The organism is Streptomyces sp. NPDC013457 (genome assembly GCF_043089925.1).
Taxonomy (GTDB): Bacteria; Actinomycetota; Actinomycetes; order Streptomycetales; family Streptomycetaceae; genus Streptomyces.
On sequence record NZ_JBICBL010000003.1, the window covers coordinates 548,215 to 590,553 of the forward strand.

Sequence of the window (42,339 nt, forward strand, 5' to 3'; positions counted from 1 at the left end):
GTGACGAGAGCCCGGGCGCCGCGCACGACGGCCAGGTCTGGTTCTACGACCCCAAGCGCCGCACCCTGACCCTCCAGGTCCTCCTGGGCGTCAACGCGAACCCGGACGAGGACGGCGCCTACGACGGCCCGGACAACATCACCGTCTCCCCGTACGGCGGTCTCGTCATCGCCGAGGACGGCGAGGGCGTCCAGCACCTCTTCGGCGCCACCGAGCGCGGGCGCACCTACCCCATCGCCCGCAACGACCTGAACGACAGCGAGTTCACCGGCGTCGTCTTCTCGCCCGACGGCGACACCCTCTACGCCAACATCCAGGACCCGGGCATCATGGTCGCCGTCACCGGCCCGTGGCGCCGCCAGCCGCGCCGCTGACCCGGTTCGGCGGAACGACGGAAGGGGCCCGCCGGGTGACCGGCGGGCCCCTTCCGCGTGTCCGGTGTCCTCAGAGCGCCTGCGCGGCGGGCTTCACCATGCCCCGGACGGTCCGCGACTTCACGAACTCGCCCATCGCCGTCATCTCCCACTCGCCGGTGAACTGCTTGATGAGCTTGGCCATCATCACGCCCGTCTGCGGCTCGGCCGTGGTCAGGTCGAAGCGGACCAGCTCCTCGCCCGTCGCCGCGTCGATCAGCCGGCAGTACGCCTTGGCGACCTCGGTGAACTTCTGGCCGGAGAACGAGTTGACGGTGAAGACCAGGCCCGTGGCGTCGGCGGGGAGGCGGCCGAGGTCGACGACGATGACCTCGTCGTCGCCGGCGCCCTCGCCGGTCAGGTTGTCGCCGGAGTGCTTGATCGCCCCGCTCAGGATGGAGAGCTTGCCGAAGTAGCAGCTGTCCAGGTGGTTGCGCTGGGGGCCGTACGCGATGACCGAGGCGTCGAGGTCGATGTCCTTGCCGCGGTACGCGGGCTCCCAGCCGAGGCCCATCTTGACCTGGGAGAGCAGCGGACGGCCGCCCTTGACCAGCGACACGGTCTGGTTCTTCTGGAGGTTGACCCGGCCCTTGTCCAGGTTGATCTTGCCGGTGGCGACGGGGGCCGAGGGGGCCGCCGGGGGAGCGGCAGGCGGGGGAGGCGTCGGGGCGGCGACCCGCGGGTCCACGGGCGCGGCCGCCGGAGGCGCGACCGGCGCCGCGGGTGCCGGGACGGCGGCGGGCGCGGCCGCGGGCTCCTCGTCGACCGAGACGCCGAAGTCGGTGGCGATGCCCGCAAGCCCGTCGGCGTACCCCTGACCCACCGCACGGGCCTTCCACGCGCCGTTGCGCAGGTAGATCTCCACGACCACCAGGGCCGTCTCCGTGCCGAGCTGCGGCGGGGTGAAGGTGGCGAGGACGCTGCCGTCGTCCGCGTTGCGGATCGTCGCCGTCGGCTCGATGCCCTGGAAGGTCTGGCCGGCGGCGTCGGGGCTCGCGGTGACGACGATCTTCTCGATGCCGGACGGCACGGCGCCGGTGTCCACGACGATCGCGTCCGGGGCCGAGCCGCCGCCGGAGCGGTAGCTCACACCGGGGCCGGCAGGCTGGTTGTAGAAGATGAAGTCGTCGTCCGAGCGGACTTTGCCGTTGGCGCTGAGCAGGAGGCCCGAGACGTCGAGCCGTACCGGAGCGGCGACGTCCACCGCCACGCGCGCGGCGGAGAGCGGGATGTTCGAGCCGGGGGTCATAGCGGTCATGCCAGGGCTAACGAGCGAGACAGCTTTGCCGTTCCCTTACCTTCCCTACCTTCGGCCACTCCGGTTACGGGGGTGGTTCCGGGCCGTGCGCTCGTTGCCGAACTTGTACGCGCCCGTCCAGCGCGCCATGACGAGCTGGGCGTCCGCCGACCCCACCTCCGCCAGGAACTTCTCCGCGCGGCCGCCGCGCAGGGTCCCGGCGGCGCGTCCTCGGTGGGTGATGACGACCGTGCCGTCCGCGCGCTGCTCGTAGCTGAATCCCTGGGGTTGTGGCATGACGGGCATCCTGCCGGTCCCTGGCAGGTCCGTCATATGAATATTCGAGCGGATCGTATTCTTCCGTTCGTGGGTGGGAGCTCTTTTCGTACGCAGGACGTGGACCAGGCGCGGCAGGAGATCGACGCGCGGTACTACGCCAACTTCATGGACGTCATCGAGCGGCGCGAGCGGCCCTTCGCGGCGCGCTTCGACACCGTCGCCCTCGGGCCGCTGGTCATCGGGGACCTGTCCTGCGGGGCGGACGTCCGCATGCGCTTCGGGGAGCTCGGGGCCTTCCACGTCAACGCCCCGCTCGGCGGGACGATGGAGCTGCGCCAGGGCGGCGCGGCCCCGGTCGTCGCGACGGCTGCCGAGGCGGTGCTGCTCGACCCGTGCGGGGACACCGTCCTGGAGCGCTGGAGCGGGGACTGCCGCACCCTCTCCGTCAAGATCGACGCGGCCGCGCTGCACGAACGTCTCGAAGGGCTGCTCGGGCGCCCGCCGCGCGGCCGCCTCGCCTTCGCGCCGCGTCTGGACACCACCTGCGGCCCCGGCCTGAGCTGGGTGCGCCTCGCGCGTCAGGTGGCGCACGAGGCGCTGGCCGGAGACAGCCTGGCCCATCACGCGCTGGTGGCCGTGCCGCTCCAGGAGGCGCTGCTCAACGGGCTGCTGCTCGCGGCCGAGCACCCGTGGCGCGACGAGCTGGCCCATCCGGGCGAACCGCTGCGGCCCGCGCCCGTCAAGCGGGCGATGGACGCCGTGCGCGCCCGCCCCGAGCACCCCTTCACCACGACCGAACTCGCCGGTCTCGCACGGGTGGGCGTGCGCCGGCTCCAGGAGTCGTTCCGGGAGTACGTGGGTATGTCGCCGATGGCGTACGTCCGTCAGGTCCGGCTCGAACGGGTCCACGAGGAGCTGCGGGGCGCGGAGCCGGGCGAGCTGAGCGTGAGCGAGGTGGCCTGGCGCTGGGGCTTCGCGCACCACGGCCGGTTCGCGGCGCAGTACCGGACCCGCTTCGGGGAGACGCCTTCGCAGACGCTGCGAGGCTCCGCCGCCGGATCCGCCGCGTTCCGCGGACAGTCGCCGCGCTCAGCGGATCGCAGCCGCACATGAGGCAGCCGTAACGTTCCTTCTGTCGCGTGTGCCAAGCATGCTGTGACCCGGGTCCGGCCGGCGCCCCCGCAAAAGTCCGGCCGGGCCCGTGTAGGACCGCCCCGTCCTCCGCCGCTTCCCCCGCCCGCCGTCAGTGCGGCCAGCGCGGGGGTTCCGTGCAGAAGTGGCCGCCCACATGGGCGTGGGCCGGGTCGTCCTCCTTCGGCAGCCCCTGCTCGGCGGTGATCCGTTCCGCGTACGGCTCCGAGTCGTCCCGCGGCTCGTACCCGAGCGCCTGTGCGGAGGAAAGGTCCCACCACAGCCGCGTGTTGGCGGACGATCCGTACACCACCGTGTGCCCCACGCCCTCGGCGGTGAGCGCCGCGTGCAGCAGCCGTGCGCAGTCGGCCGGGCTCAGCCACATCGACAGCATGCGCACGGAGGTCGGCTCGGGGAAGCAGGAGCCGATCCGCACGGAGACGGTCTCCAGGCCGTGCTTGTCCCAGTAGAACTGGGCCAGGTCCTCGCCGAAGCACTTGGACAGGCCGTAGAAGGTGTCCGGGCGGTGCGGGGTGTCGACGGGGATCACCGGGCCGTCCTCGCGCGGGCGCGGGGTGAAGCCGACGGCGTGGTTGCTGGAGGCGAAGACGATCCGGCCCACCCCCTCCTCGCGCGCGGCCTCGTAGAGGTGGTGCAGGCCGGTGATGTTCGCGGCGACGATCTTCTCGAACTCCGCCTCCAGGGAGATCCCGGCGAGATGGACGACCGCGTCGACGCCGCGGACGGCCTCGCGCAGCGCGTCCCGGTCCGCGAGGTCGGCGACGATCGCGTCCGGCGCTCCGTCGACGGGTGCCACGTCGAGCAGGCGGAGCTCGTATCCGTACGCGGGCAGCAGGGCGCGCATCAGCGTGCCGACGCCGCCGGCGGCGCCGGTGAGCAGGACGGTACGGGGTGTGGGCATGCGAGGGGTCTCCGTCCATGGATCGCATTCACAAACGTGGACACGGTAGGGACGCGCCCGATGAGCGTCAAGAGCGCACACACTCCGTCAAGACCGCACGGTCGAGACGGGTTTGAGCCTTGACCACCACTTCAGGGCTGTTCTAGCGTGCAGGTGTTCAAGAATATGGACAACAATCAGAATTGTGCACGACGGTGCACGACGGACTTCTCTGGGAGCGCCCGTGACCACAGCCCCGCTCGCCGAACGGCTCGACGGCCTGCTGTTCTTCCCCGTCACCCCCTTCGCCCCGGACGGCACCGTCGACCTCGGCCTCTTCCGCGCGCACGTCCACGCGGGCATCGAGGCGGGCGCCGCCGCGGTCTTCGCCTGCTGCGGCACGGGCGAGTTCCACGCCCTGACCCCCGAGGAGTTCCACGCCTGTGTCGCCGCCGCCGTGGAGGAGTCCGCCGGCCGGGTCCCCGTCCTCGCCGGAGCCGGCTACGGCACGGCGCTCGCGGTCCGGTACGCGCGGCTTGCCGAGGAGGCGGGCGCGGACGGGCTCCTCGCCATGCCCCCGTACCTCGTCGTCGCCGACCAGGCCGGACTGCTGCGGCACTACACCGAACTCGCCGCCGCCACCTCCCTCGACGTCATCGTCTACCAGCGCGACAACGCGATCCTCACCCCCGAGACGGCCGTCGCCCTGGCCCGGACCGACGGGATCATCGGCCTCAAGGACGGCCTCGGCGACCTCGACCTGATGCAGCGCATCATCAGCGCCGTACGCTCCGAGGGCCTCGACCTGCTCTACTTCAACGGACTGCCGACCGCCGAGCTCACCGGACTCGCCTACCGGGGCATCGGCGTCACCCTCTACTCCTCGGCCGTCTTCTGCTTCGCCCCCGACATCGCCCTCGCCTTCCACCGTGCCCTCGCGGCCGGCGACGACCCGACCGTGGAACGGCTGATCGACGGCTTCTACCGGCCTCTCGTCGAACTCCGCGCCAAGGGCCGGGGCTACGCCGTCTCCCTCGTCAAGGCCGCGGTACGGATGGGAGGCCTGGACGTCGGCGAGGTACGGCCGCCGCTCAGCGAGCCCGCTCCCGAGCACCTGAAGGAACTCGCCACGATCATCGAGCGCGGACGCGCGCTGCTCGGGGGCGCGCAGCGCGGGGGCGGCGCGTGAGGACCGGGACCTTCGTCTACCCGTGGGACGTCGTCGGCGACCCGGCCGCGCCCGGACGCCTCGCGGACCTGGGCGTCACGAGCGTCACGCTCGCCTCCGCGTACCACTCCACCCGCGCCCTGACGCCCCGGCACCCCGGACACCGCGTCGTCACCGCCGAACACGCCGCCGTGCTCTACCCGCCGGACGGCGCCCGCTGGTCCGGGCGTGGGCTGCGGCCGTACGAGGCGGGCGAGTGGGCGCCCGGCGACGCCTACGGCGAGGCGGCGCGGGCGCTCGCGGACACCGGCCTGGAGGTCCACAGCTGGGTCGTCCTCGCCCACAACTCCCTTCTGGGCGCCGACCATCCGGCGAGCTCGGTCGTCAACGCCTACGGGGACCGTTACCCCTGGGCGCCCTGCATCGCCCGACCCGACGTCCGGGCCTACCTGGTGGACCTGGCGGCCGAAGCGGCGGTACGGCCCGGAGCGGCCGGCACCGAGCTGGAGTCATGCGGCTGGTACGGCCTCGCCCACCTCCACGCCCACGACAAGACCGCGGGCGTCGCGCTCGGCGACCGCGAGCAGTACCTGATGTCCCTCTGCTTCTGCCCCTCCTGCCGGCAGGGGTACGGGGAGGAGGCCGTCGATCCCGACGCGCTGGCCGCGGCCGTGCGGAACGCGCTGGAGCCGGTGTGGGCGGGGGGCCCGGCACGGAGGCTCGACGCCTTCGAGGAGCCGGTGCTCGCCTGGCGCACCCGGACGGCCCGCACCCTCCAGGAGGCCGCCGTCGCCGCCGTCCGCGCGGCCGCCGCGCCCGGCTTCCGCGTCCTGCTCCACGCGGACCCGCTCCCGTACCGCTGCGGCGCCAACGCCGGAACCGACCCGGCGCACGTCCTCGGGGTCGCGGACGGCGTCGTCACCCCGGCCGCCTCCGTGGCCCCCTTCGCCCGCGCCGCCCGACCGGGCACCGTCCTCGCGGCCAACATCGGCGTGGTGACGGGCATGGGAGGCTCCCCCGCCACGCTCGCCGAGGACGCCGGGCGGGCGGCGGCCGAGGGCGCCACCGAACTCCGCCTCTACCACGCGGGTCTGGCCTCCGACGCCGACCTCGCCCTGGTGGCGAAGGCCTTGCGGACGCTCGGCTGAGGTACCGGCGGACGCCTCAGACGTCCGCCCGCGCCGGGGCGTCGACCCGCCCGGCCGCCGCCCCACGGGCGGCCAGGGCGCTCGCCCCGGCGAGCCCGGCGACGGCCAGCAGCGGCAGCAGCACCCGGAGGTCGACGAGGGCCACCAGGCCCGCGCCCAGCGCCAGGGCGATCGCGTTCGGGACGAAGACCAGGGTGTGGGCCGTCGCCGCCGCCCGGCCCACGGCGTCCGCGGGGACCTCCCGCTGGACCGCCGTCATCACGGCGATCAGGACGAGCGGCAGGCCCACCCCGATCAGTCCGCTCGCCACCAGCGCCACGCCGTCGTAGGGGACGGCGCGGAGGCCGGCCGCCACGGCGAAGAGGGCCAGCCCTGCGGCGGCCGCCGACCACCCCGGGACGCGCCGCAGCACCGGCCCTGCCGCCAGGCCCGTGACGACCGAGCCCGCGCCCTGCGCCGCGTACAACACCCCGGCGTACGCCGGGGAGTGGCCGAGCCTTTGATCCACCACCGTGTAGATCGCCGCCCCGTTGACCCCGGCGAGCAGCATCGTGAACGACCCGGCCAGGACGAGCGGGCGAAGGACGGCCGAGGCGAGGATCGTGCGCAGTCCCTCGCCCGTGTCGCGCAGCCAGTGCGCCGAGGCCGGGCGCACCGGCCTCTCCTCCCGTATCCGCATCAGCGCGAACATGCCCGCGGCCAGCGCGAACGTCACCGCGTCGAGCAGCGCCACGGGCCCGGCGCCGTACCGCGCGAAGAGACCCGCCGCGACGAGCGGGGCGACCAGCTTCACGCCCTCGTCGACAGTAGTCCGCAGCCCGTTGAAGTCCCCGAGGTGCCGCCTGTCGAGCGCGCTCGCCGCCAGCGCGACCTCGGCGGCGTCGTGGACGGTGCCCTGGATCCCGTACAGCACGAGGACGGCGAACAGCAGCCACACCCGGTCCGCCCGGTCGACCCAGAGCAGGACCGGCAGCAGAGCCGCCATCGCCGCGTTCGACCACACCATCAGGGGCCGCCGCCGCACCCGGTCGGCGACCGCGCCGAGCAGCGGCCCGACGAGCGCCGGCGCCCACAGGGCGAACACGGTCAGCGCCGCCAGACTGTCCGAACCGGTCAGGGACTTGACCCAGATCCCCGACGCCAGCCACATCGCCGTCGAGCCGAAGCCCGACACCAGTACCCCGGACAGATAGAGACCCGCAGTCCACTTCATGCCCGCAGCCTGGCCCCTGAGGCGGGGCACGCGGATCGGGCAGATGCCCTAGAGGGACGGGGTCACGCCACGGCCTTCGAGCCCGCCCGGTCCTCGTGGCGCAGCGCGGCCCAGGTCACCAGGGCGCCCAGGCCCTCCCACAGGCCCACGCCGAGGAAGCCGGACGGGGCGCGTCCGGTGACGACGGCGAGGGTGAAGACGGCGCAGGTGAGGAGCCGGAACGGGACCGTCCAGCGGAAGAACGCCTTCCAGTCCGCCAGCGCGGCCAGGATGTAGTACACGCCCATGTTGAGCGCGGCCATCGAGGAGGCCGTGAGGAAGACCAGGGTGTGGTCCCCGTCCGTCCGGCTCCCGTCGGGTAGGGGGTCGAAGCCCATCAGGCCGAGCAGGGCGTCGGGCGACACCAGTCCCACCACCCCCAGCGCGGCGGCGAGCAGGCCGAAGACGGCCATGGTCCAGCCTGACAGGGAACGGGGCAGTCGCACAGCGGTCCTCCGCGGTTCGAAACTATGCTCGGCTCATGCGTGACCTTGCATATCGTGTCGCGGGGCCTGCCGACCAATCGGCCCTCGCCGCGCTCGACGACTCGTTCACCACCGAATACGTCTACGAAGTCGCCTCCGGGGACGTCGGGTTCGGGCTGCGGCTCGTCGCCGTCGACCCGCCGCTGGTCAAGGTCTTCCCGGCGGAGGACGAGCCGGGGGACGGCGGAGCGGACGACGAACGCCACGAGATCGTGGCCGTCGACGCCGACGGGACTCCCGTCGGGTTCATCGCCGTCGGCGTGGAGGAGTGGAACCGGCGGCTCGTCGTCCACCAGCTCACCGTCGGCCCCGACCACCGCGGCCGCGGCATCGGCGGCGAGCTGATGCGCCGCGCCCTCGCCCACGGCCGCGAACACGGCGCCCGCACCGCCTGGCTGGAGGTCACCAGCGTCAACGTCCCGGCGGTACGGGCCTACCGGCGCATGGGCTTCCGGCTCTGCGGCCTGGACACCACCCTCTACACCGGGACCGCGTCCGAGGGCGAGACCGCCCTCTTCATGGCAAGGCCTCTGGACCGGTAGGTCACTTCAGCGCCGCCTTCATCATCTTCTGCGCCACCGGGGCCGCCAGACCGTTGCCGCTGACCTCCGAGCGCGCCGCGCCCGAGTCCTCGATCAGCACCGCGACCGCGACCTCCTTGCCGGTGTCCGCGTCCTTCGCGTAGGAGGTGAACCAGGCGTACGGCGTCTTGCTGTTGTTCTCGCCGTGCTGGGCGGTGCCCGTCTTGCCGCCCACCTCGGCGCCGCCGATCGCCGCGTTCGAGCCCGTGCCCTTGTCCACCACGGTCACCATCGCGCTGCGCAGCTGCTCCGCCGTCGAGGACGAGACGACCCGCCGGGCGTCCCCGTCCTCGAAGGAGTCGAGGGTGTCCCCGTCGGAGTCCACCACCTTCGAGACCATGTGGGGCGCCGCCATGAGCCCGTCGTTGGCGATCGCCGCGGACACCATGGCCATCTGGAGCGGGGTCGCCGTCACGTCGAACTGACCGATGCCGGTCAGCGCCGTCTGCGCCTTGTCCATGCCGGACGGGTACACACTCGCGTAGGCGCGTACCGGCACGTCCCGCTCCTCGTCGTTGAAGCCGAACTTCTCCGCCATCGCCTTCACCTTGTCCTGGCCGAGATCGACCGCGATCTTGGCGAAGACGTTGTTGCAGGAGTACTGGAGCGCGGTCCGGATCGTGGCGTTCTCACAGGGCGCGGAGGGGTTCTCGTTCTCCAGGTCGCGGGTGGAGCCGGGCAGCCTGTACGGGTTCGGGCTGTCGGTCGCCGTGTCGACGGAGCCGTACAGACCCTCTTCCAGGGCGGCTGCCGCGACGACCAGCTTGAAGGTCGAGCCGGGCGGCAGCGGCTGCCTCAGAGCACGGTTGACCAGCGGCTTGTCCTCGTCCCCCGTCAGCTCCTTCCAGGTGGCGCCGTCGGTCAGACCGGCGATCGCGGAGGGGTCGTACGAGGGGGTGGACACCATCCCGAGGATCCTGCCGGTCTTCGGGTCGATGGCGACGGCCGCGCCCTTGTTGTCGCCGAGCGCCCTGTGCGCGGCCTTCTGGACGGCCGGATCGATGGTCGTGAGCACATCACCCGGCTCCTGCTGCTTGCCGGTGAGAGCGTCCAGCGGGTTCTTCAGCCGGGTGTCGGTGCCGTCCAGGACGTCGGAGTAGATCCCCTCCAGCTGGGTGGCGCCGTACGCCTGGGAGCTGTACCCGGTGACGGCCGCGTACAGCTCGCCGTCGGTGTAGTCACGCTTGTACGCGAGGTCACCGCCCTCCGTCCGCTTCGAGCCCGTGACCGGCGAACCGGCCACGACGATGTTCCCGAGCGGCTGCGCGTACTGCGCCATGACCTGCCGCCGGTTCTGTTTGTCGTTCGCGAGGGCCTTGCCTTCGTACGCCTGCACCCAGGTCGCCCGGCCCAGCAGGGCGAGCACCAGGAGCAGCGAGAAGGCCGAGGCGCGCCTGATCGTCTTGTTCATCCCATATGCGGGACGAGCGAGCGGGGGCGCCGCGTTCCTGATGTGTCCCGTTTCTCAGGAAACGTTCATCTCATCCCGGGCTCACGAAACCCGACTCGTACGCGACGATCACGGCCTGGGTACGGTCCCGCGCCCCCGTCTTGGCCAGGACCGCCGCCACGTGCGTCTTCACCGTCGCGGGGCCGACCCCCATCCGCCCGGCGATCTCCGCGTTCGTCAGCCCCGTCGCCACCAGCCGGAGCACCTGCGCCTCCCGCTCGGTCAGCCGGGCCGCCCAGGGCGGCGCCGCCGGGGGCCGGCGGCGGGCGTGCTCGGCGGCCAGGCCCCGTACCGCCGCCGGGTAGAGCAGCGAGTCGCTGCGAGCCACCAGCCGGACCGCGTCCACCAGCTCGTCCGCGCCGGCCCGCTTCAGCAGGAAGCCGGCCGCCCCGACCCGGAGCGCGTCGTAGACGTACGCGTCGTTCTCGAAGGTCGTCACGACCACGATCCGCGGCGGTTCCGCCATCCCGGCCAGGATCTGCTCCGTCGCCCGGATCCCGTCGATCTCCGGCATGCGCACATCCATCAGGACCACGTCCGGCCGCGCCTCGCGCACCACCGACACCGCCTCGGCCCCCGTGGACGCCTCGCCGACGACCTCCAGGTCGGGCTCCGCGTCGAGGATCACCCGCAGGGCGGTCCGCACCATCCGCTCGTCGTCCGCGAGCACCACCCGGATCACCGGCCGGCCTCCTTCTCCATGCTCGGCCCGCCTCCGGGAGCAGTCGCCTTCCCCAGCGGCAGGCGCACCGCGAGGCGCCAGACGTCGGCCACCCGGCCGGCCTCGGACGTGCCGCCGAGCAGACGGGCGCGTTCGGCGACGCCGCGCAGACCGCGGCCGCCGTCGGGGCGGGCCAGTGGGGCCCGTGCGGGCAGCGGGTTCTCCATCGTGATCTCCAGCTCGTCGTCGTCCAGGGCGAGGCGCGCCGTCATGCGCTCCCCGCCCGCGTACCGTGCCGCGTTCGTCAGCCCCTCCTGTACGATCCGGTACGCCTCCCTCGACACCGCGTCCGGCACCCGGTCCAGCGCCCCGCTCACCGTCAGCTCCACCTGCCGCCCGGCGCCTCTCACCAGCGCGTCCAGCGCGTCGAGCCGGGGCGCGGGCAGCTCTCCGCCGTCCTCGCCCTCGCGCAACAGGCCCAGGACCGAGTCCAGTTCGCCGACCGTGCGCCGGGTCGTCTCCTCGATCGCCGCCAGGGCCTCCCGTACGAACTCCACGTCGGTGTCCAGGACCCGGCGGGCCGCGCTCGCCTGGAGCGTCACCGCGCTCAGGGCGTGGCCCACGGAGTCGTGCAGCTCGCGCGCCAGCCGGTTGCGTACCGCCAGTTCGGCGGCGCGCCGCTCGGCCGCGACGAGCCGGTCCGCCGGACTCGGTCCGAGCAGCAGCGGCGCCTGCCGGGCGAGGAGGGCTCCCGTGCCGGCGGCGACGGCGGTGAGCGCGAGGAGCATCAGCAGCCCGGCCGGGACGGCGGCCCACTGCAGCCAGGGCCGGTCCAGACCCCAGAACGAGGTCAGCTCGGACTTCCGCAGCGACTCCGAGAACGGCAGTGCCATCACCGTGACCGCGAACGGCGGCAGGGCCAGCGTCGCGCCGCTGACCAGCGCGCCGATCCCCAGATGGAGCGTGAACCAGCCCGCCGTCCGCGCCTTCGCGCTCCGCCCCCGTGCGGGTCCGTCCGCGAGCCGGTCGCCCTCGACCCCGCAGAGCGCCCGCGCCGCGGCCACCGACATCGGCCGGGTCAGCGGGAAGAGCGCGGAGACCGTGACGAGCGGCAGGCCGACCGCGTACGCCCCGAACTGCACGGTGAGACCGCCCGAGAACATCGCCCCCTCGCCGGTGAGCATCCCCACGACCACCGTGCCGACCAGCCAGTACGGCATGAACAGGGCGCCGCCCAGGATGAGATGGATCCAGCGGAGCCGGGCGCGGCGGCCGAGCAGCGGTGCGAGCGGAGGTCTCACGCGCTCGCGGTCCGGCGTCGCAGGAAGACGGCCACACAGCCGGCCAGCAGGAACCCGGTGATCATTTCCCCAGCGTAGGCGAGCCGCGCCAGACCGGTGAAGGTCTTGATCGGATCGGTGTCCGGCATGAACGTCACCAGCAGCATGTACGCGCCCCAGCACCCGACTCCGCCCGAGCCGATCCAGGCCATGCCCAGGGTCGTACGGACCGACAGCGCCCCGGCCCTCCGGAAGAGCAGGAGCAGGACGCCGATGACGGCGACGGCGACGAAGAGCGCGCGTATCCCCTCCAGGACGTGGAAGTCGTCGGTGCGCCGGGCGATCTGGGACGGTGAGAGCCCCCGCGTCGAGCCCGCCGCCCACATCAGATGGACGGCGGCGGGCAGCAGGGCGAGCAGCGAGGCGGCGACGGCCACGACGCGCGTACCGGTTCCGCACGGACGGGCGGGCAGGTCGCCCAGGCTGCCGCGCCACGCGAGCGCCCAGCGCTCGCGTACGTAGAGGACGAAGAGCGAGCCGAGCGCGAGCCCCTGGACGATGAAGCCGCCGTAGACGACCCCGAAGACCCAGTCGTCGAGGAACGGTTCGCCGGCGGTGGCGGTCTTCGACGGGCCGGTGACGAGCGCGACCGCGAGCTGCGCGGGGAAACCGATCATGATCGGTGAGAGCAGTCCCGTCGCGGCCCACAGGGGGAACGCGAGGAGCCAGGGCCGTACCCGCAGGCCCCACGGCTGGGTGAGCAGCAGGGCGAGGACGGCCACCACGGCGTCCATCGCCACGGAGACCGAGTTGGCGACGATCAGCAGCGTCCGGTGCTCCAGGAGCTCGCTGCCCGCCGGGATGCCGATCTCGCTGCCGGCGACCCAGGCGACCTTGAGCGAGATGTACGGGAGACAGGCCACGACGGCCAGGGCGCGCAGGATCCGGCGGGCGGCGCTCGGGCGGCCGGTGCCGGTGGGTGCGGACGTGGGGAGGGGAGCGGTCTGCGTCATGGCTCCACGCTCCCGCGCGTGCCCCTCCCTCCACCTCCTGCCCGCCGGTGAACCGCCTCCGCCGCGCGGGGGAGAAGCCCCTACGCCCGCCGGACGGCCCCGGGCGCCGGGCTCAGAGGCGGCGCGTGGCCAGGGTCAGAGGCGGCGCGTGGCCAGGGTCAGGCGGTCGCGGGCGTCGAAGAGCGCGTCCTTGATCATCTGCTCGTGTCCGGGCGTCAGCCGGGCCACCGGCACCGAGCAGCTGATCGCGTCGCGCGCCGGGGTCCGGTAGGGGATCGCGATGCCGAAGCAGCGCAGCCCGAGGGTGTTCTCCTCGCGGTCCACCGCGTAGCCCTGCTCGCGGACGAGGTGCAGTTCCTCGATGAGCTTCTCGCGGTCCGTGATCGTGTGCTCGGTCAGCGCGGGCAGCGTCTCGGGGAGCAGCTTGCGGACCTGCTCGTCGCTGTGGGTGGCGAGCAGTGCCTTGCCCAGCGAGGTGGAGTGGGCGGGCAGCCGGCGGCCGACACGGGTGAACGGCCTGAGATAGTGCTGGGACTGACGGGTCGCCAGATACACCACGTTGGTGCCGTCGAGCCGCGCCATGTGGATGGTCTCCGTCGTGTCGTCGGAGAGCCGGTCCAGGGTCGGCCGGGCGGCGGCCACCACCTCGTCGCCGTCGATGTACGAGGTGCCGACCAGCAGGGCCCGCACGCCGATGCCGTACCGCGTGCCCGTCGCGTCCGTCTCCACCCAGCCCAGCTCGACCAGGGTGCGCAGCAGCATGTACAGGCTCGACTTGGGGTAGCCGACAGCCTCCTGGACGGCGGCCAGCGAGTGCATTCCGGGACGCCCGGCGAAGTACTCGAGCAGTTCCACCGTGCGTACCGCGGACTTGACCTGGGCCCCACCCGTGTCGGTCGACATCGACCTCGCCCCCTCTTCCCGTGCCTCTTGTGGGTCGGCACGCCCGTCAATAGAGTCCTGATTCATCTACAGGAACTCTGTTCAGAATAGCGAACAGGGTGCACGGAGGGGCATGCGGTGGCAGCTGAACCAGTGTGGAGTGTGGACCCCCGGACGGGGAAGCCGCGGGAGCAGGTTGCGGTGGAGGCCACAACGGACGAGATCGACCGGGCCGTCCGCTCCGCGGCCGCCACCCGCGAGGCGCTCGCCGACCGTACGGTGCGGGCCGCCCTGCTCCGTACCGCCGCCGACCTCCTCGACGAGTCGGGGCCGCAGGTCATCGAGGCGGCCGACGCCGAGACCGCGCTCGGCCCGGTCCGGCTCACCGGTGAACTCGCCCGCACCACCGCCCAGCTGCGGTCCTTCGCGGACGTCGTCGACGAGGGCTCCTTCCTCGACGTACGCGTCGACCTGCCCGATCCGACGACCACCCCGCCCCGGCCCGACCTGCGTCGCTGGAAGATCCCGCTCGGGGTCGTCGCCGTCTACGCGGCCAGCAACTTCCCGCTCGCCTTCTCCGTCCCCGGCGGCGACACGGCCAGCGCGCTCGCCGCCGGCTGCCCGGTCGTGATCAAGGCCCACCCCGACCACCCGGCCACCTCCGAGCTCTGCGCCTCGCTGCTGCGCCGGGCCGCCGCCAAGGCCGGTCTCCCCGAGGACGTGGCCGTCCTGGTCCACGGCTTCGACGCGGGCGTCGAGCTCGTCCGCCACCCGCTGGTCGCGGCGGCCGGCTTCACCGGTTCCGTACGGGGCGGGCGGGCGCTCTTCGACGCGGCGGCGGCCCGGCCCGTGCCCATCCCCTTCCACGGCGAACTCGGCTCGCTCAACCCGGTGGTGATCACCGGGGCCGCCGCCGAGGAGCGGGCCGCGGAGATCGGCGCCGGGCTCGCGGCCTCCATGACCATGGGCCAGGGGCAGTTCTGCACCAAGCCCGGTCTCGTCCTCGCCCCTTCGGGTGAGGCGGGCGACCGCTTCGTGTCGGCACTCACGGACGCCGTCAGCCAGTCCGAACCCGGCGTGATGCTCGACCACCGCATGCGGGGCGCGTTCCTCGCGGGAACGAGCGAGCGCGTCGGACTCCCGGGCGTCGCCGCCCCCGTCACGCCCGGCGCGGGCGGGGAGCACACGGTCAACGCGGGCATCCTGACCGTCGACGCCGCCGACGTGCTCGCGGGCGGCCACGAGGCGCTCCTGGAGGAGTGCTTCGGACCGGTGACCGTGGTCTGCCGCTACGCCACCCGGGACGAGGTCACCGCGCTCCTCGCCCTGCTCCCCGGCAACCTCACCGCCACGCTCCAGATGGGCGACGAGGACCCGGAGGCCGCCTCCCTGCTCACCGAGCTCACGCCGCTCGCGGGCCGCGTCCTCGTCAACGGCTGGCCGACCGGCGTGGCGGTCGCCGCCGCGCAGCACCACGGCGGCCCCTACCCGGCCACCACGTCCACGTCCACCTCGGTCGGCGCGACCGCGATCGAGCGCTGGCTGCGCCCGGTCACGTACCAGTCGACCCCGCAGCACCTGCTTCCGCCGGAGCTGCGCGACGGCAACCCGCTGGGCGTGCCACGCCGCTGACCCGCCATGGCCGTCAGACGCGCACCACGATCTTGCCCGTGTGCGCGTTGGACTCCATCAGCCGGTGGGCGTCGGTGATCCGGTCCAGACCCTCGAAGGTCTCGGCGATCACCGGCGCCAGTGAGCCGTCGCGCAGGCCGGATCCGATGAACCCGGCGACCCGGCTCCGCCCGTCGGCCGTGCCGGACAGCGTGTGGTTGTTGTAACCCACCACGGTCAGCGGCCAGTTCCGGGAGACGGTCGCCGGCGCGGGGTCGAGCCAGCCGTACAGCACCGCCGTGCCGCCCGGCTCCAGGGCGTTCCCGAGCTCCGCGAACCCCGGCCCGCCGATCGCGTCGAAGACGAGCCGCGCACCCCGGCCACCGGTGAACCGCCGCACCTCCTTCACCACGTCCTCGCTCTCGGTCGTGATCACCCGCGCCGCGCCCAGACCGAGCAGCCCCTGCCGCTTCCCCCCGCCCCGCGTCGTGGCGATCGGCACCGCGCCGATCCGCCGCGCCACCTGGATCGCGGCCGTCCCCACCCCGCTGGACGCCCCCGTGATCACCACCGGGTCGCCGGGCCGCAGCCCGCCGGCCTCCACCATCCCGCCGTACGCCGTCGAGTACGTCAGCCACGCGGCGGCCGCGGTCACCGCGTCCACGCCCGCGGGCCTGGGCACCACGTACTCCTGGGAGAGCACCACGCGCTCGGCGTGCACCCCGTGCACCCCGAAGTCGAAGTTGGCCGCCGCCATGACCGGATCGCCGGGGGCGTACGCGGTGACGTCCGGGCCGACGGCCTCCACCACCCCCGCAGCCTCGTAGCCGAGCCGGGAGCCGGGGAGCGTGGCCGGGTAGTAGTAGGTGCCCGCGCGGAACAGCGCCTCGGCGCGGTTGAGGCCGATCGCCTCGACCCGGAGGAGCACCTCGCCCGGGCCCGGCGCGGGGAGCGGCACCTCCTCCACGGTCAGCACCTCGGGTCCGCCGAGCGCGTGGAAGAGCACGGCGCGGGTCGTCGTCGTGCCGGTGTTCGTGTCGTTCGTCATGTCCTCGACCGTAGGCAGCCGCAGGAAGACGAACCATGTTCCAGAACCTTCCTGCGATGTCCGTCCGTCTCGCGCTACGGTGCGGGCCATGGACGTACTGAGCGACGCCGTGGCGGCCATGCGGGCGGGGCGCCCGCACTCCTCCCGCTCCGTCAACTCCGGGGCCTGGGGCCTCCGTTTCCCGTCGAGCAACGGCGCCGGATTCCATGTGGTCGTCCAGGGCACGGCCTGGCTCATACCGCCGGGCGAGGACGGCGAGCCCGTCGAGCTCCACGCCGGTGACGTGGCCCTGCTGCCGCACGGCACCGGCCACGGACTCGCCGGCCACCCCGGCACCCCGCTCGCGGACGCCGTCCAGGCGCCCGACGGCTCCTGGCCGACGCCACCCGACCGGGAACCGGCCCGCGCGGACGACACTCTCCTGTTGTGCGGCGCCTACCAGGTGAGCCGGGCCCGGGCCCACCCCCTGTTCACCGAGCTGCCCCCCTTCGTGCACATCCCCGCCAGGCCCGGCGCCCACCCCCGGCTGCGCGCCGCGGTCGAGCTCCTCGGCACCGAACTCGCCGATCCGCAGCCGGGATCCGACGCGCTCGTGCCCGCCCTGCTCGACACCCTGCTCGTGCTGCTGCTCCGCACCTGGTGGCTGACCGAACGTCCCGAGCGGACCTCCGGCTGGTCCGCCGCCCTGAGCGATCCGGCCGTCACCGCGGCCCTCCGCGCGATCCACGCGGAGCCGGCCCGGCCGTGGACGGTGGAGGAACTCGGCGCCGAGGGCGGCCTCTCCCGCGCGGCCTTCGCCCGCCGCTTCACGATGCTGGTCGGCAGGCCGCCGCTGGCCTATCTGACGTGGTGGCGCATGACGACGGCGGGCCGGCTGCTCCGCGCGGACGACGCCCCGATCCGCACCGTCGCCCAGCGCAGCGGTTACGCCTCGGAGTTCGCCTTCGCCAAGGCGTTCAAGAGGGAGTACGGCATGGCGCCGGGGAGGTACCGGAAGGGGGCGTAGGCGGCGTGGCCGGAGCCGGCCGGGCGCGGACCGGGACTGGCCTGCGGCGGCTCGCCGCGCGTCGCAACCGTCCTCCCGGCCGTCGCGTCCCCGTTGTCATGATCAGAGCCGCGACCCCCGACGACCTCGACGCCATAGCCGCCCTGCACCTGGAGGCACGGTCCACCTACTACCGAGGTCATCTCGCCGACAGCGAGTTCGCCGGGCCCGAGGAGCTCGCCCGCTCCCGGGACGGGTGGAGCAGGGCCGTGGAGCGGGGCGACGTGCTCTGCGCCGAGCGGGACGGCGAGCTCGGCGGCGTCGCGGCGTACCTCAGGGGAGACGAGGCGGTGACGCTCACCCAGCTGCACGTCCGGCCCGACCGCTGGCGCAGCGGCCTCGGCTCCGCACTGCACTCGGCCTGCCTCGACCTCTGGCGCGCCGAGGGGATCGCCGCCGCGCGCCTGCTCGTCTTCGAGAAGAACGAGCGGGCCCGCGCCTTCTACGCTGCCCGCGGCTGGATCCAGGACCCCGACGCCCCGCGCTCCGGCACCCACCTCGTGCTCCGCCTCACAGTGGTGCCCGCCGCGGAATGAATCCGGCCGTCCGCCGCGTTTCGGCCACGGAACACACCTCACGACCCCGGAGAGAAGCAACAACATGCGCGTCGAGATCTGGAGCGACATCGCCTGCCCGTGGTGCTACATCGGCAAGGCCCGCTTCGAGAAGGGGCTCGCGGAGTTCGCCCACCGCGACGAGATCGAGGTCGTGCACCGCTCCTTCGAGCTCGACCCGAACCGGCCCAAGGGCGACACCGCGCCGGTGATCGACATGCTCGCGAAGAAGTACGGCCGGACCCTGGACGAGGCCCGCGCCATGGAGGCGCACGTCGCCTCCAACGCGCACTCCGAGGGCCTCGGCTACCGCACCGAGGGCCGTGACCACGGCAACACCTTCGACATCCACCGCCTCCTCCACCTCGCCAGGGAGCGCGGCCGGCAGAACGAGCTGCTCGACCTCGCGTACCGGGCGAACTTCGCCGAGGAGCGGTCCGTCTTCGACGACGAGACCCTCGTACGACTCGCGGTGGAGGCCGGCCTGGACGAGACCGAGGTCCGCACCGTGCTCGCCGACGGGACCGCGTACGCGGACGCGGTGCGGGCCGACGAGCGCGAGGCGGCGGAGCTCGGCGCGAACGGCGTGCCGTTCTTCGTCCTCGACCGCCGCTACGGCATCTCCGGCGGCCAGCCCGCCGAGGTCTTCACCCAGGCCCTGGAGCAGGCGTGGCAGGGCCGGGCGCTCCAGCAGGTCGGCGGCGACGCGGCGGCCTGCGACGTCGACGGAACCTGCGAGGCCTGACCGCCCGCCCTCGGCTCCTCTGACCTGCGCACATAAGCCGGGCTTGGCCTTTCCCCATGATCAAAGGCAATTGACCGCAGGTCGGAGGAACCCCAGGCTGGGTTCCATGGATGCCATGGAACCCCTCGGCGGAGCCGAGTTCGCGCCCCAGCAGACGTATCTGAACACCTCCGCCTGCGCGCTGCTGCCGCGCCGCGCGATCGAGGCGGTCACGCTCCTCGCCGAGGAGACCGCGGCCGGCCGCCCGAACGGGGCCGGCGACTTCGAGACCGTCGCCGAGGCCCGCGCCACCTACGCCCGGCTCATGGACGTCCACCCGGACCGGGTGGCGGTCGGCAGCTCGGTCTCCGTCCACGTCGGCATGATCGCGCAGTCGATGCCGGCGGGCTCCGAGATCCTGTTCCCCGAGGGCGACTTCAGCTCCCTCATCACCCCGTTCACGATCCGGGGCGACCTCAAGACGCGGTTCGTGCCGCTGGAGCGGCTGGCGGAGTCGGTCCGTCCCGACACCGCGCTCGTGGCCTTCTCCGCCGTCCAGTCGGCGGACGGCCGGACGGCCGACTTCGCCGCGATCCGCGCCGCGGCGGCCGCGCACGGCGCCCGCACGCTCCTCGACGCCACCCAGTCGGCCGGCTGGCTGCCGCTGCGGGCGGGGGAGTGGGACTACACGGTGGCCGGCGGCTACAAGTTCCTGCTCTGCCCGCGCGGGGCGTCCTTCCTGACCGTCACCGAGGAGGCGCAGGACTCGCTGGTCGCGATCCACGCGGGCTGGGTCACCGGTGAGGAGCTGTGGACCAACAGCTACGGTCCGGTGCGCGAACTCGCCCGCTCCGCACGGCGGTTCGACGAGCCCCCGGCCTTCCTCTCGTACCACGGCGCGGCCCGCTCGCTCGCGCTCCTCGAAGAGATCGGGATCGGGCGGATCGAGGCCCACAACAAGGCCCTCGCCGCCCGGTTCCGCGCCGGCCTCGTGGAGCTCGGGCACGCCCCGGTGCCGGACGTCTCCGGCGTGGTCGGCGTCCCGGACCTCGGCGACCGGCAGTCCGCCCTGCTCTCCTCGGGCGTCCTCATGTCCGCCCGCGCGGGCAACCTGCGGGCGTCCTTCCACCTCTACAACAGCTCGGCCGACGTCGACCGCGCCCTGGAGGTCCTGGCGGGCTGAGCCGGGGAGCCGTGCGGATGCGGGGGCGGCCGAGAAGGCCGCCCCCGCACCACCGGGCTCCGCGCACCCGGCCCCGCACCACCCTGCTCAGCGCACCGGCGTGAAGTCCCGCGCGCCGATGAACTCCGGCCGCCGCACCGGCGCCGCGAAGGGCTCGACCGCCGTGTTCTCCACGCTGTTGAAGACGATGAACACGTTGCTGCGCGGATACGGCGTGATGTTGTCGCCCGAGCCGTGCATCGCGTTGCAGTCGAACCAGGTCGCCGAACCGGCCCGGCCCGTGAAGAGCCGGATGCCGTGCGCGTCCGCGAGCGAGGTGAGCGCCTCGTCGGACGGGGTGCCGGCGTCCTGCATCTGCAGCGAGCGCTTGTAGTTGTCCTTCGGCGTCGCGCCCTCGCACCCGAGGAACGTGCGGTGCGAGCCCGGCATGATCATCAGGCCGCCGTTGGTGTCGTGGTTCCGGGTCAGCGCGATCGACACCGACACCGTGCGCATGCGCGGCAGGCCGTCCTCCGCGTGCCAGGTCTCGAAGTCCGAGTGCCAGTAGAACCCGGAGGCGCCGAAGCCGGGCTTCACGTTGATCCGCGACTGGTGGACGTACACGTCCGAGCCGAGGATCTCGCGGGCCCTGCCCACCACCCGCTCGTCGCGGACCAGCCGGGCGAAGACCTCGCTCATCCGGTGGACCTCGAAGACGGAGCGCACGGTCGACGACTTCGACTCGACGATCGCGCGCGGGTCGGACCGTACGGCCGGATCGGCGACCAGCCGGTCGAGCTCGCGCCGGTACACCGCGACCTCGTCGTCGGCCAGCAGCTCGGGCTCGACGAGGAAGCCGTCCCGTTCGTACGACTCCAGGCCCGGGGCGTCGCCCCACACCACCGGGTCCTGGCGGGGGGTGAGCACCTCGGAGGCGCCGCGGGTCGGGTACAGGTCGGTCAGGACGTTCGTCATGGTCAGCCCTCCTCCGTGAGCAGCGGGTACACCCCGTTCGCGTCGTGGTCCTCCCGGCCGGTGACGGGCGGGTTGAAGACGCAGACGCAGCGGAAGTCGGTCTTGGGACGCATGGTGTGCCGTTCATGGCCGTCGAGCAGGTACATCGTGCCCGGCTCGATCCAGTGCGTCTCTCCGGTCTCGTCGTTCGTCAGCTCGGCTTCGCCCTCGACGCACAGGACGGCCTCGATGTGGTTGGCGTACCACATGGACGTCTCGGTGCCCGCGTAGAGCACGGTCTCGTGCAGTGAGAAGCCGACCCGCTCCTTGGCGAGGACGATCCGCTTGCTCTCCCAGGTGCCGGACTTCGCCCGCACATGGCGTTCGGTGTTCTCGATGTCCTTGAAGGATCGGACGATCACGGTGGTGCAACTCCCTTTCGTCTAGCGGTGGTACGGCTGGATCAGACGGTCTCGCGGACCGCCCGGGACAGCGTCCGCAGCCCCTCGTCCAGCTCCTCGGGGGTGATGGTCAGCGGCGGGAGGAGTTTGACGACCTGGCTCTCCGGGCCGGAGGTCTCCAGCAGGAGCCCCAGCTCGAAGGCGCGCGCGCAGACCTTTGCCGCGCGCGTCCGGTCGGCGAACTCCAGGCCCCAGACCAGGCCCCGGCCGCGGTAGTGGGCACCGTCGGCGGAGTTCTCCTCGCAGATGGCGAGGAGGGTCTGCTCGACCTGCTCGCCGCGGGCCAGGGTCTGCTTCTCCATCTGGCCGTCGGCCCAGTACGTGTCGAGCGCGGCGGCGGCGGTGACGAAGGCCGGGTTGTTGCCCCGGAAGGTGCCGTTGTGCTCGCCCGGCTCCCACACGTCCAGCTCCGGCCGGAACAGGCAGAGCGACATCGGCAGCCCGTAGCCGCTGATCGACTTCGACAGCGTGACGATGTCGGGCGTGACGCCGGCCTCCTCGAAGGAGAAGAAGGCGCCGGTACGGCCGCAGCCCATCTGGATGTCGTCGACGATCAGCAGCATGTCCTGGCGGCGGCAGAGATCGGCGAGCGCCCGCAGCCACTCGGCCCGCGCCACGTTGATGCCGCCCTCGCCCTGGACCGTCTCCACGATCACCGCTGCGGGCTTGTTCAGACCGGACCCCTGGTCCTCGAGCAGCCGCTCGAACCAGAGGAAGTCCGGTACCTGGCCGTCGAGATAGTGGTCGAACGGCATCGGCGTGCCGTGCACCAGGGGGATGCCCGCGCCGGCCCGCTTGAAGGCGTTGCCAGTGACGGCCAGCGAACCCAGCGACATGCCGTGGAAGGCGTTGGTGAAGGAGACCACCGACTCGCGGCCCTTGACCTTCCGGGCCAGCTTCAGCGCGGCCTCCACCGCGTTGGTGCCGGTCGGGCCCGGGAACATCACCTTGTACGGCAGCGAGCGCGGCCGCAGCACGACCTCCTCGAAGGTCTCCAGGAAGGTCCGTTTGGCGGTGGTCGCCATGTCGAGACCGTGGGTGATCCCGTCGCGCTCCAGATAGTCGATCAGCGCACGTTTCAGTACGGGGTTGTTGTGGCCGTAGTTGAGCGAGCCGGCGCCGGCGAAGAAGTCGAGGTACTCGTGGCCGTCCTCGTCGGTCAGCCGCGCGCCCTGCGCGCGGTCGAAGACGGTGGGCCAGCCGCGGCAGTAGCTGCGCACCTCCGACTCCAGGGTCTCGAAGACGCTCAGTTCGGGCGGGGTGATGGTCACAGCGAAGCTCCAGGGGTGTGGAAGGGGCCGATCCGGTACAGGACTTCGGGCTGGTGCGCGGCGCCGTCGGCGGTGTCGGGGAACAGCCCCCCGTCGAAGAGCACCTCGCGCTCCAGGGGGAGCCGGTGCCGGGCCGCGTACGAGGTGAAGAGCCGGTCCGAGGGCGTGTTGTCAGGGGTGACCGTGGTCTCGACGGCCTCCGGGGCGACCCGGGCGGTCAGCGCGTCGAGCAGCACCCCGGCCAGGCCGCGGCCGCGCTGGCTCTCGTCGACGGCGATCTGCCAGACGACGAGGGTCCCGGGCCGGTCGGGACGGAGGTATCCGGTCACGAAGCCGACCGGCTCACCGTCCGCGGCGCGCGCGACCAGCGACGTGGCGGCGAAGTCGCGGCACCACAGCAGGTAGCTGTACGAGGAGTTCAGGTCGAGCACACGGGAATCGCGGGCAATTCGCCATATCGCGGCTCCGTCCTCCACGCGTGGGCTTTCCAAGGTCATGGCTGCTTGTGCTGCGGTCATGCCGAGGCAATTTACCGGCCGAATTCTTGGATTGCATGGGGCGGAGGGGTGGGCGGGAGAGGATCGATGTGTTATTCGCGCGAGCGCCGGTCTGTCCGGTTTTGCCGGTATAAATGCGGGCAAAAAGGCGGCGATGTGCAGTCCGTCACAGGCGCGGAAGCGGCGTGAAAGTGCTGATGAAACCTTAGCGTTTAGGGTGCGGGATCCGGGGCAGAAGAATCTCGGAATGTGTAAGGGGAATTCGCTTGGATAATGTGCACGCGAAATGCGTTCTGGGAATTCTTCCGGGGTGATGCGGCGCCGGACGGGCGTCGCCGGTACGCGGAGCGTTCCGAGGGCGGCGTTCCGGTGGGCCCATGAGGAAGGGGCCGGGGGGGGGGGGGGGGGGGGGCGGGGGGCCGGCCCCCGCCCCCCCCCCCCCCCCCGGCCCCCTCGCCGGGTGTGGCCGCGCCTCGGGGCGGCTCCAGGGCCCTGGAGCGTGTTTCAAAAGTCCCGTCTGGCCGGGGGCCCCGCCCTTCGGGCGAACGACGCTACTGTCGAAACACGCCTAGACCCACGCCTCCGTCGCCGCGCGGCGTGCGGACTCCAGGTCCACCGGGCGGCCCGTGTCGGCGAGGGCCGCTCCCAGGGCCGCCAGCGAGGAATGCACCGCGCCCGGGGTCGCGTCCACGCCGTAGTGGTTGACCCGGATCATCTCCTTCGCCAGCGCGCCGCCGCCCGCGATCAGCGGCAGCGAGGGATCCGCCGCCAGCGCCCGCGCGACCAGCTGCGAGGCGTCCACGCCCGCCGGGGCGCGCAGCGTCGTCGCCACCGGTGCCGCGTCCTTCGCGTCGTGGACGTACGGTTCGAGGCCGCCGCCCAGCGCCAGCGTGCCCGCGCGCGTCGCGGCCGCGGCGGATGCGTGACGGGCCATCAGGGCGTCCAGGCCCTCCGCCTCGATCCGCTCCACGCACGCTTCGAGCGCCAGCATCTCCAACTGCGCCGGCGCGTGCAGCAGAGCCGTGCGGCCGCCGTCGATCCAGCGCTCCTTCCAGTCCAGCAGTGAGAGGTACGAGCGGCGCGGGGCCTGCGGATTGGCCGCGAACCGCTCCCACGCCCGCTCGCTCACGGAGACCGCCGAGACGCCCGCGGGGCCGCCCATCGCCTTCTGCGCGCCGATGATGCACATGTCCACGCCCCACTCGTCCGGCAGCACCGGCTCCGCGCCGATCGACGCCACCGCGTCGAGGTAGAACAGCGCGCCGTGCGCCCGCACGACCTCGCCGATCGCGGCCACCGGGTTGGTGTTGCCGGTCGCCGCCTCCGCGTGCACCAGCGACACGAAGTCGATCTCCGGATGCTCGGCCAGCGCCCGCTCCACCTGGGCGGCCGTCACCGCCGTGTGGAACGGCACGTCCAGGTCCACGACCGTGGCGCCGCAGTCCCGCAGCCAGTTGCCGAACGTCTGGCCGTACGGCCCCGTGACGATGTTCAGCGCGGTCGAACCCGGCCGGGCACCGCTGCGGATGCAGCCCTCCAGCGGCAGCAGAGCCTCGCCCTGCGTGATCACCACGTCCTGCTCCGTCGAGAGCAGGGCGGCGACCCTCCGCTCGATGGACGCGAAGTGCGCGGCGGTCAGCGGGGCCAGGTCGAGCAGCGGATGTGTCACGGTCACGGTGGTGCCTTCTTCGCAAGGAGGGTCGAACGTCGGCTCAGCGTACCGAGCCGCCTCCCGAACGCATCGGACCTTCCGGACAACCCCTCTGGGGCGGGGTGCCCGCCCCTCGTAGAGTGCAGACATGAGCGATCACGTGGTGCTGCATGTGAAGGGGCGGGTGGTCGTCGGCCCTGAGGACGTACGGGACGAGCTGTGGGCGGTCGACGGCCGGATCACGTACACCCGCCCGTCCGGCGAGGCGCTGACGGTGGAGGGCTGGGTGCTGCCGGGTCTCGTGGACGCGCACTGCCACGTCGGCCTGGACCAGCACGGCCCGGTCGACGACGCCACCAGTGAGAAGCAGGCGCTCACCGACCGCGACGCGGGCACGCTCCTGATCCGTGACGCGGGCTCGCCGTCCGACACCCGCTGGATCGACGAGCGCGAGGACCTGCCGAAGATCATCCGCGCGGGCCGCCACATCGCCCGCACCCGCCGCTACATCCGCAACTACGCCCACGAGATCGAGCCCGAGGACCTGGTGGCCTACGTCGGCCGGGAGGCGCGGCGCGGCGACGGCTGGGTGAAGCTCGTCGGGGACTGGCTCGACCGGGACGCGGGCGATCTGGGCGCCTGCTGGCCGCGCGCCGAGGCCGAGGCGGCCATCGCCGAGGCCCACCGGCTAGGGGCGCGGGTCACCGCGCACTGCTTCGCGGAGGAGTCCCTGCGGGACCTGGTGGAGGCGGGCATCGACTGCATCGAGCACGCCACCGGGCTCACCGAGGACACGATCCCGCTCTTCGCCGAGCGGGGCGTCGCGATCGTCCCGACCCTCGTCAACATCGCCACGTTCCCCCGGCTCGCGGAGGGCGGCGAGCAGAAGTTCCCGCGCTGGTCGGCGCATATGCGCCGGCTGTACGAGCGCCGGTACGACACGGTCCGTTCGGCGTACGACGCGGGCGTCCCGGTCTTCGTCGGCACGGACGCCGGCGGCTCCCTGGCGCACGGGCTGGTCGCGGCGGAGGTCGAGGAACTGGTCAAGGCCGGCATCCCGCCGATCGAGGCCCTCTCGGCGACGGCCTGGGGCGCACGCGCCTGGCTGGGCCGCCCCTCCCTGGAGGAGGGCGCCCCCGCGGACCTCGTCGTCTACGCCGAGGACCCGCGCGCGGACGTCCGCGCCCTGGCGGCTCCCCGCAGGGTCGTCGTGAACGGCCGGGTGATCGCCTGACGCGGGCGGGACGCCCCTCGGCTGTCCGCGGGGTCGTCGTGAACGGCCGGGTGATCGCCTGACGCGGGCGGAACGCCCCTCGGCTGTCCGCGGGCCCGGTGCCGTCGGCGCCGGGCCCGCGACGCGTCAGCGGTTCAGGAACGCGAGGCGCGCCTTCTTCGCCGGGATGAAGACCTCCGGGAGGTCCACCTCCGGCAGCACGACCTCGGGTCCGAGCTCGAAGCCGGCCCGCACCAGCCGGGCGAGCGCCTTCTCGTTGTCGGCGTCCGGCTCCGCCACGGCGCGCGTCCGGTCGTTCAGCGCGAACGCGGTCAGCGCGACGAACAGCCGGGCGGAGAAGCCCGGTTCGGGGGTGGCGGCCGGTGCGATCAGGATGTGCACCCCGATGTCGCCCGGCCGCACCTCGTAGCACTCGCTCACGCGGTCGGCCGCGGGCTCGTACGTCTGGAAGAGCGCCACCGGCTCGCCGTCACGCCGCACGAGGAAGCCGTGGTGCGTGGTGAGCGAGTCCAGGTGCGCGTAGATCTCCCGTACCTGCTCGACGGTGGTTCCGCCCATGCCCCAGAACCGGGCGCGGTCCTCGTTGACCCAGCCGTGGATGAGTTCGGCGTCGCGGTCGGGGTCGATGGGGTCGATCCGTACGGTGCCGAAGCCCTCGACGGTCTGGAGGTGGACCGGCTGTCTGGAGTCAGTGGTCGTCATGGCGGGGGTGCTCCTTGGTGAGGCGGTTCCAGTCGGTGGTGACGGGGGCGAGGTCGCCCCGCAGCCACAGGGGGAGTTGGTCGCGGTGGTGGGGGTCGCCGGTGACGCCGGAGGCGCCGAACGGCACGACCCAGAGGCTCCGCTCGCGGTCGGCGAGGTCCCAGACGTAGCGGGCGGCGGACGCGCGGGCGCTGCGGTCGGTGAACCCGGGCACGCTCGACGTGGACAGCACGCAGTCGTGGTCCCCGCCCAGTCCGGGCCAGGTCGCGTCGTCCTCCTCGGGGAGGGCCGCCCACGGGGCGAGCCGGTGCGTGGCGCCCCACGCGGGCGGCTCGTCCCCGGCGGCGACCTCCTCCAGGGCCTCCCGCACGATGCCGGCGATGTCGGCGGCCGGTACGGGTCCCGGGACGAGCAGGGTCTCCAGCGCGAACGCGACGCGGGGCCCGAGCGCCAGCCAGGGCTGGAAGACGGCGGGGTGCGCGGCGGGCTCGCGCAGCGCCGCGAAGGCCTGATGACCGGCGACCCGCCGCACGACCGCCCCGCGCACGGCGGCGTACAGACCGGCGTCGGCGCTCTCCGCCTCCATCCGCCGGTCCCAGGCGAGCAGCCGCGCCCGGACGGCGCGGGCGCCGGGGGAGAGGCCGTCCTCGCCCTCCGCCCGGACCAGGTCCAGGAGCCGTGCCGCCGAGGGGTTGTCGGTGTCGGTGTGGACGGCGGCCATGCCCTCGGGCGTCCAGGCCGTCGAGGCGGCGAGCAGCGCGTCGATCCGGGCCGCCCGGTGCGGGGGAGAGAACTCCACGCCCAAGGGCGCGGCGATGCCCCGTGCGTTGGCCATGACGGCGTGCCCGTCGACCTCCGCGCGGGGGGTGGCCACGGCCTCGTCCTTCCAGGCGTGGGCGGCCTCCCAGGCGGGCACCACCCGCAGGGAGTTGGCCCGGTCGCGGACGGGGACGAACCCCGCGACCCGGTGCAGCAGGCCGCCGTCCACGTCGGCGGCCTGGACGACGTTGACCGGCTCGGCCCAGCCGTCGACGGCACGGTCCACGTCCGCGACGCTCCGGGCGGCGAGCAGCTCGGGCAGGACGGCGAAGCCCAGCTCGGCGGTCACGCGCGGCGGGTAGCGCAGGCTGATCGCCTCCCAGGAGGAGTCGTCGCCGGAAGGGGCATCCGCGCCCGTCGGCTCTGCGCCCGGCGCCCCGGTGCCGCCGTCCGCACCCCTCGGCTCTGCGCCCGTCCCGCCGGTGCCGCCGTCCGCGCCGATGATCACCGGCCCGCGCCCGGTCTCCACGACCTCGATCACGACCGGCTCCCCGCCCGCCACCTCGACCGTCTCGCGGTGCGCGGACGCCCGGCGCCAGCCGTCCGGGCCCAGGGCCTCCACCCCGCCGTCGGCGGTCCGCCGCAGCCGCTCGCGGTACAGGTCCTGGTAGTCGGCCATCGCGTTGGTGATCGCCCACGCGACCCGGCCCGTGTGCCCGAAGTGGGCGAGACCCGGGACGCCGGGGACCGCGAGGCCGAGCACGTCGTACTCCGGGCAGGAGAGGCGGATCTGCTGGTAGACCCCGGGCGCCTCGATGAAGCGGTGCGGGTCGCCGGCCACGATCGCCGCCCCGCTCGCCGTCCGGGCACCGGAGACCACCCAGCCGTTCGACCCGGACGTGCCGGGACCGTCCGTGGCGAACAGTTCGGTCCACTCCTCGCCGAGCCGGCGCGCGACCTCCTCCCGCCACAACTTGGTGGGGAAGCCCGCGAAGAGGATGTGCGTGGAGAGCCAGACCGCCAGCGGCGTCCACGGCTCCCAGCGCCCGGGCGTGAGCCCCACCTTGGCGAACTGGGGCGCCCTCGAGGCGCCTTCTCGCAGGCCGTCGTTGACGCCGTCCACGTATGCCCGCACCCATCGCGCCGTCTCCGGCTCCAGCGCGTCGAAGCAGCGGCGCGCGGTGTCGGCGAGCGCGGCCTGCCGTACGAAGGTGTCCCAGCCGGTCTCGCCCGCGCCGAGGAACGCGGCGGACGTGCCCTGTGCCCGGTGCCGTTCGACCTCCAGCTGCCAGGCGCGGTCCACCGCCGTCACCCGCCCCTGCGCGAAGACGAGTTCGATCGGATCGGCGGCCCGCAGATGCGGTACGCCCCAATCATCCCGGTAGACCTCGATGCTCACTCCGACTCCGATCCCGTCCGACGCTGATTAGGTTAGGCTGACCTAAATTAATTTACGCTACGCAGGGGAGACGATCGCGGTGGGGCAAGGGCATGGCTGGGAAGGCGTCGTCCTCAAACTGTTCCGTGGCCGGGACTTCACGTTCACGGTGACGGGGGCCGAGCAGGTCACCGAGCACTACCGCCGGGTCCATCTGACGGACGGCGGACTCCTCGCCGCCGCCGGTGTGCACCCGACGATGTGGGTGCGGCTCTGGTTCGAGAACGCGGGCAAGCCGCACCAGCGCGCCTACACCCTCGTCGACCCCGACCCGGCCGCCGGGACCTTCAGTCTGGAGTTCGCCCTCCACGACGGCGCCGCGAGCGACTGGGCCCGCACCTGCGCTCCCGGCGACACCATCGAGGCCACCCTCCAGGGCACCGGCTTCACCGCCCCCGAGCCCCGGCCCGGCCGTATGCTCGTGATCGGCGACCCGGCCTCGATGCCCGCCATCAACTCCCTCCTCGACTCGGCGCCCGACGTGCCGGCCACTCTCTGGTTCGAGACCTCCCACGACGCCGACGAAGAGCTTCCCCTGCGCGTCGACGCGGACCGGCACGACGTCCGCCGGGTGCCCCGGCAGGGCGGCGGCGCGGCGCTCGTCGAGCAGGTGCGCAAGGAGCTCCCGGAGCTGCTCGGGGACGACCCGTACGTCTGGATCGCGTGCGACACCGCGACCACCCGCACCCTCGCCGCGTACGTCCGCAAGGAGCTCGCGCTCCCCAAGGACCGCATCCACTCGCTGGGCTACTGGCGCGCCACCTGAGCGAGCCGCGCCGATGCACCGGGTTGACCGTCCGTTACCGCTGACCGGCGCGGATCGTTGAATCACTTCCCGTGCGCGCCGCGCTCTTCGCAACGCGCGGGGCGCACGGGAACGCGTGTGCCGAAAGAATCGAATATGGGCGCGGAAACCCCCCTTTGGAGTGAACTCACGTCAGGTGGCTGTGGGTTCACTCTCCGTGCGTAAAGATTCCGGTGTCTCAAGTCGCCGAGGCCGCGTCGACCCCGTGTCCCCGTGGTGAGCGGCCGGCGACGCCATGTCTCTTGTGGGGGTACCACCATCTTGAACAGCGACACCTTCCGCATGCCCGTACGCCGCACCGCCGCCGCGGCGACCGCCGTCGCGCTGGCCGTCGGGCCCGTGCTCCTCCTGGCCCCCGCGGCGCACGCCACGGGCGGCGGAGAGGGGCGCGCGACCGCCGTCGTCCTGCGGACCGGTCTCGACGTCTCCCTGCTCAACAAGTCGGTCCAGGTGCCGCTGCGCACCTCCCTCAACGAGGTCAAGGCGCCGGAGAGCGAGAGCGAGACCGCGCTGACGGTGAAGGTCCAGGGCGCCGAGAACAACAAGCCGATCGACGTGCTGCGCGCCGACGTCGCCACCTCGAAGGCCACGGTGGAGAAGGGCAAGGCCGAGGGGTACGTCAACCTGGTCAAGGCCCGGGTCCATGTCCCCGGGGTGCCCCTGCTCTCGCTGATCGAGGTCAAGAAGGTCACCGCCCGGGCGGTCTGCGAGACGGGCAGGCAGCCGGTCGCCGAGGCCAACGTCCTCGGGCACGTGATCGTCTTCGGCAAGAAGACCACCCTGTCGACGGCCGGACAGACCAAGGTCACCGTGCCGGGCGTCGGCGACGTGACCCTCGACCTGTCCCGTACCTCCACCACCTCGCGCACCGCCGCGGCGACCGCGCTCGAACTGAAGGTGGCGGTCAACCCGGGGAAGCTGGGCGTCGCCGAGGTCAACGGCGTGGTGACCCTCGCGGAGGCCACCTGCGAGACGCCGAAGGGCTCGGGCCCGACGGACGAGCCCACCGACAGGCCCACCGACGACCCGACCGACAAGCCCACGGAGCAGCCGAGCGAGCAGCCCTCGCAGGAGCCCTCCGCCCAGCCCTCCGACGGCGGCGGTGTGACGACCCAGAACGACGGTGCCAACCCCGCCGACCAGAACCTCGCCGCGACGGGCGGCAGCTCGATGACCCCGTACCTGGCCGGCGGCGCGATCGTCCTGCTCGCCGGTGGCGCGGGAGCGCTCGTCCTGGCCCGTAGCCGCGCCCGCGGCTGACCGGCACGAGGGAGCGGCGGGGAGCGGGAAGGAGGGCGGCGACCATGCCGTTCTCCGTTCCGTCTCCCCGCCGTCCCCTGCCGCCGGGAGTGAGCGCATCCGCGGGCACCGCTCCGGGGGAAGGGGGAGCGAAGCGGGTACGAACAGCACCCCTCGGGGGCAGCTCCCCCTCGGGGCCGACACCGGAGGCTGACGCAGTGATCACGGTCGAACGACACTTCCTCCTCTCCGTTCCTCTGGACAGCCTGGTGGCCTTTCTGGAGGACTTCGGGCGCGCGGAGGACTGGGACCCCGGCACGGTCTCCTGCGTCAGGCTCGACGAGGGAACCGTGCGCGAGGGCTCCGTCTGGCGCAACACCTCCCGCTTCCGGGGGCGCCTCACCGAACTCGACTACCGGCTGGAGGCCCGTGAGCCCGCCCGCCTGCTGTTCGTCGGGACGAACAAGACCGTGACCGCGACCGACGAGATGCGCTTCGAGGCCCGGTCGGCGACGACGACCTCGATGACGTACGAGGCGTCCCTGCGGTTCAAGGGCCTGGCGAGGCTGGCAACGCCGTTCCTGAGGGCGGAGTTCGAGCGCCTCGCGGACCAGGTCACCGAACGCCTGCCCGCCGCCGTGACCCAGGGGACCTAGGGAGCCCTCGAGCCCCGGGCCCTGGTTCTCGGACGAGCTCCTAACCCTCGATCAACAGGGCCTGGTCCAGGGCCTGCAGGAATCTGTTCGTGGTGACCCGGTCCCGTACCGCGAGCCGGAGCCAGTTCCGGTCCAGGCCCGGGAACGTGTCCCCGCGCCGCGCCGCGAAGCCGAGCGCCCGCAGCCGCTCCCGTACGGCGTCCGCGCGATCGATCCGGACCAGTACGAACGGACCCTCCGCCGCCGTCACCGCCCGCACCTCGTCGAACTCCGCAAGACCCGCCAGCAGATGGGCCCGCTCGGCCCCGATCCGCTCGGCCGCGAACTCCGCCTCCGCGAGCGCCGCCCGCGACATGCACGCCTCCGCCGCCACCAGCGCCGGGGTCGACACCGGCCAGAGCGGCTGCGCGCGTTCGAGGAGCGCGATCGTCTCCGGGTGCGCCAGGACGTAGCCGATCCGCAGCCCCGCCAGGCCCCAGGTCTTCGTGAGGCTCCGCAGCACCACGAGCCCCGGTACGTCCGTCCGCCCGGCCAGCGACTCCCGCTCGCCCGGCACCGCGTCCATGAAGGCCTCGTCCACCACCAGCGTCCGCCCCGGCCGCGCCAGCGCCGCGATCACCGCCGCCGGATGCAGGACGGACGTCGGGTTCGTCGGATTCCCGATCACCACCAGGTCCGCGTCCTCCGGAACCGCCGCCGGATCGAGCCGGAACCCGTCCGCCTCCCGCAGAAGCACCCGGCCCACCTCGTGGCCCGCGTCGCGCAGGGCCGCCTCGGGCTCGGTGAACTGCGGATGCACCACCACCGGCCGCCGCGCCGGGAGCGCCCGCGCGAGCAGGACGAACGCCTCCGCCGCCCCGGCCGTGAGCAGCACATGGCCGGGCGGAAGATCGTGGCGCTCGGCGACGGCGGCGCGCGCGGCCCGGCCGTCCGGGTAGTGCGCCAGGCCGGTCAGACTCTCGGCGATCCGCGCCCGCAGCCACTCCGGGGGCGTGTTCGTCCGGACGTTGACCGCGAGGTCGATCAGCTTCTCGTCCCGTACCTCCGCGTCACCGTGGTGGCGCAGATCGTGGGCATCAGTGTGCGCGTGGGTATCCATGGCCGCCGTCGGGTGATGAGTGGGGGGTGTACGGGGCTCCGTCTGACCAGCGATGTACCCCTGTCTCTGGGGCAACAACCGTACGGTAGCGGCATCTTCGTTCGGACGAAGAGGGAGGGACCGGGCGATAGCGCACGTCACGCGCGCCGATTTCCTCTTCGGTACGAGGAGCGTGGCACCGGCGCCCGCCGCGAGCAGCGCCGCCGCCTCCGCCACCGACGCCGTCCCGGTCGCCGACAGCGCCGCCCGCGAGGGGTGCGGCACGGAGACGGCGGCCAGTTCCGCCGCCCCGTAGGCCCGCAGCGGCACCCCGAGCCGTCCGGCCGCGCCCGCGATCCCCGGCTCCGCCGCCCGCGCCTCCAGCGTCGCGAGCGCCGTCACGTCCGCAGCCGTGAGACCGGCCTCCCGCAGCGCCTCCAGGACCAGGCCGAGGACCTCGTCCACCGAGACGCCCGAGCGGGCGCCGACCCCCACCGTCGCCCCGCTCACCGCGTACCCCACACCAGGAACACCGGCGCCGTCGGCGCCATCGTCGAGGACCCGTCGGGCAGTGCGAGCAGCCGCTGCGACTGCAGCAGCACGCCTTCGACCGCCAGCCCGCAGGACGCCAGCGCCGAGCGGACCGCGGCCACCTGCTCCAGGGCCGTCACCGCCACCACGACCGCGCGCCGCGCCCGCCGCCCCGCCGCCAGCACGATCGACCTCAGCTCACGCCCGCCGCCGCCGACGAACACCCCGTCGGGATCGGCCAGATGGGACAGCACTGTCGGCGCCGACCCGTGCACGGCCCGCACCTCCACGCCGTGCGCGGCGGTGTTCGCCCGGATCCGCTCGACACCGGACGCCGTCTGCTCCACGGCGACCGCCGCCGCCCCGAGCCGGGCGCACTCGATCGCCACGGCGCCGCAGCCCGTACCGATCTCCCAGACGAGATCCCCGGCCCGCGGACCGAGCCGGGCGAGCGCCAGCGCCCGTGCCTCGTACGGCAGTACGGAACGGCCACCGGCACCGTCCGCTCCGAACCCGCCGTCCGCGGCGGACTCCGTCCCGAACTCCCCGTCGGGCAGCGCCCATCGGTCCGGACCCGTGAGCGGGCCGGTCACCCCGGGAGCCGGCCCGTCCTGCCGTGACTCGTCCAGGCACAGGACCAGGCTCACACCCTCCCAGCTCCGGCACATCGCCTCCGCCGGCTCCACCCGTTCGAGACGCTCACGGAAGGGATCGCCCAGCGCCGTGAACACCACCAGCGTCCTCGACGCCACCCGGTGCAGCAGCTCCGCACCCAGTTCCGCGGGTCCCACGCCGGGTCCGGGCAGCACGGCGACCTTCGGATGCGCACGGCAGACGTTCACCGCGCGGTCGAGCGCCGAGCCCTCCACCACGAGGGCGTCGTCCCACGGCAGTCCCAGGCGGGCGAACGCGAGCCCGGCGGCCGTGGGCCCGGGCCGTACGTCGATCCGCTCGGGTCCGAAGCGCTTCTCCAGCGTCCGCACCACCCCGAAGAACCCGGGATCCCCGAGCACCCGCACGATCACCCGCGTTCCGCCCTCGGACACGTGCTTCTCGACCAGGTCGAGGTCCGTGTCCGTCAACGCGTCGCTCCGCACGTCCACCACCAGGGCCGCCTCGCCCGCCCAGGAGCCGAGGTCCGCGCCCGCACCGCTGCCGATCACCGTGATCATGCGACCAGCATCCCCACGACGGCGCCGCTGATGTGCGCGGAGAGTGTCCGATCCGATAGCAAAGGCGCATGGCCGTTATCGTCGCGCTCGGCGCGTTCCTCATGACGCTGTTCGGCGGCTGGACGGCGCAGCGCGTCACCGACCGACGCCACCTGGTCCTCGGCCTGGCCGGCGGGCTCATGCTGGGCGTGGTCGGACTCGACCTGCTGCCCGAGGCCCTGGAGGCGTCCGGGACCAAGGTCTTCGGCGTGCCGCAGGCCCTGCTCCTCTTCGTGGGCGGGTTCCTCTTCGCCCACGTCGTGGAACGGCTGCTGGCGGTCCGTCAGGCGGCGCACGGCGTCGGCGCCGATTGGGGAGCAGCGCGCAGCGCTTCGATGAGGGGTGGTGGTCGGGATACGGGCGGGCGGGTGCCGCAGGTCGGCCTCACCGCGGCCGCCGCCATGGTCGTCCACAGCCTCATGGACGGCATCGCGCTGGGCGCCGCCTTCCAGGTCGGCGGAGGCATGGGTGCGACCGTCGCGCTCGCCGTCATCACCCACGACTTCGCCGACGGGTTCAACACGTACACGATCACCAGCCTGTACGGGAACGCCCGTCGCAAGGCGGTCCTCATGCTGGTCGCGGACGCGCTCGCGCCGATCGTCGGCGCCGCGTCCACCCTGCTGTTCACCCTTCCGGAGGAAATGCTCGGCAGCTATCTCGGGTTCTTCGGCGGCGCCCTGCTCTACCTCGCCGCGGCCGAGATCCTGCCCGAGGCACACCACGAACACCCCGCCCGCTCCACCCTGTTGTGCACGGTGGCGGGCGTGGGCTTCATCTGGCTCGTGGTGGGCCTGTCCGGCGGCTGATCTCACGCCACCGGCCCGTTCGCGCAGCGCTCGACGAACCGCACGGCCGCCTCCGGGGCCCCCGCCCAGTGGGTGTGCACATAACTCGCGTGCACCCCCCGCTGTACGAACCCCTCGACCCGCCGCTCGGGCTGACGCAGCCCCCATGCGGCGTTCGCCCCGGCGCCCGGTTCGATCACGGTCCGGTGGAACTCGTGACCCCGCATCCGCGCCCCGGCGGCGGCGAGCGAACTGTCGCTCACGGCCACGGCGTCCCGGTACCCGAGCGTGAGCCGCTCCGACATCCGCGCGTCGGCGTCGAGCACCCCGCACATCGGCGTCCCGTCGAGCGAACGGGCGAGGTACAGCAGCCCGGCGCACTCGGCGGCGACGGGCGCCCCGGAGGAGGCCAGTTCGGCCACGGCCTTCCGCAGGGGCGCGTTGGCGGACAGCTCGGCCCCGTACATCTCGGGAAAGCCGCCGCCTATGACGAGCCCGGACGTCCCGGCCGGAAGCTCCTCGTCCCGAAGGGGATCGAAGGTCACGACCTCCGCGCCGGCGGCGGTGAGCAACTCGGCATGCTCGGCGTACGAGAACGTGAAGGCAGCCCCGCCGGCGACGGCGACCACCGGCCTGCCGGGCATGCGCCGCACCGGTGCGGTGGTGGGCACGACCCCACCACCGGCCCGCATCCGAACGGCGTCCTCGGGATCCCAGGCCTCTCCGGGCATCGGCGGCGCCGACCGCGCCAGCGCCAGCAGTCCCTCCAGGTCACACCCCAGCCGCACCTGCTCCGCCTGCGCCGCGACCGCGTCCACCGCCTGCGCCTGCCGCTCGGCGACCGGCACGAGACCCAGATGCCGCGACGGCGTCGCCACCGCCGGCGCCCGTCGCAGCACGCCCAGCACCGGCACGCCCGACTCCCCGAGCGCCTCCCGCAGCAGATGCTCGTGCCGGTCCGTGGCGACCTTGTTCAGGATGACCCCGCCGATCCGCACCTCCGGATCCCACGAGGCGAACCCGTGCACCAGCGCGGCCACCGACCGGGACTGCGACGAGGCGTCCACGACGAGGACGACCGGCGCCTTCAGCAGCTTCGCGACCTGCGCCGTCGACGCCAGCTCACCCTGGTCCGCGGCGCCGTCGTACAGACCCATGACGCCTTCGACGACCGCCAGGTCGCAGCCGCGCGCCCCGTGTTCGAAGAGCGGCGCGACCAGGCCCGTACCGCACATGTACGCGTCGAGGTTGCGGCCCGGACGGCCCGTCGCGAGCGCGTGGTACCCCGGGTCGATGTAGTCGGGACCGACCTTGTGCGGCGAGACCGCGAGCCCACGGCCCGCGAACGCGGCCATCAGACCGGTCGCGACCGTGGTCTTGCCGGCGCCGGAGGAGGGCGCGGCGATGACGAGACGTGCTACCACTCGATGCCCCGCTGGCCCTTCTGACCCGCGTCCATCGGGTGCTTCACCTTCGACATGTCCGTCACGAGATCCGCGAAGTCCACGAGCGCCTGCGGGGCGTTGCGGCCGGTGATCACGACATGCTGCTGACCGGGCCGGTCGCGCAGGACCTCGACGACCTCCTCGACGTCGATCCAGCCCCAGTGCAGCAGGTACGCGAACTCGTCGAGGACGTAGAACCTGTACTTCTCCTCCGCGAGGTCGCGCTTGACCTGCTCCCAGCCCTCGCGGGCCTTGTCCTCGTGCGACTGCTCTCCCTCGGCGACCTCGCGCTGGATCCAGGACCAGCCCTCGCCCATCTTGTTCCAGACGACCGTGCCGCCCTTGCCGGTCTCGCCGAGCGCCTTGAGGGCGTTCTCCTCGCCGACCTTCCACTTGGCGGACTTGACGAACTGGAACACCCCGATGGGCCAGCCCTGGTTCCAGGCGCGCAGCGCCATGCCGAAGGCGGCCGTCGACTTCCCCTTGCCGACACCGGTGTGGACCATCACCAGCGCGCGGTTGCGGCGCTGACGGGTCGTGAGACCGTCGTCGGGAACGACGGTCGGCTGTCCCTGCGGCATTAAGCGGCCCTCCTCGTTGCGTGCTCTGCCTGTACGTTCCTGACGAGCCCGGCGATCGAGTCGGCGCGCAGCTCGTCCAGGGTGACGGCCGTGCCGCCCAGTTCGCGGGCGAGGTCCCCGGCGAGCCCCAGTCGCACGGGACCGGTCTCGCAGTCCACGACGACGGCCGCCGTGCCCTCGGAGGCGTGCAGCCGTGCCGCCCGCGCGGCGAGCGCCACCGGGTCGGCGCCGCCGCCGGTCGCCCGGCCGTCGGTCACGACGACGAGCAGGGGCCGGCGCGAGGGATCGCGCAGCCGCTCGACGCGCAGCACGTCATGGGCCTTCAGCAGCCCCGCCGACAGCGGCGTGCGGCCGCCCGTGGGGAGCTGTTCGAGCCGCGCCGCGGCCGCGTCCACGGACGAGGTCGGCGGCAGGGCGACCTCGGCGTCGCGGCCCCGGAAGGTGACCAGCCCGACCTTGTCGCGCCGCTGGTAGGCGTCGAGCAGCAGGGAGAGCACCGCGCCCTTCACCGCACTCATCCGCTGCCGGGCCGCCATCGACCCGGACGCGTCCACCGCGAAGAGCACCAGGTTGCCCTCGCGGCCCTCACGGGTCGCCTGCCGCAGATCGTCCCGGCGGACCACGAGCCCGGGGCCGGTCCTTCCGCGCGCCTTCTGGTGCGGGGCGGCGGCGTGCACGGTCGCGGCCAGGTGCAGCTTGGTCAGCGCGCCCCGGGGCCGTACGGCGCCCGTGGTCCTGCCGTGCTCGGTACGGGCCCGGGAGCGGCGCCCGGCCGCGCCCTCGCCGAGCCCGGGCACGCTGAGCATCTTCGTACGGAACGGCTCGGCGGCCTTGACGGCGGCCCGCTCACCGGCGCCGCCGCCCCCGCCGGGAGCGGGCGCCGGGGTCTCGTCCGCACCCGCGTCGCGGGGGGCACTCTCCTCGGGCCCTTCACCCTGGGGCGGCACGCCGCCGCCGGGGCCACCGCCGGGTCCGCCGTCGGGACCGGGGTCCGGGTCGTCGTCGCCCTCGTCCTCGCCCTTGAACTGCTCCAGCGTCTCGTCGAGCCTGTCCTCGTCGAGTCCCGGCGCGTCGAAGGGGTTCCGCCGCCTGCGGTGCGGGAGGGCGAGCAGCGCGGCCTGCCGTACGTCCTCGGAGGTCACCTCCGTCCGGCCCGCCCACGCGGCGAGCGCGGTCGCGGTCCGTGCCATGACGATGTCCGCGCGCATGCCGTCCACCTCGAACGCGGCGCAGGTCGCGGCGATCTGGAGCAGGGCGGCGTCCCCGAGCACCACCTCGGGCAGCAGTGCGCGGGCGGCGACGATCCGCTCCCGCAGGGCGCTCTCCTCGCCGGCCCAGCGGGCGGCGAAGGCGGCCGGGTCGTCGTCGTACGCCAGCCGGCGGCGGACGACCTCCACCCGCTGCTCGGGCTCGCGGGAGGCCGCGACCTCGACGGTCAGTCCGAACCGGTCCAGCAACTGCGGGCGCAGCTCGCCCTCTTCGGGGTTCATCGTGCCGACGAGCAGGAAGCGGGCCGCGTGCCGTACGGAGACGCCTTCGCGCTCGACGTACGAGGAGCCCATGGCTGCGGCGTCGAGGAGGAGGTCGATGAGGTGGTCGTGGAGGAGGTTGACCTCGTCGACGTAGAGGATCCCGCGGTGCGCGTCCGCGAGGAGTCCGGGCTCGAAGGCCTTCACGCCCTCGGAGAGGGCCCGTTCGATGTCCAGCGCGCCGACGAGCCGGTCCTCGGAGGCGCCGACGGGCAGTTCGACCATCCGCGCGGGGCGCGCGGCGGCCGGGGCGGTCTCGTGCGGCCCGTCGGGGCAGCCGGGGTCGGGCGCGCCGGGGTCGCAGCTGAACCGGCACCCCGCGACCACCGGAACCTCCGGCAGCAGGTCGGCGAGTGCCCGGACGGCGGTCGACTTGGCGGTCCCCTTCTCGCCGCGCACGAGGACACCGCCCACGGCCGGGCTGACGGCGTTCAGCAGCAACGCCAGCCGCAGGTCGTCCATGCCGACGACGGCGGTGAACGGATACCGGGTGCTCATCGGGTGGTCCTCTCTTCGCGTTCGGTTTCCGGACGGGGGTGCGGGCGTGCGGCCGGCACGAGTGGCACCGGCGCGAGTCGCACCGGCGTGGGGAGGGGCGTCACGGCGCGCCCGGCGGCACGAACGGCAGCCCCGCCGGAGCCCCGTCCTCGATCAGACGCAGCAGCGCGTCGGTGTCCGCGTGTTCCTCGATCAGGTCGCCGAGGCGGTCCAACTGCTCCTCGCGCAGCATCCCGAAGGAGGTGTCGGGAGCAGGTACGAAGCGCCGGCCGGCCGCCGCGGCGACCTCCCGCAGGAAGGCCCGGCGGAAGCCGTCGCTCTCCAGGGAGCCGTGCCAGTGCGTGCCCCACACCGCGCCGACCCGGCAGCCGTCGAGGAACGGATCGCCGCCCAGGACGTCCGCGACGCCGTGGTGGATCTCGTACCCCTCGACCCGCTCGCCGAGTGCCTCGCCGACCGGCCGGGCCAGCGTCTTCCCGGCCGCGAACCGGACCCGTACGGGCAGCAGTCCGAGCCCGTCGACGGTGCCCGCCTTGGACTCGACCTCGTCGTCGATCCGCTCGCCGAGCACCTGGAAGCCGCCGCAGATGCCGAGCACCGGCCGGCCTTCCGCGGCCCGCCGTGCGAGCGCGTCCGCGAGACCGCGCTCGCGCAGCCATGCCAGCGCCTTCACCGTCCCCCGGGTGCCCGGCACGATCACCAGGTCCGCGTCGACGAGCTCCTCGGCCCGGTCCACGAACCGCACGACGACGCCCGGTTCGGCCGCCAGCGCGTCCACGTCGGTGAAGTTCGACATCAGGGGCACCGCGCAGACGGCGACCCGCAGCACGTCCTCGCCGACCGGCGGCGCGACGACCGACTCGCGGACGGCGCCGCGCAGCGAGACCCGCAGCCCGTCCTCCTCGTCGATGCCGAGCCCGTGCGCGTAGGGCAGGACACCGTACGTACGGCGCCCGGTCAGTCCGAGCAGCATGTCGAGGCCCGGCTCCAGCAGGGTCACGTCACCGCGGAACTTGTTCACGAGGTAGCCCGCGATCAGCTCCTGGTCCTCGGGCGCGAGGAGCGCCGTCGTGCCGAAGAACTGGGCGAACACCCCGCCCCTGTCGATGTCCCCGACCACGAGGACGGGCAGCCGGGCGGCCCGCGCGATGCCCATGTTCACGATGTCCGTGCGCCGCAGGTTGATCTCGGCCGGACTGCCCGCCCCCTCGCAGATCACGGCGTCATACGTGCCCCGCAGCTCCTCCAGACACGCCATCACCGGCTCGAAGAGCTCCTTCCGGCGCCCTTCGTGCAGCACCTTCCCGGGGGACGACCCCCCGGGCCCCCCGAAGAACCCCTTGGCGCTCAGCTCGCCCACCGGCCTGCCCATCAGGACGACCTGGCTGGAGCGGTCGCTGCCCGGCTTCAGGAGCACCGGGTTCATCAGCGCGGTCGGCTCCACGCGCGCGGCCTGCGCCTGCATCGCCTGGGCCCGGCCGATCTCCGCGCCCTCCCGGGTCACGAAGGAGTTCAGGGACATGTTCTGGCCCTTGAACGGGGCCACCTTCACGCCCTGCCGGACCAGCCAGCGGCAGATGCCCGCCGTGACGACGCTCTTGCCCGCGTCGGACGTGGTCCCGGCGACCAGCAGCCCCCCGCCTCTCATGCCTTCCTCCGGTTCAGCGCGCCCGCGACGATCCGCCCGCCCACACAGGCGGCGAGGGTCAGCCCCGTCACCCGGCGCGACAGCCGTACCGCCCGTTCGATGTCCTCGACCTCCACGGCCCGTCCCTCCCCGTTCAGTACGGGCCGGTGCTCGACCCGCCCTCCGTACGACAGCGTCCCGCCGAGCCGTACGCCGAGCGCCCCCGCGAACGAGGCCTCCACCGGGCCGGCGTTGGGGCTCGGGTGCTTCGCCGCGTCCGCCCGCCAGGCGCGCAGCGCACCGCGCGGGTTCCCCCCGGCCACCGTCGCGAGCGCTGCGGTCAGCCGGGCGCCCGGCCAGCCGGCCACGTCGTCGAGCCGGGCCGAGGCCCAGCCGAAGCGCCGGTACCGCGCCGACCGGTGGCCGACCATCGCGTCCAGCGTGTTCACCGCGCGGAAGCCGACCAGGCCCGGAACGCCCGCCACCGCGCCCCAGACCAGCGCGCCGACCACGGCGTCGGAGGTGTTCTCGGCGACGGACTCCACGACCGCGCGGGCCATCGCCGGGCCGTCCAGGGAGTGCGGGTCCCGTCCGCACAGATGGGGCAGCCGTTCACGCGCCACGTCCAGGTCTCCGGCGGCGAGGGCACCGCCGATCGCGCGGGCCTCCCGGCCCAGGGTCGTCCCGCCGACGACGGCCCACACGGAGGCGGCGGTCAGCGCCACGGAGGCCGCGGGACGGTGGCGTACGGTACGGGCGGCCAGCGCGGCGGCGCCCGCGGCGCCGGCGACGCAGACGGCGGTGTGCAGCGCTCCCCACCCGCGGTGGTCGCGCCACAGCAGCTTCTCGACCGCGCCGGCGGCACGTCCGAAGGCGGCGACCGGATGGCCGCGGCGGGGGTCGCCGACGATCACGTCCGCGGCCAGACCGGCGGCGGCGCCGTACGCGAATACACCTGTGGCTGCACTGCGGCCGGGCATGGCGCTGTGTCCTCACTCAGGGTCCGCGCCCTGGCTCGACGTGACCGGCGGCGAGAGTTCCTGGCTCCCGGGGATCGACTCCCCGGTCACAGTGGCGGGACCGCGCCGGATTCGCACCGGGCTTCCTCTGCTTGCCGCCGTAATGGCCCCGGAAGTCCACCACGCTCCCCGAACACCCGTCAACTCATGCTTGACCTGCGGCGGGACAGTGTGCGGAGCACCACACGACCCCTCCGTCGCGGAGGGAAACGACGGCCGGGGGGGGGGCCCCCCCCCCGGGGGGCCCCCCCCCCCGGGGCGGGGGCGCCCCCCCAAAACCCACACAGATGATACGCGACCGCCGCCCCCCCCCCCCACGCCGCCCCCCGCGGGCCCGCCC

Annotated in this window: 40 protein-coding genes and 1 riboswitch (1 of these 41 only partly in view); of the genes, 15 read left to right on the plus strand and 25 right to left on the minus strand. The window is 73.5% G+C overall.

Annotated elements, in window-relative coordinates; all coding sequences use genetic code 11:
* Nucleotides 1-374, plus strand: the final stretch of a protein-coding gene (locus ACF1G2_RS11330) for an alkaline phosphatase PhoX (RefSeq protein ID WP_391798029.1). 1,066 nt of this gene lie to the left of the window's left edge; only the last 374 of its 1,440 coding nucleotides appear in the window; the start codon falls outside the window, past its left edge; it ends in the stop codon at nucleotides 372-374.
* Between the two features lie 70 nt (nucleotides 375-444).
* Here the strand turns inward: ACF1G2_RS11330 and ACF1G2_RS11335 are convergent, their stop codons facing one another.
* Together ACF1G2_RS11335 and ACF1G2_RS11340 are read right to left on the minus strand one after the other, a co-directional pair.
* The gene (locus ACF1G2_RS11335; protein ID WP_391798030.1) at nucleotides 445-1,671 is read right to left on the minus strand and encodes a TerD family protein; all 1,227 of its coding nucleotides are present in this window, start codon (nucleotides 1,669-1,671) and stop codon (nucleotides 445-447) included.
* Nucleotides 1,672-1,716: 45 nt separating this feature from the next.
* The gene (locus ACF1G2_RS11340) at nucleotides 1,717-1,947 is read right to left on the minus strand and encodes a hypothetical protein (protein WP_391798031.1); all 231 of its coding nucleotides are present in this window, start codon (nucleotides 1,945-1,947) and stop codon (nucleotides 1,717-1,719) included.
* Between the two features lie 69 nt (nucleotides 1,948-2,016).
* Here ACF1G2_RS11340 and ACF1G2_RS11345 point away from each other — a divergent pair, with 69 nt between their 5' ends.
* Nucleotides 2,017-3,042 carry an AraC family transcriptional regulator gene (locus ACF1G2_RS11345; RefSeq protein WP_391798032.1) on the plus strand — a complete coding sequence of 342 codons (1,026 nt, stop codon included), beginning with the start codon at nucleotides 2,017-2,019 and terminating at the stop codon, nucleotides 3,040-3,042.
* 130 nt (nucleotides 3,043-3,172) lie between these two features.
* On the opposite strand, the gene ACF1G2_RS11350 is transcribed toward ACF1G2_RS11345, so the two are convergent.
* Nucleotides 3,173-3,982 carry an NAD-dependent epimerase/dehydratase family protein gene (locus ACF1G2_RS11350; protein WP_391798033.1) on the minus strand — a complete coding sequence of 270 codons (810 nt, stop codon included), beginning with the start codon at nucleotides 3,980-3,982 and terminating at the stop codon, nucleotides 3,173-3,175.
* Between the two features lie 223 nt (nucleotides 3,983-4,205).
* On the opposite strand from ACF1G2_RS11350, the gene ACF1G2_RS11355 reads away from it, so the two are divergent.
* Together ACF1G2_RS11355 and ACF1G2_RS11360 are read left to right on the plus strand one after the other, a co-directional pair.
* Nucleotides 4,206-5,150: a 5-dehydro-4-deoxyglucarate dehydratase gene (locus ACF1G2_RS11355; protein WP_391798034.1), complete on the plus strand. Its 945-nt coding sequence runs from the start codon at nucleotides 4,206-4,208 to the stop codon at nucleotides 5,148-5,150.
* Nucleotides 5,147-6,277, plus strand: a complete 1,131-nt coding sequence (locus tag ACF1G2_RS11360) for a hypothetical protein (protein ID WP_391798035.1) — start codon at nucleotides 5,147-5,149, stop codon at nucleotides 6,275-6,277. Before ACF1G2_RS11355 ends, ACF1G2_RS11360 begins: the two co-directional genes overlap by 4 nt.
* A 16-nt stretch (nucleotides 6,278-6,293) precedes the next feature.
* On the opposite strand, the gene ACF1G2_RS11365 is transcribed toward ACF1G2_RS11360, so the two are convergent.
* Nucleotides 6,294-7,490 (minus strand): MFS transporter, encoded by a 1,197-nt coding sequence (locus ACF1G2_RS11365; RefSeq protein ID WP_391798036.1) that lies wholly within the window; start codon nucleotides 7,488-7,490, stop codon nucleotides 6,294-6,296.
* Between the two features lie 62 nt (nucleotides 7,491-7,552).
* Complete coding sequence (locus tag ACF1G2_RS11370; RefSeq protein ID WP_391798141.1) at nucleotides 7,553-7,942, minus strand: hypothetical protein; 390 nt, start codon at nucleotides 7,940-7,942, stop codon at nucleotides 7,553-7,555.
* A 68-nt stretch (nucleotides 7,943-8,010) separates the two neighbouring features.
* Between ACF1G2_RS11370 and ACF1G2_RS11375 the strand changes: the two genes are divergently transcribed.
* The gene (locus ACF1G2_RS11375; protein WP_391798037.1) at nucleotides 8,011-8,556 is read left to right on the plus strand and encodes a GNAT family N-acetyltransferase; all 546 of its coding nucleotides are present in this window, start codon (nucleotides 8,011-8,013) and stop codon (nucleotides 8,554-8,556) included.
* A 1-nt stretch (nucleotide 8,557) separates the two neighbouring features.
* Here the strand turns inward: ACF1G2_RS11375 and ACF1G2_RS11380 are convergent, their stop codons facing one another.
* The 5 genes from ACF1G2_RS11380 to ACF1G2_RS11400 form a co-directional block, all read right to left on the minus strand.
* Entirely contained in the window at nucleotides 8,558-10,006 is a 1,449-nt protein-coding gene (locus ACF1G2_RS11380) for a peptidoglycan D,D-transpeptidase FtsI family protein (RefSeq protein WP_391798038.1), read from the minus strand.
* A 70-nt stretch (nucleotides 10,007-10,076) separates the two neighbouring features.
* On the minus strand, nucleotides 10,077-10,724 hold the full coding sequence (locus tag ACF1G2_RS11385) for a response regulator (protein WP_391798142.1): 648 nt from the start codon (nucleotides 10,722-10,724) through the stop codon (nucleotides 10,077-10,079).
* Nucleotides 10,724-12,007 carry a sensor histidine kinase gene (locus tag ACF1G2_RS11390; protein WP_391798039.1) on the minus strand — a complete coding sequence of 428 codons (1,284 nt, stop codon included), beginning with the start codon at nucleotides 12,005-12,007 and terminating at the stop codon, nucleotides 10,724-10,726. The genes ACF1G2_RS11385 and ACF1G2_RS11390 overlap by 1 nt, the downstream gene beginning before the upstream one ends.
* Nucleotides 12,004-12,999 (minus strand): hypothetical protein, encoded by a 996-nt coding sequence (locus ACF1G2_RS11395; protein WP_391798040.1) that lies wholly within the window; start codon nucleotides 12,997-12,999, stop codon nucleotides 12,004-12,006. The genes ACF1G2_RS11390 and ACF1G2_RS11395 overlap by 4 nt, the downstream gene beginning before the upstream one ends.
* Nucleotides 13,000-13,134: 135 nt before the next feature.
* Nucleotides 13,135-13,902: an IclR family transcriptional regulator gene (locus ACF1G2_RS11400; protein WP_352186235.1), complete on the minus strand. Its 768-nt coding sequence runs from the start codon at nucleotides 13,900-13,902 to the stop codon at nucleotides 13,135-13,137.
* 132 nt (nucleotides 13,903-14,034) lie between these two features.
* Here ACF1G2_RS11400 and ACF1G2_RS11405 point away from each other — a divergent pair, with 132 nt between their 5' ends.
* Nucleotides 14,035-15,513 carry an aldehyde dehydrogenase (NADP(+)) gene (locus ACF1G2_RS11405; RefSeq protein WP_391798143.1) on the plus strand — a complete coding sequence of 493 codons (1,479 nt, stop codon included), beginning with the start codon at nucleotides 14,035-14,037 and terminating at the stop codon, nucleotides 15,511-15,513.
* A 13-nt stretch (nucleotides 15,514-15,526) separates the two neighbouring features.
* Here the strand turns inward: ACF1G2_RS11405 and ACF1G2_RS11410 are convergent, their stop codons facing one another.
* Nucleotides 15,527-16,540, minus strand: a complete 1,014-nt coding sequence (locus ACF1G2_RS11410; RefSeq protein WP_391798041.1) for a zinc-dependent alcohol dehydrogenase family protein — start codon at nucleotides 16,538-16,540, stop codon at nucleotides 15,527-15,529.
* A gap of 88 nt (nucleotides 16,541-16,628) precedes the next feature.
* Here ACF1G2_RS11410 and ACF1G2_RS11415 point away from each other — a divergent pair, with 88 nt between their 5' ends.
* From ACF1G2_RS11415 to ACF1G2_RS11430, 4 genes are all read left to right on the plus strand, one after another.
* Nucleotides 16,629-17,546 carry an AraC family transcriptional regulator gene (locus tag ACF1G2_RS11415; RefSeq protein WP_391798042.1) on the plus strand — a complete coding sequence of 306 codons (918 nt, stop codon included), beginning with the start codon at nucleotides 16,629-16,631 and terminating at the stop codon, nucleotides 17,544-17,546.
* 98 nt (nucleotides 17,547-17,644) lie between these two features.
* Nucleotides 17,645-18,121, plus strand: coding sequence for a GNAT family N-acetyltransferase (locus ACF1G2_RS11420; RefSeq protein WP_391798043.1), 477 nt, complete (start codon nucleotides 17,645-17,647; stop codon nucleotides 18,119-18,121).
* A gap of 64 nt (nucleotides 18,122-18,185) precedes the next feature.
* Nucleotides 18,186-18,884 carry a DsbA family oxidoreductase gene (locus tag ACF1G2_RS11425; protein WP_391798044.1) on the plus strand — a complete coding sequence of 233 codons (699 nt, stop codon included), beginning with the start codon at nucleotides 18,186-18,188 and terminating at the stop codon, nucleotides 18,882-18,884.
* Between the two features lie 106 nt (nucleotides 18,885-18,990).
* Entirely contained in the window at nucleotides 18,991-20,046 is a 1,056-nt protein-coding gene (locus ACF1G2_RS11430) for an aminotransferase class V-fold PLP-dependent enzyme (RefSeq protein ID WP_391798045.1), read from the plus strand.
* Nucleotides 20,047-20,133: 87 nt separating this feature from the next.
* Here the strand turns inward: ACF1G2_RS11430 and thpD are convergent, their stop codons facing one another.
* The 5 genes from thpD to ACF1G2_RS11455 form a co-directional block, all read right to left on the minus strand.
* Nucleotides 20,134-21,000: an ectoine hydroxylase gene (gene thpD / locus ACF1G2_RS11435; RefSeq protein WP_391798046.1), complete on the minus strand. Its 867-nt coding sequence runs from the start codon at nucleotides 20,998-21,000 to the stop codon at nucleotides 20,134-20,136.
* Between the two features lie 2 nt (nucleotides 21,001-21,002).
* A complete protein-coding gene (locus ACF1G2_RS11440) occupies nucleotides 21,003-21,401 on the minus strand; it encodes an ectoine synthase (RefSeq protein ID WP_352186227.1) in 399 nt (132 codons plus the stop codon).
* A 41-nt stretch (nucleotides 21,402-21,442) separates the two neighbouring features.
* Nucleotides 21,443-22,711, minus strand: coding sequence for a diaminobutyrate--2-oxoglutarate transaminase (gene ectB / locus ACF1G2_RS11445; RefSeq protein WP_391798047.1), 1,269 nt, complete (start codon nucleotides 22,709-22,711; stop codon nucleotides 21,443-21,445).
* Nucleotides 22,708-23,229, minus strand: a complete 522-nt coding sequence (gene ectA / locus ACF1G2_RS11450; protein WP_383178105.1) for a diaminobutyrate acetyltransferase — start codon at nucleotides 23,227-23,229, stop codon at nucleotides 22,708-22,710. Before ectA ends, ectB begins: the two co-directional genes overlap by 4 nt.
* 547 nt (nucleotides 23,230-23,776) lie before the next feature.
* Complete coding sequence (locus tag ACF1G2_RS11455; protein WP_391798144.1) at nucleotides 23,777-24,877, minus strand: pyridoxal-phosphate-dependent aminotransferase family protein; 1,101 nt, start codon at nucleotides 24,875-24,877, stop codon at nucleotides 23,777-23,779.
* Between the two features lie 130 nt (nucleotides 24,878-25,007).
* Here ACF1G2_RS11455 and ACF1G2_RS11460 point away from each other — a divergent pair, with 130 nt between their 5' ends.
* Complete coding sequence (locus ACF1G2_RS11460; protein ID WP_391798048.1) at nucleotides 25,008-26,093, plus strand: amidohydrolase family protein; 1,086 nt, start codon at nucleotides 25,008-25,010, stop codon at nucleotides 26,091-26,093.
* 126 nt (nucleotides 26,094-26,219) lie between these two features.
* On the opposite strand, the gene ACF1G2_RS11465 is transcribed toward ACF1G2_RS11460, so the two are convergent.
* Both ACF1G2_RS11465 and ACF1G2_RS11470 read right to left on the minus strand, forming a co-directional pair.
* Nucleotides 26,220-26,795: a GNAT family N-acetyltransferase gene (locus ACF1G2_RS11465; RefSeq protein WP_391798049.1), complete on the minus strand. Its 576-nt coding sequence runs from the start codon at nucleotides 26,793-26,795 to the stop codon at nucleotides 26,220-26,222.
* The gene (locus ACF1G2_RS11470) at nucleotides 26,782-28,953 is read right to left on the minus strand and encodes a penicillin acylase family protein (RefSeq protein ID WP_391798050.1); all 2,172 of its coding nucleotides are present in this window, start codon (nucleotides 28,951-28,953) and stop codon (nucleotides 26,782-26,784) included. Before ACF1G2_RS11470 ends, ACF1G2_RS11465 begins: the two co-directional genes overlap by 14 nt.
* Before the next feature lie 79 nt (nucleotides 28,954-29,032).
* Here ACF1G2_RS11470 and ACF1G2_RS11475 point away from each other — a divergent pair, with 79 nt between their 5' ends.
* From ACF1G2_RS11475 to ACF1G2_RS11485, 3 genes are all read left to right on the plus strand, one after another.
* Nucleotides 29,033-29,758, plus strand: a complete 726-nt coding sequence (locus ACF1G2_RS11475; RefSeq protein WP_391798051.1) for a siderophore-interacting protein — start codon at nucleotides 29,033-29,035, stop codon at nucleotides 29,756-29,758.
* A 300-nt stretch (nucleotides 29,759-30,058) separates the two neighbouring features.
* Complete coding sequence (locus ACF1G2_RS11480) at nucleotides 30,059-31,057, plus strand: SCO1860 family LAETG-anchored protein (protein ID WP_391798052.1); 999 nt, start codon at nucleotides 30,059-30,061, stop codon at nucleotides 31,055-31,057.
* A 197-nt stretch (nucleotides 31,058-31,254) separates the two neighbouring features.
* Nucleotides 31,255-31,692 (plus strand): SRPBCC family protein, encoded by a 438-nt coding sequence (locus ACF1G2_RS11485; RefSeq protein ID WP_391798053.1) that lies wholly within the window; start codon nucleotides 31,255-31,257, stop codon nucleotides 31,690-31,692.
* 40 nt (nucleotides 31,693-31,732) lie between these two features.
* On the opposite strand, the gene cobC is transcribed toward ACF1G2_RS11485, so the two are convergent.
* Both cobC and ACF1G2_RS11495 read right to left on the minus strand, forming a co-directional pair.
* The gene (gene cobC / locus ACF1G2_RS11490; RefSeq protein WP_391798054.1) at nucleotides 31,733-33,280 is read right to left on the minus strand and encodes an Rv2231c family pyridoxal phosphate-dependent protein CobC; all 1,548 of its coding nucleotides are present in this window, start codon (nucleotides 33,278-33,280) and stop codon (nucleotides 31,733-31,735) included.
* Nucleotides 33,277-34,473, minus strand: coding sequence for a precorrin-6Y C5,15-methyltransferase (decarboxylating) subunit CbiT (locus ACF1G2_RS11495; RefSeq protein WP_391798055.1), 1,197 nt, complete (start codon nucleotides 34,471-34,473; stop codon nucleotides 33,277-33,279). The genes cobC and ACF1G2_RS11495 overlap by 4 nt, the downstream gene beginning before the upstream one ends.
* A 68-nt stretch (nucleotides 34,474-34,541) precedes the next feature.
* Between ACF1G2_RS11495 and ACF1G2_RS11500 the strand changes: the two genes are divergently transcribed.
* The gene (locus tag ACF1G2_RS11500) at nucleotides 34,542-35,321 is read left to right on the plus strand and encodes a ZIP family metal transporter (protein WP_391798056.1); all 780 of its coding nucleotides are present in this window, start codon (nucleotides 34,542-34,544) and stop codon (nucleotides 35,319-35,321) included.
* A 2-nt stretch (nucleotides 35,322-35,323) separates the two neighbouring features.
* On the opposite strand, the gene ACF1G2_RS11505 is transcribed toward ACF1G2_RS11500, so the two are convergent.
* The 5 genes from ACF1G2_RS11505 to ACF1G2_RS11525 form a co-directional block, all read right to left on the minus strand.
* Entirely contained in the window at nucleotides 35,324-36,724 is a 1,401-nt protein-coding gene (locus ACF1G2_RS11505; protein ID WP_391798057.1) for a cobyrinate a,c-diamide synthase, read from the minus strand.
* Nucleotides 36,718-37,326 (minus strand): cob(I)yrinic acid a,c-diamide adenosyltransferase, encoded by a 609-nt coding sequence (gene cobO / locus ACF1G2_RS11510; protein WP_391798058.1) that lies wholly within the window; start codon nucleotides 37,324-37,326, stop codon nucleotides 36,718-36,720. The genes ACF1G2_RS11505 and cobO overlap by 7 nt, the downstream gene beginning before the upstream one ends.
* Nucleotides 37,326-39,353, minus strand: coding sequence for a putative cobaltochelatase (locus tag ACF1G2_RS11515; protein WP_391798059.1), 2,028 nt, complete (start codon nucleotides 39,351-39,353; stop codon nucleotides 37,326-37,328). Before ACF1G2_RS11515 ends, cobO begins: the two co-directional genes overlap by 1 nt.
* A 100-nt stretch (nucleotides 39,354-39,453) precedes the next feature.
* Nucleotides 39,454-41,001, minus strand: coding sequence for a cobyric acid synthase (locus ACF1G2_RS11520; protein ID WP_391798060.1), 1,548 nt, complete (start codon nucleotides 40,999-41,001; stop codon nucleotides 39,454-39,456).
* Nucleotides 40,998-41,960, minus strand: a complete 963-nt coding sequence (locus tag ACF1G2_RS11525) for a cobalamin biosynthesis protein (protein WP_391798061.1) — start codon at nucleotides 41,958-41,960, stop codon at nucleotides 40,998-41,000. Before ACF1G2_RS11525 ends, ACF1G2_RS11520 begins: the two co-directional genes overlap by 4 nt.
* Before the next feature lie 54 nt (nucleotides 41,961-42,014).
* Nucleotides 42,015-42,089: riboswitch (cobalamin riboswitch) on the minus strand.
* Between the last annotated feature and the right edge of the window lie 250 nt (nucleotides 42,090-42,339).

Excerpts from the sequence above, each read along its gene's own strand:
- ACF1G2_RS11415 (WP_391798042.1), top strand. The coding sequence starts at position 16,629 with ATGGACGTACTGAGCGACGCCGTGGCGGCCATGCGGGCGGGGCGCCCG.
- ACF1G2_RS11495 (WP_391798055.1), bottom strand. The coding sequence starts at position 34,473 with ATGATCACGGTGATCGGCAGCGGTGCGGGCGCGGACCTCGGCTCCTGG.
- ACF1G2_RS11525 (WP_391798061.1), bottom strand. The coding sequence starts at position 41,960 with ATGCCCGGCCGCAGTGCAGCCACAGGTGTATTCGCGTACGGCGCCGCC.
- cobO (WP_391798058.1), bottom strand. The coding sequence starts at position 37,326 with ATGCCGCAGGGACAGCCGACCGTCGTTCCCGACGACGGTCTCACGACC.
- thpD (WP_391798046.1), bottom strand. The coding sequence starts at position 21,000 with ATGACGAACGTCCTGACCGACCTGTACCCGACCCGCGGCGCCTCCGAG.
- ACF1G2_RS11400 (WP_352186235.1), bottom strand. The coding sequence starts at position 13,902 with ATGTCGACCGACACGGGTGGGGCCCAGGTCAAGTCCGCGGTACGCACG.
- ACF1G2_RS11365 (WP_391798036.1), bottom strand. The coding sequence starts at position 7,490 with ATGAAGTGGACTGCGGGTCTCTATCTGTCCGGGGTACTGGTGTCGGGC.
- ACF1G2_RS11335 (WP_391798030.1), bottom strand. The coding sequence starts at position 1,671 with ATGACCGCTATGACCCCCGGCTCGAACATCCCGCTCTCCGCCGCGCGC.
- ACF1G2_RS11380 (WP_391798038.1), bottom strand. The coding sequence starts at position 10,006 with ATGAACAAGACGATCAGGCGCGCCTCGGCCTTCTCGCTGCTCCTGGTG.
- ACF1G2_RS11515 (WP_391798059.1), bottom strand. The coding sequence starts at position 39,353 with ATGAGCACCCGGTATCCGTTCACCGCCGTCGTCGGCATGGACGACCTG.
- ACF1G2_RS11425 (WP_391798044.1), top strand. The coding sequence starts at position 18,186 with ATGCGCGTCGAGATCTGGAGCGACATCGCCTGCCCGTGGTGCTACATC.
- ectA (WP_383178105.1), bottom strand. The coding sequence starts at position 23,229 with ATGACCGCAGCACAAGCAGCCATGACCTTGGAAAGCCCACGCGTGGAG.
- ACF1G2_RS11370 (WP_391798141.1), bottom strand. The coding sequence starts at position 7,942 with ATGGCCGTCTTCGGCCTGCTCGCCGCCGCGCTGGGGGTGGTGGGACTG.
- ACF1G2_RS11375 (WP_391798037.1), top strand. The coding sequence starts at position 8,011 with ATGCGTGACCTTGCATATCGTGTCGCGGGGCCTGCCGACCAATCGGCC.
- ACF1G2_RS11395 (WP_391798040.1), bottom strand. The coding sequence starts at position 12,999 with ATGACGCAGACCGCTCCCCTCCCCACGTCCGCACCCACCGGCACCGGC.
- ACF1G2_RS11430 (WP_391798045.1), top strand. The coding sequence starts at position 18,991 with ATGGATGCCATGGAACCCCTCGGCGGAGCCGAGTTCGCGCCCCAGCAG.
- ACF1G2_RS11500 (WP_391798056.1), top strand. The coding sequence starts at position 34,542 with ATGGCCGTTATCGTCGCGCTCGGCGCGTTCCTCATGACGCTGTTCGGC.
- ACF1G2_RS11520 (WP_391798060.1), bottom strand. The coding sequence starts at position 41,001 with ATGAGAGGCGGGGGGCTGCTGGTCGCCGGGACCACGTCCGACGCGGGC.
- ACF1G2_RS11460 (WP_391798048.1), top strand. The coding sequence starts at position 25,008 with ATGAGCGATCACGTGGTGCTGCATGTGAAGGGGCGGGTGGTCGTCGGC.
- ACF1G2_RS11410 (WP_391798041.1), bottom strand. The coding sequence starts at position 16,540 with ATGACGAACGACACGAACACCGGCACGACGACGACCCGCGCCGTGCTC.
- ACF1G2_RS11350 (WP_391798033.1), bottom strand. The coding sequence starts at position 3,982 with ATGCCCACACCCCGTACCGTCCTGCTCACCGGCGCCGCCGGCGGCGTC.
- ACF1G2_RS11420 (WP_391798043.1), top strand. The coding sequence starts at position 17,645 with ATGATCAGAGCCGCGACCCCCGACGACCTCGACGCCATAGCCGCCCTG.
- ACF1G2_RS11465 (WP_391798049.1), bottom strand. The coding sequence starts at position 26,795 with ATGACGACCACTGACTCCAGACAGCCGGTCCACCTCCAGACCGTCGAG.
- ACF1G2_RS11340 (WP_391798031.1), bottom strand. The coding sequence starts at position 1,947 with ATGCCACAACCCCAGGGATTCAGCTACGAGCAGCGCGCGGACGGCACG.